The sequence below is a fragment of the Streptomyces dysideae genome (genome assembly GCF_001514305.1).
Classification (GTDB): domain Bacteria; phylum Actinomycetota; class Actinomycetes; order Streptomycetales; family Streptomycetaceae; genus Streptomyces; species Streptomyces dysideae.
This window is the reverse complement of record NZ_KQ949107.1, coordinates 1-57671: the sequence shown is the minus strand read 5'-3', so window position 1 is coordinate 57671 and position 57671 is coordinate 1. Positions and strand designations below refer to the sequence as shown.

Below are 57671 nucleotides of genomic sequence, written 5' to 3'. Positions count from 1 at the left end.
TAACAGCCTCGTGGAAGATGCGGGAGCTGCCGCCCCCGGCGTCGACCACGATCGCGCCGAACTCGGCGCGGATGTACTCGGCGATGTCGTCGAACGGGTACCGCTCGACCACCAGGTTCTCGGGGATTTCGAAGCCGGCGGCCTGGGCGACCTTGAACCAGTCGTAGGCGGACTGGCTGGTGGCGTCGGCGTCCAGCAGCAGCGTCGGCAGCTCCAGGACGACGGCGTAGTAGAGGGCGATGAACCAGGCCGAGGTGGTCTTGCCGGTGCCGCCCTTGAGCATGCCGACGACGATGACGAAGGCGTCCCAGGCGTGGGCTGTGGCCGCCGCGAGGGTCTTGATACGGGTGTTCTCGTTCACGTGTGCTTGATCTCCTGAAACTGGAAAGAGTGCGTTGACTTGGCGGGGTCGTCGACGGCGTCGACGCTTGCTCGTGGGCTGGCCTGATTGCCTGCGGGCGAGCGGGGGTGCCCTAGCCGCGCAACCGAGGCAGGGATGGCGGATGGGCGGGTCGTTGAGCCGAGCGGCACGTCGGGGGATGCCTGCGAGGACGGGAGTCCTCATGGCCGCCTCCTTGGGTCGCGGGTCGGGCCGTGGTTGTGCTGGGGCCGCATGTGGGTGCCCGCTTGGTGCAGGAGTCGGTAGACGGTGGCGACCGAGTAGTTGCACTCCTTGGCGAGGTCCGGGACCGTGGCGCCGGCGTCGTAGCGCATCCGCAGGGACAGCGCGAGCTTCTGCCGCTCGGCGGCCCGCGCTGCGGCGCGCATCCGCATCGTCTGCTGCGTGGTGCGCACGGCGCCGCCGGCCTCGATCAGCAGCCGCCGGGCAGCACGCCTCGTTTCTCCTGCGGACGCAGCGAGTTCGGTGAGGGTGGCACCGTGCTCCTCGTACAGGGAGCGCAGATGGACGGCGAGACGCTGGCGCGCCTGCGGGTTCTGGCGCATCCGACGGGTCTGCCACGACGTGCGCATCTCGGTCCCGGCGTCGTGCAGCCGGTTGAGGACCGTGCCGTACGACAGCCCACTGTCGGCGACGAGTTCGTCGACCGTGGCACCGGACTCGTACTGCTCGCCGCGGAGTCGTTCCACTCGGTCTTCAAGGTCGAGTACATCCACCGGCGCACCTTCGCCACCCGCGCCGAGGCGAGGCTGAAGACCGCCACATGGATCGCGGACTTCTACAACACGAAACGCCGTCACAGCGCGGCCGGCGGGAAACCACCCGTCGAGTTCGAACGGATCATCCAGGAAACGCGAGCGCGGACCGATCAGGAAGGCCGGACCGCATAACCAACGTCTCTACGCAACCAGGGGATTGACAAGAACGCACCATGGCCTGGCTCGCCGGCTGCCGGCGTCTGCACCGACGCTACGAGCGCAAAGCCAGCCATTTCCTCGCCTTCACCAGACATTGCCTGCACCCTCATCTGCTACCGCAGACTCACAAATTGAGATGATGTCTTAGGCCGCTTTCGATTCCCACCGTGGCGGACCGGGTGGTGATGACGGCCGCGAAGCTGGTGCTTGAGCCGGTGTTCGAAGCCGACTTCACCGAGGCGAGCTACGGATTCCGGCCGAAACGGTCCGCGATCGACGCCTGCGAAGCTGTGCGCGTCGCGGCTTCCGCACGCGGTGCCACGGCGACAGGGAGGGCACTTGACCAGGCCGAAACTGCATGAGCCCGACCAGGGATCCGAATGATCAAAGACTCGACGTCTCGGCTGTCGGCCGGTTCCGGCATACTCCGCGGCATGTCGACTGCCGATATCACCCTCGACGAGTGGCTCCACTTCGACCAAAGGGCGGCTGCAGCCACCGCCGAGGCAACCGCTCGACAGGTAGGCGGTGTCGTCACGTCCGTCCACCTCCACGAATTCGCCGGACGAACCGCCTACAACGCGATCGTCGAGGTCAACGGGAGACCATTCGCCTTCGTCCCCGGCGGACACCCCCAGCTCGGCTTCGACCCCGAATCCTGGACGCCGACCGACGAAGAGGTCCTGTCCTATCTCGGTAGCTACCGAGCGTTGGACCTGTTCCCCGAGTACGCCGACCTTGAGCCGGATGACCGGGCTGAGGCCCGCGTCCACCAGACCGACAGCACTGTCGAGGAGATCCGCGAGCACATCGCCGCGATCACCTCGCGCCCCCATACCGCGCATTTGAAGGCGTTCCTCGCTGCAACGCACGCTGACGAGACTGGCATGAGTGAAGTTCCCCTCGACCACCCGATCATCACCGCGCTCATCCAGCGGTGGAAGCCGGGATACCAGGAACTCGTCGACGATCTCATCCTGCCCGAAACCGACACGGGCACCCACGGCCGAGTCCGCTTCGACCCAGACGGAAGACCCACGGCGGCGTGGCTCGCGGCCCACACGACCTACGACACGATCACCGATGAGCTGGCACGGACCGGCCGACGCCTGCCTACTCCCGATGAATGGGAACACGCCTACGCATTCGGCGCACGAAGCCTGTTCCCCTGGGGCGACCGCATGCCGACCCGATGGCTCGAAGACGACAACACCCTTGTCATGCCCGACGGCGTCCGCGTCGCCACAGCATCGCCGACGCTATCAGGACTGCACATGGCCCAGAACTCCTACAAGTGGGAGCTGACCGCCGACCGCCGCGAGGTCCGCGGCGCCGACTGCGGCGGTGCCGAATGCGGCGGCGAACCCTGGTTCGCCAAGTGGTTGATTCAAGCGAACTCCTATCGCGACCCCGAACAGGACGACTTCGTCGCGCAGCGCCCGCACACCCGCGGCACCCTCGTCAGGCCTGTCATCCCGCTGGATTGATGGCGGTAGTCGGCCGGCCCCCAAACGAAGCCAGAATTTGTTCAGGCCTCCACTTCAGATGCCCGGTCGCACCGAAAACAACAAGTCAGATCACAACCGAGCTGAATACGCCGGAATCCGGCCCCTGACCGTGGTGCTGAGCCACGCGTGGTTCGCTCCTGTCGGGCCGATCGTGCTGCGACCGGCCCGACAGGAGGAGGCGACCCCGGGGGATCAACCGTGATCTACAGATCCCACTGCTGGTGGTGGCCGCTGTTGCAGTCCCACTGCTGAATCCGGGCGCCGTCGGCCATGGAGGCGTCGGTCACGTCGAGGCACTTGCCGGAGTGACGCGCGACGAACTGGACGTAGCCGCCGGTGCCGCTCACCCGCCACTGCTGGTTGGCCCCGCCGTTGCAGGCGTACTGGATGATCCCCGCGCCGTTGGCCGTCGACGCCGAGGTGACGTCCAGGCACTTGGCCGAGTGCTGCGCGACGAGGCGGTAGTAGCCGTCACCGGTGCCCTGCAGTCGCCACCGCTGGTTGGCGTGGCCGTTGCAGGTCCACTGGATGACCTCGGCACCATCCGCGGTCGACGCGCCCGTGACATCCATGCACTTGCTGGAGTGGCGCACGGGGAGATCCGTGGTCAGGACTCGGTCGAGACCGTTGACACCCGCACGCAGGTCGGCATAGGCGCTGTCGACCGCGGCCTGCGTCGCCGAGCCGTCGCCCAGCACCGTCTCGGCCGCTGTCAGGGCCGTCGAGAACTCCTGCCAGCCGGCCGAGTGGTCCGACTGCTTCTCGCCGGCGAAGTCGTACGTCAGCGCGTACAGGTCCGACTTGTCGACGGCGTCTCTCAGCGTGAAGTAGTCGAAGCCGAACTGGTACCCGCTGGACGCGGCGTTCTTGCCGGTCACGGTGAACCGCAGCGTGACGCTGGACGCGCCGCCGAAGGCGAGGTCGCCGACGACCGCCTCCCGCCACTGCGAGCCATCGGCGTACATGTCGAGCGGCTTGCCGACGTCGGTGCCGCCCACCGACGCCTGGGCGATGCCGCGGCCCGTCGAGGTGCGGTACCCGACGGCGAGCTCATACGAGTCGAGTTCCTGCGACGGCCGGGGGACCGTGAACTCGACGTAGTCGCCCGTGCCGGTGCCGAGCACCTTGATCCAGGCGCCGTTGCTCGCACCGTCGTCCCACTGCTGCAGACCGACGTTCGAGGCCGGGGACAGGCTCTCGGCCTCCTGGGTGGCCGAGAAGCTCGAATCGGTGAACGGGACGTCCGGTCCGGCCGCCGGAATCGCCGCGTTGGTCACGACCCGCACCGCGCCGTACGCGGGGACGTCGAAGGTGATGGTGCGGTCGGCCCACGACCACTTGACGTCGCCGCTCTTCACCCACGTCGACCCGTCGTAGCGTCCCGACTCGACGGACGCGATGCCGTACCGCCCGATGCCGTGCAGCGAGTAGGTCGCGTCGTCCGAGCTGAGCAGGGCGATCTCGTCATCGGCCCGCTCCACCACGACGCCGACGCCGTCCGCCGGGGTGTGGTAGTCGACCCCGATCGCGCGCACCGTGGTCTTCGCGGACGCCCCCAGGTCCGAGAGCGGGTTGAGGAACTGCAGCTTCGTCCCGCCGGCGGCCTCGGCCTGCTTGGACGCCAGGTCGCCCGCGGCCTTCAGGAGCATGTGGTTGGTGTCCCTGACCTCCTGCATGTAGGAGCCGCGCGGGACCGGGGTGTAGTCGCCGTTCGCCGCGTCCTTGGGCACGTAGAGGTTGTGGCCGTCGGGACCGTAGTAGTCGTAGACGTTGTAGAACGCGCCGCCGGCCAGCGAGGCGAGGAGGAGATTGGCCGAGTTCTGGTAGTCGCCACCGTTCTCATTGATCATCGGCAGGTTGCTGCCGGTGGAGTACAGGCCTTCGTGACCGAAGCGGTACAGCCTGCCCTCGTCCCTCGAGTACGGGTCGAGCCCGATGAAATCGAGGCTCGTGCCGTGGTTCTGGCGCATCAGCTCGTTGTACTCGACGCCGAACGCGTCCGTGCAGTTGCAGTTGTTCACGCGCGTCCACACCGGGTAGTCCGATTCCTTGACGGCGTTGGAGAGATTGACGGTGAACTCCCACATCGTGCGGTCGACGAAGTCCCCGACCGAGGCGAATCGGTCCAGAGCACCCCAGGTCTCAGGGTTGTGCCAGTGGGTGCGCTTCGATCCGTGGAAATTCTGGACGCTCGGCTCGTTCGACACCTGAACACCGATCAGCGTCTTCTTGTCGCCGTTGGCCGCGTTGTACTCCGCGACATGGTCCATGGTCGCCTTAAGGGCCGTGTACTCCTGGCTCCTGGTCCTCAGGTCGTTCTTGTCCATGTGGTACCAGTAGACGCCGTACTTCGGGTCGTCGATCTTCTTGAGCACCGGCTGACGTACGCCGTCCGCGTTGATGTACTGGTTCTTGTGGTTGCGGAAGACATAGGTCGGGACCCGGTTGTCGAGGGTCGCGCCGGTGCTGTCGGATCCGTACCAGAGAAACTCCAGCTTGATCTCCGCGGCCTCGGCCCAGCCGATCACCTTGTCGAGGTAAGAGAAGTCGTAGCGCTGCTGGTTGGAGAGGAACAGCTGCGGGGGCTCGGCTCCCAGCGCGCCGTCGATGGTGCCGCCGACGGCCAGATCGGTGTCGGTCGTCGGCGTGGCCTGGAGGATGAAGCTGACGGTTTTGTCCGGGCTGTTCGCGATGAAGTCCGAGACGTCGAAGTCGTAGGCCTGCTTGTCCCCCATCTGGTCCCAGGAGGGGCTGCTGTCCACCAGGACGTAGTCTTCGCCCTCCGTCCCGGTGATGGCGTGGCCGTTGTGGTTGGGGGCGCCCTCGTCCCAGGTCATGGTCGCGGCATCCCAGCTGTCATCGGTGATGCCGTACAGCTTGGCCGTGAACGGGAGGTCGCCGATCGCGTCCGCGTTGAGGTTGACGCGGACCTTCGCGGCGTTGATCTCCGCCTCGGTGTAGCCGGAGAAGTCGAACTTCAGGTAGGTCAGCTGCTTCTCCTCCTCGACGCCCCGCTGGTATCCGATCTTGCTGGAGGGACTGTCGGCGAAGTTGGTGCGGCTGTACTGCCCGCCCCGGATGTAGGTCGATTCGACCGGTGAGAACACCCTGTCGGGCTGCACCTCCGCCCACCACAGGGGTACGTTCACGACGGTGAAGCCGTCGTCCTTGATCTTGTGGAACAGCGCTGCGATCTCCTGCTCGGAGAGCCCCCACGCGTCGCGCAGCTTGTCGATCCTCAGCTGCGTGCCGTTGTAGAAGAACGGCTCCCCGTCGACGTTCAGGGTGATGCGATCCGAGGCGGTCTTCGCGGTGTCGGCCTCGGAGACCGGCGTCACGGTGGGCGTCGACGGCTGAAGGGTGTCGTCGATCGCCGGAAAATCGGCCGCGGCGGCGGGCGCCGCGAGGGCGAGGCCGGTCCCGACGAGAGATGTGGCCATGAGCGCCAGGGCCGCGAGGCCCGCGGTTCTCCGCCTCCGCCTGTGCCTGAGCGTGATGCTCATCGTGCGTTCCTTTCGCTGTGCTCGGTTGCCTGTCGATGAGTTGAGGCCGATTCGGGCCCGGTTGGACGTCATCCCCTTCGTTCAGCGCGGCGGGCTGAAGACGGCCCGCTCGCGAAGTGGCCGGCCGTACCGGCCGGCGATGACCGGCGCTCGCTCCTGTCGGGCCGAACGCGCTGCGATCCGGCTCGACAGGAGGAGGTGGTGGTCTCGATGGTCAACTCGCGGGCGCGTACTCGTTGTGCCACCGCCGGGCCCGGGTGCCGCCGCGCCGGCATCCGAACGGCGCGTCACATCACCGCAGGGCACAGGCTCTGAGACCGCTCAGAGGCTCCACTGCTGGTTCTGGCCGCCCGAGCAGGTCCGCTGGATGAGCCTGGCCCTGTCGGCGGTCGAGGCGTTCTCCACGGTCAGGCACTTCCCGGAGTGGCGGGCGACGATCTCGACGTAGCCGCTGCCGGCATCGCGCAGCTCCCACTGCTGGTTGTTGTGGCGGTGGCAGGTCCACTGGATGATCGCGGCCCCATCGTCCGTCGAGGCGCTGCTCACGTCCAGGCACTTCGCGGAGTGGCGGGCGACGATCTGGTAGTAGCCGAACCCGACGCTCTGCACCTGCCACTGCTGGTTGTCGCCGCCCCAGCAGCTCCACTGCTGCACGGCGGCTCCGTCGGCGGTCGAGGAACTGACCACGTCGGCGCACTTGCCCGAGTGCCGTGCCTGCACCGGTGCCCCGCCGGCGAGCTCAACCAGCCGGGCAGTGAGCACCGGCACGTAGAACTCGGTGACGCCGGCGATGTTCGGGTGTGTGCCACTGCCGTCGCTGCCCGGGTAGCCGTTCACGAGGTTGTCGAACGTGTACGCCGCCCGCTGAGCATCGTCGCGGGTGTCCAAGGTCGCGTCCGCGAAGAGATCGGCGACCGCGACGCCCCACTTGTCGGCGGCCTGCAGGGTGATGTCACGCACGGCGAGCTGGGTGTCCCAGTCTCGCGATCCCAGCTTGTGGACGGCCACGTAAACGAGTTGGGCGTCAGGCCACTTCTCCTGCATGGCCTGGATGGTGGTCTCGAGCGATCCGGCGAAGGTGCTGGTGTCGAAATCCGCGGGATCCTTGGAGCTGCTGATGGCGCCCATCGCGTAGCCCGGGTCGTCGAGGAGCGCGATCTCGTCGTTCGTACCACCGTCGAAGACCACGAAATCGGGCGACGCCGAGCCGGCTTGCTTCACCTGAGTGAGGATCTTCCCACTGGGGTCACCGGATACCGGCCCCACCCTCGCGCCGTTGACCGCGTACTTCGACAGCGTCATGTCTTCACGTTCGGCGAGGAAGTTCATGAAGCCGCGCGGGTACTTGTGTCCGTAGACGATGCTGTCGCCGAAGGCGTAGACGGACGAGCCCGCGAGGGAACCGTTGGCAGCGTAATCGGGCCGGTCCAGCCGGAAGTTGTCGATCGACTGCGTGCCGGTTCCGTAGTAGTTGCAAGCGGCGAGCCGCGCGAGGCCTCTCCCCGTGACGCTCCCGGTACCGGACGCCATCACTCGCGGGGCGGGTTCCTTGCTGGTGATCGAATACTGGACCGTGCCGAGGACGAAGTCCATGTGCAGATCGACCGTGTACCACTTGCTCCGGTCGAAACCGGTCTTGATCCAGTCGGGGTTGAGTGAATCAGGGGCGGAGGTGGAGTCCGAGTCGGGTCCCGTCACGGCATAGCGAAGTTCGGAGCCGGTCGCGGCAATCGCGAAGATGAGGCGTCCGTTGTCGTCACGCAGTTCCGTGCCGGTCTTCATACCGTCGCTGGCGATCGCCGTCTTCCAGTCGAAGCGCAGATCGAGCGTCCTCTCGCGCGGGATTTGCGGCGGGAACTCGCTCACAGACGTTGTGTAGTTGCTCATGTTCTCCGTGACGTTCAGGACGCCGTTGCCGATGCTGGCTCCGGTGGGGAAACCGAAGTTCGCAGGATCGGTCTGAGCGTCAAACGTCTCATTGATCAGCGTTGTACTCGGGGGTTCGGCGGCCGAGGCGGTGGGAGGCATGAGGAAGGCTGAGAAGAGCAGGACTCCGGCGACGAGCAGGCCGGCCCACGTTCGGGGCCTTGAGCCTCTTCTGCCTATGACGGTATCCACGTTGATCTCCCTTGATCTCACGGTGATGTCGACCGGTGCCTGGCGAGGAGAGGAGAATCCTGGCCGTGGCGTCAACAGAGAGTTGAGTTGATCTTCGGAGGCGCCCGCCGCCCTCGGTGGCGTAACTCGACCACGTCAAGCGTGTGCCGTGCGGAAGTCCTCGATGGGCTCCGGCTCAAGCGAAGTTGAGAGTGGGGGAGGCGCCACAGAAGGGCGCTAATGGCGCTGACGTGACGCCGACGACCACCACCCGGAGTTTTCGCCGCGCAGCGCAATGAACGAGGTCGCACCGCAGTGACATCATCGCTGTAGCCGACCCTCCCTCGTAGCAGCAGTGCGACCACGGTGACGGTGGTTCTGTACCGGGACAGATGTGATGCCCGGCAACTGCACAGGCAACGTAGTGATCGATCACCAAGAGGGTCAAGGTGTCTGCATGTGATCGTTCACCTTTTTGGATGTCGCCCCTCGTTGAAGCTGCATCGGGGAGAGTGCGGCAGCGGCGAGCTTCCGGGATGCCCTAGGGCCTCGCCGGGCCGGTCGACTCGCGCAGTACGAGGCGTGAGTCGAGGTCCAGGTGGAGTTCCGGCTCCGCCTCCTGGCGGATGCGGGTGAGCAGGGCCTTCATGGCCTGCTGGCCCATGGCCTCGCGGTCGAGGTCCACGGTGGAGATGGAGGGGTTGAAGTACGCGGTGAACTCCTGGTTGTCCCAGCCGAAGACGCTCATGTCCTGCGGGACCCGCCACCCGCGGTCCTGGAACCCGCGGATGACGCCCATGGCGACGTCGTCGTTGGCGGCGAGAACCGCGGTGACGCCGGAATCCGCCGACAGCCCCTGGGCCGCGTCGTATCCGGACCGCACCGATCAGTCGCCGTCGATGACGGCGTAGTTCTCCAGACCGCGCTCGGCGATCGCGCGCAGATAGACCTCGCGTCGCTTGCGTGCCGACAACTCGGTCCTCAAGGTCGAGTACGTCCACCGGCATACCTTCGTCACCCGCGCCGAGGCGAGGCTGAAGACCGCCACATGGATCGCGGACTTCAACAACACGAAACGCCGTCACAGCGCGGCCGGCGGGAAACCACCCGTCGAATTCGAACGGATCATCCAGGAAGCGCGAGCCCGGACCGATCAGGAAGGCCGGGCCGCATAACCAACGTCTCTACGCAACCAGGGGATTGACACTCATCACGTCCCTCCGCCGCAGCCACAGTGACGCGACGCGTGATCGCCCGGACAGGTCTAGCGCGCCACGCGGTGGCGGAGGTAGACGACGCTAGAGCTGAAGGTGCGGGTCTCGACGAGTTCGAGATCCAACCGGCGCTCGCGCTGGGGAGAGAACGGAATGCCACCGCCAACCAGCACCGGGTAGACCATGGCCCGGTACTCGTCGATCAGGCCCGACCCGGCCGCCTCGGCGGCGAGAGTCGCGCCGCCGATCGCGATGTCGCCCTCCCCCGGTTCGGCTCGCAGCCGCTCGATCTCCTCCGCCAGGCCGCCGGAGGCCAGGCGGGCATTGCCCTGCACCGCCGACAGCGTGGTGGAGAACACCACCTTCGGGAGCGGCTTCCAGATCGCGGCCCACTCGAGCTGTGAGTCGTCGAGCGATGGATCCTGGTCGGCGGTCTCCCAGTACAGCATCGTCTCGTACAGCCGTCGTCCCCACAGGTGGACGCCGACCTCTCGAATCTTGTCGTTCCAGAAGCGAAAGACCTCCTCGTCGGGCGCCGTCCAGTCGAAGTCGCCGTCCGGCCCGACGATGACACCGTGTCGGTGTCAGCGGCGACCTTGTCCAGCAAGGCGATGCCGGCGGCGTCGTCGTGTGCGGATGCGGCCGGCACCATTCCCGCGATCACCAGATCGAGAACATCAACTGCCAGGCCGCGCTTGCGGCCCAGGACTTTTTTACCGCGTCCCTTCCGATGGTGTCGGCCGGTACCCTGACGGCCGCGTGCAGGCTCTGGGTAGAGCACCACCAGGCTCGGGCCGGCCTTGTGCCCCCGGCTCTCGCGGACCTGCCGGCGCAGCAGGTCGTGGGGGAGGCAGTCCCACTGGCAGCCGGTACGGGACTGGTAGAGCAGGGCGTTGACGATCTCCCACATCTCGTAGGCGCCCTGGTGGCCGCTGACGGAGGGATGCTGAGTTTTCCAGGAGGCGATGACGGGCTCGATCAGGGCCCACCGCTCGTCGGACAAGTCGCTCTTGTAGGCCGGCGGTCGCTCACGAAAAACACTCCAGCACGACAGCACTCCCCGAGCGAGGCCGCGGAAGGCTTGGCGTGTCCTACGGACTGCGTCCGTCGCGTCAGCTCGGCTTGAGGATGATCGCCTGGCCGCCCGCGGGAGCCATCGCCACGTTCAGCGTGGTGGCCGAGGTGACCGTCCGGGTGCTGACCACGACCGGCGTCTGGTAGGCGCTGGTGCCCGGGGTGCCGTCGGCGTAGACGGTCGCCGTGTATGTTCCGCCGCCCAGGAACGTCAGCGGGAGCGACAGGGTCCGGGACGTCTCGTTGGTCATCGCCCCGACGTACCAGGTGTCGCCGTGGCGGCGGGCGACGGCGGCGTACTGGCCGATCGATCCGGCGAGGGCGCGGCTCTCGTCCCAGGTGGTGGGGATGGCGTCGAACCATGGCAGCCCCGGCCAGTTGGACGTGTTGGCGAACCTGGACGGCGAGTCGTACCAGTACAGGAAGTTCAGCGGCTGGTAGAAGACCGCCGCCATGGCCATCTGGTGGACGTTGGTGGTCCGGTTCCGCGACTGGCCGTAGCAGATGGTGTAGTCCATCGGCCCGCCGATGTTGCGGGCGAACGGCAGGGTCACGTTGTGGCTCGCGGTCGGGAAGCGCTCGTTGCCGCGCACGCCCTCCATGGTGACCCAGTTCGGGTACGTCCGTTCGTAACCGAACGGCCGCACGTTGTCGTGCATGTCCATCAGCAGGTTGTACTTGGCCGCCGTCCTGACCCAGTTCGTGATCTGGTTCGTCATCGCCTGGGTGCCGTCGTTGACGAATCCGAGCTTGACGCCTTTGACGCCCCAGCTCTTGTAGACGCTGAACAGGCTGTCGGGGTTGGTGGCCGCTACGCGGTCGACGTAGAGGATGACGCCGATGCCCTTGCTCGTGGCGTAGGAGATCACCGAGGGCAGGTCGATGTCCGCTATCGGCTTTGTCGCGTCGGTGCCTCTGACATCGCCGTACCAGCCACCGTCGTACTCGATGAACTGCAGGCCGCGAGCCACGGCGAAGTCGACGCCCGCCATCCCGGCGGCGGTGGTCAGCTGTACACGGAAGGCCTTGCCGGGCTTGATCCACGAGGTGTCGGCCAACGCGCTCGCGGGGGCCAGGTTGAGCACCAGTTCGGCGTTGTCGACCAGTTCGGCGTGGGTGGAGCCGGTCACCACCGCCCGCCAGGGCGTGGCGAACGGCGTGGTGACCGTCGAGGTCGTCTGGACCCTGTCCGAACCGCGACCGGTGCGTTCCATCAGGTGGGCGGCGAGGGTGCCCGGCTGCCCGGACACGGAGCTGAGCATCAGCCGCGGGAAGTTGAGACGGGAGGATTCGCAGATGCAGGCGATCAGGCTGCCGCCGGTGTAGGTGGCGGTCAACGGCAGGTCGGTCAGTGGGCCGGTGTCCGTGGTCGAGGTGCCCGTGGAGGGGATCGATCCGGGCGCGACCGGGTTGTAGGGGTCCTCGTCACGCGCGCTGTAGACGAGGGTGCTGTCGGGGAAGACGAACGTGGTCAGCTCGTCGGCGATGGTGGCGGTGCCCTTGCCGAGCAGCACGTACCGGAAGGCGACGCCAGTCGGGTAGGCGCGGATCTGGACGCTGAAGTTGATCAGCGAGGCGGTGTCCTGGAGGTTCCATCGCATCTCCTGGTAATGGTCGCGAACGGTCGCGGTGCGGCCGTACACCGGAGTCCAGGTGTTGTCGATGGTCCAGTGCTGGTAGTTGGTGATCACCGTGCCGGCGGTGCCGAGCACCGTCCCGTCGCTCAGCTTGAGACCGAGAGCCGAAGTGCCGGCCACCGTCACGCCTCTTCGCTTCGCCGACCAGCTGAGCGCGCCCGAAGTCAGCGACATCGTGATGGTGTTGCTGCCGTCGGGGGCCGTCGCGGTGACCGAGGCGTCGGCTGCCGCGGCCGTCCCGGCGGCGCCGGCAGCCAGCGTCGTGGCTCCCATCGTGACGGCGGCGCCCTTGAGGAGTCCACGCCGCGAGAGCCGTCCCGGAGCGCCGGTCGACGACTGTTCGGGTATGGCGTGGCTCGCTGAATCCGTCATGACTCGTACACCTCTCCGTTGCATGCATGTCGATGTGAACACAGACAAAAAAGGTCAAACGTTCCTGATCGCAGGCGTGGCTGGGTATGCCCTGGAGTTCCGTCCCCGAGCTGGAGCCGCTCACAGCAGGAGGGTCAGGACAGGAATCCTTCGAGGACGAGAGTCGCCGCGCCGAGGCTGACCGGGTTGCGGTCGATGGGGCAGAGGCTGAGCTCGGTGCCTTCCCAGGGTTCGGCGAGTGCGTAACGGGCGGCGGTGGCGCGCACGTACGGCAGGACGGCGCTTCCCAGCCTGTCGGCGACCCAGCCGGTGAGCACGATGATCTGCGGGTTGCACAGGTTGATCAGGTCGGCGATGGCGATGCCGAGGTACTGACCGGTCCTGGCGATCACCTGTTGTGCGGCGGGGTCGCCGGCCGCGTGGGCGGTGGCCAGGGCGTTGATGGTCGCCGTCTGGTCGTCGGGGTGCAGGAGCGGGCTGTCCGGGTCGGTCTCCGCGAGGTGCTGCATGATGCCGGGTGCGCCCACGTAGGTCTCCACGCATCCGACGCATCCGCGGCGGCACTTGCGGCCGTCGATGACGAGGTTGGTGTGGCCCCATTCGCCGGCCGTGTTCGTGGCTCCGCGGTAGAGCGCCCCGTGGACGGCCAGGCCCGCGCCGACGCCGGTTCCCAGGGTGAGGACGGCGACGTCGTCGTGGCCGCGGGCGGCACCGAACCACAGTTCGGCGACGGTGCTCGCCCGCAGCGGGTTGTCGAGGAGGATCGGCATATCAGGGACCCTGTCGGTGAGCAGGGCCAGCAGTGGCACGTCGTTCCAGTTCCAGTTCGGGGCGAAGACGGAGGCCGTGCCGTCCGGCCGTACCTGGCCGGGAATGCTGACGCCGATCCCGAGAATCCTGCCGCGCTCCACCCGGGCCTGTGCGATCGCGTCGTCGACTCCGCGGACGATTCGGTCCACGACGTAGTCCGGCGGGTTGGCGTGCGGGTGCAGTTCGTACTCGGCTCTGGCCAGGACCTGCAGAGCGGGATCGAAGACCTCGACGTGGACGTAGGTCTCGGCGATGTCGACGCCGATGAGCCGGGGGCCCTCGCGGGCGGGCGCGAGAAGGTTCCGCGGGCGTCCGCCCCCCGAAGCCTGCTGTCCGATCTCGGCCAGAAGCCCCAGCTCGTGCAACTCGCTGACGATGTCGGAGGCGGTGGCCACCGACAGGCCCGTGGCCGCGGCGATGTCGCGCCTGACGACGGGCGCCGAGGCGATGAGATGCCGCATCACCGCGAAACGGTTGGTCCGGCGTATGTCCTGGTACGTCCGCTTCAACGGCGTCGTCCTGTGCTCGATGGGGCTGGGGCGTCTGATCGTAGCCACGGGGGGCGCGCCGTTGGAACTGCCGTGCACAGACTTTTTCTGGCTTGTTGACGAAGGGGTGTAGCGCGCATAACCTGCGTCTCGCTCCGCTCGCTGCAACCCCGGCAGCGGCAGGAATTCCCCCCTCCGATTGCGCGCCCCCACCCCGCGGGCTTCGCGTCGCGCTCATACCGGCCGCACTCCGCGGCCGTCCACAGCGTCATCACCCGCCGTCGCGGCCTCGTCCCCAAGGCCCGGTCCCACACCCGTTCTTCACAGCAGAGGTGCCCATGTCCCCTGAGCAGAACCCCAGCAGATCGTTCGGCCGCAGATCCTTCCTGCGCGCCTCCGGCACCGTGGCGGCGGCGGGATTCCTCGCCGCGTGCGGCGGGAACACCGGTCGCGGCGGCGGCTCCACCGGCGGTAAGGCGGCGATCAGCCAGTGGTACCACCAGTACGGCGAGGCGGGCACCCAGCAGGCGGCGCTGCGGTACGCGAAGGCGTACACCAAGGCCGACGTGTCGGTGCAGTGGATCCCCGGTGACTACGCCTCCAAGCTCTCCAGCGGCCTGGTCTCCAGCAACGGCCCCGACGTCTTCGAGTTCCACCCCGACGTCCAGATGGCCAAGTCCGGCCAGATCGTGCCGCTGGACGACATCATCGCGGACGTGAAGTCCGACTTCACGGAGAAGGACCTGGCCGCCAACTCGGTTGACGGCAAGGTCTACGGCATCCGCATGATCGACGACCCGCAGTTCCTGTACTACCGCAAGAGCCTGCTGGAGAAGGCGGGCGTCCAGCCCCCGACCACTTTCGACGAGCTGATAGAGGCATCCCGCAAGCTGGACAAGGGCGGGGTCAAGGGCCTGTACCTCGGCCTGAAGGGCGGCAGCGACATCCTGGCCAGTCCCCTGATCTGGGCCACCGGCAGTGAACTGCTGACCACCGACCACAAGGTCGCCTTCGACACCCCGGCGACCGTCGAGGGCCTGAAGAAGATGCGCGAGCTCTACACCAGCAAGACGCTGCTGCTCGGAGCCCCCACCGACTGGTGGGACCCGTCGGCGTTCATCCAGGGCCTGACGGCGATGCAGTGGTGTGGCCTGTGGGCGATGCCCGGCATCCAGAAGGCGCTGGGTGACGACTTCGGCATCATCCCCCTGCCCGGCATCGGCAGCACCGGCCGCCAGGTGGTCTACAACGGCGGCTGGTCCACCTACGTGAGCGCCAAGGCCAAGGACGTCGACGCGGCCAAGGCGTTCGTGAAGTGGCTGTGGATCGAGCAGACGAAGTTCCAGGAGGACTGGTGCACCTCCTACGGCTTCCACATCCCCCCGCGCAAGAGCCTGGCGGCGAAGGCCACCAAGCTGCAGAGCGGCACCGCCGCCGAGGCGGTGAAGCTCTTCGAGACCAAGGGGCACTACGACGACCCGTACTGGACCCAGGGCATGATCACGATTTCCCAGGACATGGTGAACAACGCCGTGGTCAGCGGAAAGAACCCCGAGTCCGAGGTGGCCAAGGCCCGCACCCGGGTCGAGGCCGAACTCAAGAAGATCACCTGAGGGGCCCTGACAGGCATGACAACCATCACCACCGGTGGCGCCCGTCCGCGCGCCACCGCGTCCCCCGGCCCCCCGGCGACGGCGAAGGCGAGACGTGACGGGCACGGGGTGCGAGGCAGCACCCGCACCTTCTGGCTCTTCGCGGGTCCCTTCCTGGCCGGTCTCCTGCTGTTCGTCTACGTGCCGGTCTGCTGGAGCTTCTACCTGAGCCTCTTCCAGGCCCAGAACACGGTCACCCCGACGAAGTTCGTCGGCCTGGACAACTACGCGGACATCCTCACCGACGGGCCGTTCACCGACAGCCTGTGGACCTTCACGCTCTTCGCGCTGATCGTCGTCCCTCTCACCTTCGTCCTGGCTCTGGCGCTCGCGCTGCTCGTCCACCGCATCCGCGTCGCCCGTGCCTTCTTCCGTTCGGTGTTCTTCATACCCACCGCGTGCTCCTACGTCGTGGCCTCGATGGTGTGGAAGCTGTCGATCTTCAACGGGGTGCGCTTCGGACTCGCCAACACCGTCCTGGGCTGGTTCGGGATCGAGCCCGTCGCCTGGATCGGCACCGTCTCCCCGCCCTGGTACTGGCTGGTGCTGGTCACCGTACGGCTCTGGCTCCAGCTGGGCTTCTACATGATCCTCTTCCTGGCCGCCCTCCAGCAGATCCCCAAGGAACTGTACGAAGCGGCCTGGACGGACGGTGCCCGACCCGGCTGGCAGACCTTCCGGCACATCACCCTGCCGCAGCTGCGCACGACCTCGGTCGCCGTGGTGCTCCTCCTGCTGATCGCGGCCTACCAGGCGTTCGACGAGTTCTACAACCTGCTGCCCAACACCCCTTACGCGCGGCCGCCGTTGGTCTACCTCTACTACACGGCCCTCGGCCAGGGGCAGGACTTCGGCCACGGCAGCGCCGGGGCGCTGGTGCTGTCGGCGCTCATCACGATGGTGACGCTGCTGCAGGGCAGGATCTTCGGCTTCGGAAAGGCGGACGGCTGATGGCCACCTCCTCCACCACCCATGTCCGCGGCCGCCCACGCACAGCGAGGGAACGGGCCGGCAGCGCCGCCCTCTACACCGTCGCCGTCGTCACGGCGCTGCTGTTCCTGATCCCGTTCTACCTGCTGATCCGCAACAGCCTGGCCACCGACGCCGACATCACCGGGACGAACTGGAAGTTCTTCCCGACCGAGCTGCACTGGGAGAACATCCCCGAGCTGTTCAACGACCCCGCGGTTCCCATGGCGCGCAGCATGTGGAACTCCCTCGTCGTCGGGGTGCTCGGCACCGCCGGGCAGCTGCTGGTCTGTTCCCTGGCCGGCTACGCCCTCGCCCGCGTCCCGTACCGGCACGCCAACAAGATCTTCTACGCGGTGCTGGCCACCCTCATGATCCCCAGCGCGGTCACCTTCGTGCCCAGCTTCGTCCTCGTGTCGTCACTGGGCTGGGTCTCCTCCCTGCAAGGCCTGATCGTGCCCGGCCTGTTCAGCGGCTTCACCGCGTTCCTCTTCCGGCAGTACTTCCTCGGCTTCCCCAAGGAACTGGAGGAGGCCGCCCGGATCGACGGTCTCGGCAGCTGGGGCACGTACTGGCGGATCGTCGTCCCCAACTCCCGTGGCTTCTTCTCGGCGATCGCGGTGATCACCTTCATCACCAACTGGAACGCCTTCCTGTGGCCGCTGGTCATCGGCCAGGACCAGTCCAGCTGGACCGTGCAGGTGGCCCTGTCGACCTTCACCACCGCACAGACCGTCAACATCCACGAGCTGTTCCTCGCGGCCACCGTGTCGATCCTGCCGCTGGTGCTCGTCTTCCTCTTCCTGCAGCGATACCTGGTCGAAGGCGTAGCGCACACCGGCATCAAGGGCTGACCGCAACGGCACCCGCCAACCGCACAGAACGCCACTCTTCGCACCGATCCATCCCGGAGTGACCCATGCCCAACCCCGACAGCCATCCGCCGCTCGCAGGGGCCATACATCTGGACCCCGACTTCACCGTCGGCGAGGTGAATCCCCGGCTGTTCGGATCCTTCGTCGAGCACCTCGGCCGCTGCGTCTACACCGGCGTCTTCGAACCGGACCACCCGAGCGCCGACGAGGACGGACTGCGCACCGACGTCCTTGCCCTGATCCGGGAACTGGGCGTCACCGTGGTCCGCTACCCCGGCGGCAACTTCGTCTCCGGCTACCGCTGGGAAGACGGAGTCGGCCCGGTGGAGCAGCGGCCCCGCCGGCTCGACGGCGCATGGCGGACCGTCGAGACGAACCGGTTCGGGCTGAACGAGTTCATGCGCTTCGCGGCCAAGGCCGACGTCGAGCCCATGCAGGCCGTCAACCTCGGCACCCGTGGCCTGCAGGAGGCACTCGACCTCCTGGAGTACACCAACCACCCCGCCGGCACGGCCTTCTCCGAGCTGCGCCGCTCGCACGGCGTGGACAAGCCGCACGGCATCCGGCTGTGGTGCCTGGGCAACGAGATGGACGGACCCTGGCAGCTCGGTCACAAGAGCGCCGACGAGTACGGCCGCCTCGCCGCCGTCACCGCCAAGGCCATGCGCGATGTCGACCCCGGTCTGGAACTGGTCGCCTGCGGAAGCTCCAACCGCTCCATGCCGACCTTCGGCGCCTGGGAGGCGACGGTTCTGGAGCACACCTACGACCTCGTCGACTTCATCTCCTGCCACGCCTACTACGAGGAGAGCGACGGCGACGTCGACAGCTTCCTGGCCTCGGCCGCCGACATGGAGGCCTTCATCGACGGGGTGGTCGCCACCGCCGACCACATCGGGGCCAAGCGCCGCTCCGGCAAGCGGATCAACCTCTCCTTCGACGAGTGGAACGTCTGGTACCAGAGCCGGCCGGTCAACAACACCGACACCCCGGACTGGAGCGTGGCCCCGCGCCAGCTAGAGGACGTCTACACCGTCACCGACGCCGTCGTGGTCGGCAGCCTGCTGATCACCCTGCTGCGCCGCTGCGACCGCGTCACCGCGGCCTGCCTCGCCCAGCTGGTGAACGTCATCGCCCCCATCATGACCGAGCCCGGCGGCCCGGCCTGGCGGCAGACCATCTTTTACCCCTTCGCCGACGCGGCCCGCCGCGGCCGCGGCCAGGTGCTCCGGCTCGCCCTGGACAGCCCCGTCCACGACACCGCCCGCTACGGCGAGGTGCCCCTGCTGCACGCGACCGCCGTCCAGCAGGAGGACGGGACGCTCACCGTCTTCGCCGTCAACCGGGACACCACGAGACCGCTCGAACTCACCGCCGACCTGCGGGCGTTCAACCTGGTGGCCGGGCCGGTGACGCACACCGCCCTGGCCGACCCCGACCGCCACGCGGCCAACACGCTCCAGCGTCAGGACCGCGTGACGCCGAAGCCGGTGACCGGCACCGTCACGGACAGCGGACGGCTCAGCGCCCTGCTGCCACCGATGTCCTGGAACACCATCACCATCCCGCTCGCCCCCTGAGCGGCCCCAGGATCCCACCGCTCGACCCGCACCCCCCGCACAATCCCCGAACCTCGACGGAGAGGTGACACCATGCCCGACACCACATCACACCGCACATCGCCCCCACGCGCCCGATGGCGGACCACCATGGCCGCGTTCCTGACCCTGCTGGGCAGCCTTGCCGCCCTGCTCGTGCCCGCCACGCAGGCACACGCGGCCACGGTGACCTTCACGACGGGCGCCGCACGAACCGACCAGAACGGCAACGCCCTGCAGTTGCACGGGCTCGGCATCGTCAAGGTCGGCGACACCTGGTACGGCTTCGGCGAGGACAAGACCGGCAAGGCGTCGGGAGACACGTCGTTCGAGGACATCACCTGCTACACCTCGACCGACCTGGCGAACTGGAGCTACCAGGGCCAGGCCCTGAGCCGGCAGAGCAGCGGGGATCTGGGACCGAGCCGGATCGTGGAGCGGCCGAAGGTCATCTACAACAAGTCGACCAGCACGTACGTGATGTACATGCACATCGACAGCACCAACTACGCCGAGGCCAGGGTCGGTGTGGCCACGAGCAGCACGCCGTGCGGCCCGTACACCTACCGGGGCAGCTTCCGGCCGATGGGCAACCTCAGCCGGGACATCGGCCTGTTCCAGGAGACCGACGGCACCGCCTACCTGATGAGCGAGGACCGCAACAACGGCCTGCGCATCTACAAGCTCTCCGCCGACTACCTCTCCGTGGACAGCGCGGTGGCGGTGCTGGGCAGCAGCGGCAGCAGCGGCAGCGTCGAGTCGCCCGCCATGGTGAAGATCGACGGGATGTACTACGTCCTCGGCTCCCGCCTGACCGGCTGGAGCCTGAACGACAACGTCTACGCCACCGCCACCTCGCTGAGCGGCCCCTGGTCGGCGTTCCGGAACTTCGCCGCCCCCGGCACCCGCACCTACGGCAGCCAGACCGCGAACATCATCACGGTCCAGGGCACTTCCGGCACCACGTACATCTACGCCGGTGACCGCTGGGACACCTCCAACCTGGGCGCCTCGAAGCTGATCTGGCTGCCGCTGACCATCCGGGGCACGACGGTGAACCTCGGTCAGTACCCGACCTGGTCCCTCGACGTGGACGCGGGCACATGGACGGCCGGCAGCGGGATCCCGTCGGAAGGGATCCACACGCTGAAGAACGTCAGCAGCTCGATGCTGATGGACGTCTCCAGCGGGTCCACCGAGACCGGCGCCAAGATCATCCAGTGGCCGTCCAACGGCGGCGCCAACCAGCAGTGGACCCTCACGCGGGTGGCGGACAACATCTTCACGCTCAAGAGCGTGAAGAGCGGGCTGTGCCTGGACGTCCCGAGCAAGTCGACCACCGCCGGCGTCCAGTTGCACCAGTGGACCTGCAACGGCGGGACGAACCAACAGTGGGCCCTCGACCTGACCGGCAGCTACACCGGCAGCAACTACATGCTGGTGGGCATCGGCAGCGGCCTGCACATCGGCGTCACGGGCTCGACCACCCAGGGAGCGGCGGTAAACCAGGAGCTCGGCGGCAGCGCGAGCGCCAACAGCGAGACCTGGACTCTCTCCTGACCGCCTGCCCCGGCGACCCCGCCATCGAGCGGGCCGCCGGGGCACTGCCCGTACACCGAAGTGATGCGGCGCCAGCTGTGACAGGTAACGGGTGGGCAGTGGGTCGCCACGGCGGTGTAGTGGCTGACGGTGGTGCGGGTCTGGTGGAAGACTCGCCAGTGGTTGCTGCTGCTTGTGGTAGGCGGGCTTGGTGGGCGGCGAGGGCGGTGATGGCGAGCACGCCGGGCAGCGCACGGAAAGCCTTGCGTCCGAGGGGCCGTACGGCCCGGAAGTTGCGCCGCCCGAGGGACGGTTTTGACCCAGGTGATGATTTGGTTGGTCACGGCCTGGGTGCCGTCGAGGACGAAACCCAGCTTGACGCCCGCTATGCCCCAGCTCTTGTTTCGCGAACTCAAGGGCCGGCTTCATGGACGGCGCCGCCGAGAGCGGGGCCCGCGTGGCCCGCCGAATCCGCAGTGGACTCGGAGAGGCACCCGCCGGCTCAGCGCGATGCCCGCGCGACATCCTCGACGTTATGGGCACCTGGGCCATGTCGGTTCCGGATCCCGAGTCGGGAAGGCACCTCCTGAGGCAGAACCCGGGGGAGGAGAGTACGTCCGTCGCGGGGGCGGACTCACGCACGCTGTTCGGCGAACCGGACCCGGCGGACAAGGACCTCCCGCGACTCGGTCCACACACCGACCAAGCGCCCGGTGAACCCGCCCGCCACTTCGGTGGAGAGATAGCGCCCGTCCAGGCGGGCGAGGACATCGGTGCCGGCTCCGTCACCGATGCCCAGCTCGATGTCGTCCGGTCCGTTCCAGGTCGGCTCCGTGGATCGGATGCGGAGGGTGACAGGGGAGTCGGGCAGCGGGCGGGAGCCGAGAACTGTCTGGATCTGTCCGATACGTGCGACGGCCGTGACTTCGCCGTCGGCGACGCGCAGCCCGTACCAATGAGCACCGTCGAGCCGTAGCGCGACGGTGAACGCACCCTTCCCCGGATCCACGAGGAAGTCGGCCTCCCAGTGGTCTCCGCCGACCCGGGTGAACAGGCCCGAGGGCTCACCGGTCTCGCTCGGTGCGTGACCCATGACCACCCCTTCCGGAACGCTGTGGACGAACCGGTCGGGACGCTCCCCTGGCGAAACCCACCTGAGATGCAGTCCGGGCGAGGAGAAGTCGTCCTCGAAGTCCCGCTGCCCGGTGGGGACGCGTAGGCTCGCCGGCTCGAACTCTGGCCAGTCCTCCACCCAGGAGACGTCGGCGAGGAAAGTCTCACGACCGTTGACGTGGAAGCGCGGACTGCGGCCTCGCGGCCGTGTGCCGAGATACACCGCAGCCCAGGCCCCGTCGGGGCGCTCGACCAGATCGGCATGACCGACGTTCTGGACGGGATGAGCCGTGCTGCGGTGGGTGAGGACCGGATTGTTCGGGGCGGCCTCGAACGGCCCTCGGGGGTCGCGTGAGCGTGCGACCGACACGACGTGGCCCCGGTCGGTGCCGCCTTCGGCGATGACCATGTACCACCAGTCGCCCCGCCGGTACAGGTGCGGCCCTTCGGAATGGGCCAGGCCGGTGCCGTGCCAGATCCATCGCGGCTGCTCGAGGGCCACGCCCCGCTCCAGGTCGACCGCGGCCTGTCTGATGCCGATCTCGGTCTCGGACCACGAGCAGTAGGTGACCAGGCACGTTCCCTCGTCGTCCCAGGCCAGGTCCGGGTCGATACCGTCGAGTTCGGTCAGGCAGACCGGCGCGGACCACGGCCCGGCCGGGTCGGTCGCGTGGTAGATCTGATGACCACCCCGAGCGTCGTCGATGTTCGTGGTGATCAGCCAGAACCGTCCCTCGTGGTGGCGCAGCGTCGGGGCGTAGATGCCGCGACTCGACGGCGACCGGCCCGCTGGGAACTGATCGTCATTCGTCAGGGCGTTGCCGACCTGACGCCAGGACACCAGGTCCCGGGAATGCCAGATCGGGACGCCGGGGCTGTACTCGAACGACGAATTGGCCAGGAAGTAGTCGTCGCCGACCCGGCATACCGATGGGTCGGGGTACATCCCGGACAGGATCGGGGTGGTTGCCGCGTCGGCGCTCCCATTGCCTTCCGGCAGCATCGAACTCATCGAGACGCTTTCCTTAGTTCGAACCCGGGCACGTCAACACCCGTTGGACATGTTCTCCACCTACCGGCTTGGAAGTGCGCGACGCGCACGCAGTCCTGGGCGTTGATCGCGGCGGAAATGCCCGTCGCGGTCTTCGGTGGGTGGGTGGGGCGGGGGTGGGGCGTCACTGAGGGTCGGCGGAGGTGCCGGCCCGGCGGACCGGGTCGTAGGCGCGCAGGAAACCGCACATGCCCAGGGTCTGCCGGGGCGGTTGGGCGATACGCGAAAGGGCCGCTTCGAACAGGTGGTTGAAGTCGCCCTTCCGTAGCGCGCTGATCTGCCGCAGTGCCTCCTGTGCGGCGGCCAGCGCACCGTCGTTGACCGTCTTCTCCCAGGCGTCCAGGCGTGGCTGGACGAGTCGCACGGCTGCCGCGCAGAACTCCTCGTACGCCGAGCGGTTGCCGCGCCGCCACTGCCGCGTCAGCTCCCCGAATCCCTCGATGGCCAGGTCCCTGCGTGCCTGGGCGCGCTCGGGGCTGGGGGTGCCTTCGGCGTCGAGGAGCGAGGCCGCGTCCGGGTAGGTCTCGGGGGAGAGGCATGCGGGCGGGAAGGTCATGACCGCGTCGCCTGCTTCGGGGAGGCCGCTGTTCTGCATGACGACGATCACGCGCAGGTCTTCGTCGTTGATGGCGCGGTGGATCGTGCCCGGGGTGAACCAGACCGTGTCTCCGGGGTGCAGCTCGGTCGTCGTGTGCCCATTGTGGTTGAGGGTTTCCAGTCGGCCGCGGCCGCTGACGACGACGTAGCACTCCGCGCAGGCGAGGTGCATGTGGGGGGAGCCGCCGTGTTCGTCGTCCGCGGCGGGCCAGGAGTACACCTCCAGCTGGCTGAGCCCCACGGCTCCGGGGAAGTCGGGCAGGGCGGTCACAGCGCGAACTCCTGCGCGATCGGTTCGAGTTCAGCGCGGTCCACCATGCGGTCGATGAACACGAAGCGGTGGCTCAGGGACAGGGACTCACCGGGTTCCAGCTTGATCTCCGTGTCGAAGGCGGGCGACGGGTTGAGGCAGGCGAAGGCGCTGCTGCGGGCGAACCACTTCAGCGGGGCGGCGGCCGTGGTGGTCCCGGCGTAGGCGAGGACCGTGGCGCCGCCGTCGATCTCGTCGTGCTCGCCGGTGATGGCGGCCCAGGCGCCCTGGGTGCCCATGACGGCGTCTCCTTCCTGGCCCCCGTCGGCGATGACGTCGGCGCCGGTCCATGCCCGGGGCCCGCGCCAGAACAGTCCGGTGTAGCCGGCGTTGGCGCGGCCGTGTGTGGTGGGGCTGCCCATCTCCAGGGGCTCGTGGTGGACGTTGGTCAGGTCGGTGGTGAAGTCCAGCGCCCAGACGCCGTCGTCGGTGTCGGCGCCGTGGAAGCGGAGGGTGCGGGTCTCGTCGATCCACACCTCGTCGCTGGAGGCGATCCAGTCCAGGCCCTGGACGACCGACACCTCGCTGCCGCTGTCGCTGACGTCCTGCCGGTCGAAGGCGCGGTGCACCTGGTGGCCGTGGTTCTCACGCCAGACGTAGCCGTGTCCGGGCGCGCCCGCTTTGAAGGTGGGCCCGCCCCAGAAGTTGTCCCCGGACAGGTGCGACCAGGTCATCTGCAGGCCCTTGTGCCAGCGGTGGTCCCAGGGCCGGTAGACGCCCACGGGTGCGCCGGAGAGGGTTTTCAGGGGGTAGACGTAGGGCTTGGGGGATTCTTCGAGCGGGGTGTTCGGCCGGTAGACGTACGTGGCGAGGTCCACGCCCGCGGCCGACACCACGAACTGGGTCCCGGCGGCGTCGTGCTCGATACGCAAGGGGGTCTCAGACACCGGTCTTCTCCTTGACGGTGTTGTCCTGGGCGGCGCCGGGGCGGCCGCTCATGGAGTGGTAGTACGGGTTGGCCGGGGTGATCATGCCCGGGGTGACGGGGCGTCCCGTCATCGCCGACTCGTACAGGGCCGCGATGAGGGCCAGGACGCGGCGGCCGTCGTCGCCACTGGCCTCCGGGCGTTCTCCGGCTCGCAGCGACCGCAGCAGCGCGCGCAACTGCGCGGCGTGCGAACTGGGTTCGTTGTCGAGCGGTGCTCCCAGCTCCCCCGCCGTGGCGTCGGCCCGGTGGGGGGCGGGGGTCCACGTCCAGCCGGAGTTGTCGTAGCCGTAGAGGTGGGACAGCTCGACCGTCGCCTCGGCGAAGTCGAAGCGCAGGTAGCTGGTCTCACGGGGAGAGAGGAGGCTGTTGACCATGGACACCATGGCGCCATTGGCGAAGCGGACCATCGCCATGGAGACGTCCTCGGTCTCCACGTCGCGGGCCAGCGTGCCCATGGCGGCGCGGACTTCGGTCCATTCCCCCATCAGGGACAGCATGAGGTCAATCTGGTGGATGCCGTGGCCCATGGTGGGGCCGCCGCCCTCGGTCTCCCACTTGCCGCGCCAGGGAACCTCGAAGTAGGCGTCGTCCCGGTACCACAGGGTGTGGCAGACGCCTACCAGGGGAGCGCCGAGGCGGCCGGTGCGGATGTTCTCCCGCAGGGCTCGGGCGGCGGATCCGAACCGGTGCTGGAAGACGTAGGAGACGTAGGGGCCGCCCTCACGCTCGTGGGCGGCGACGGCGTCGTACTCGGCGACCGAGAGGGTGGGGGGTTTCTCGCACCACACCGACGCGCCGGCGTCCAGACAGGCGGTGATGGCCTCGCCGTGGGCGATCGGGGGCGTGCAGACGATGACCAGGTCCGGGTGCTGCTCCTGGAGCATCCGGTCGAGGCTGTCGTAGGCGGCGGGAATGCCCCAGCGGGCAGCGAACGCCTCGGCGCGCCGCAGGTCGACGTCGACCACGGCAATGACGGTCGCCTCGCCGCTCTGGGCCTGGACGGCGGGCATGTGGGAGCCGTCGGCGATATTGCCGGCACCGACGATCGCCACCCGCGCGGATTGGCTGTACTCAGTCATGTGGCTCTTTCGTGGAAGCTCGGGCGGTGCCTGGGCGCGGCATTGGGGGTTCGTCAACCGCTGACGAAGTGGGTCGGTTCGACCTGCTCAGCCCAAGTCGTGCACGCGTGCCCGTGCGGTCGAGGGGAACGGCTCCGTCAGAGGGACTCGGCTCTCGCCGATACGAACAGGGCGGCAGCCCGAACGTAGTGAACGATCACCTTCGCGGTCAAGAGTGGCGCAGTGATCGTTCACATTCCGCGTGACGCCTTGTCGGAACCGCCGCGGGATTCAGTGAGGGACCGGACCGCTCGACCCTCGCGGCACGAGGTGGAACAGATCCGTCACCTCGGACTGCTGCTCGGGCTCGCCGCGCAGAAGAGCGAGCAGCGACAGCATCGACTGGCGGCCGACCTCTTCCTTGTTGATGTGCACCGTCGAGATGCTCGGCGAGAAGTACCGGGTGAACTCCTCGTCGTCCCAGCCGAAGACGCTCATCTCCTCGGGCACCCGCGTACCGCGGTCCTGGAAGCCGCGCAGTACCCCCAGGGCGACGTAGTCATTGGCGGCCAGCACGGCCGTCACGCCGGAATCGGCGGGCAGGTCTCGCGCGGCCTCGTAGCCGGAGCGCACGGACCAGTCCCCGTCGACGACGCCGTAGGACGTAAGGCCCAGTCGCTCGACCGCCTCCACGTAGACCGCCCGCCGGTTGCGGGCCGAGGCCCAGTCCTGCGAGCCTGCGACGTGGAGGAACCGGCGGTGTCCCTGGTCCGCGAGGTGACGCAGGATCTCCTCGGCGGGGCGTCCGTCGGCCAGCCGTCCCCGGGACTGGAGGTTGTCGTCGTACTCGCCCAGCACCACCACGGGCCACTGCCCGGCTCCCTGGCCGCCGGCGAGGTCCCCCAGCGGCACCAGCGACAGCACCCCGTCCGCCTGCCGGGTCTCCAGCAGGGACAGCACGCTGCGGGCGCGCCGCGACTCGCCGCCCTCCAGCCCGACGACGTCGGTCATGTACCCGGCCTCGTGCGCCGCGGCCGAGGCACCCCTCAACAGGGGGATCGGAACGAAGCCGCTCAACTCGGGCAGCACGATGGTGATCCGCTGGGACCGCTGTGTGCGCATCGACCGCGCCATGAGGTTGGGCCGGTAGTCCAGCTCGGTGACGGCCCGCTCGATCCTCGCTCGCGTCGTCGGCTTCATGCCGCTGTCGTTCTTCAGGAACCGGGACACGGTCTGGTGCGACACGCCGGCCCGCTTGGCGACCTCCCAGATGGTCGGCCGCTTCCTCTCCAGGCCGTAGGTCGCACTCGGACCGGCGGCCTTCACGGCGGGCCGACCGGCCTTCCGCGCCCGCAGAGGACGCCCCGCCCGCTCGCACAGGAACTCCAGCAGCTCCGCGCCGGACGCCTCCGCGGGCAGTCCGTAGGCGCCGGCGAAGGCCACGACCCGTGGCGCGAGGTCGTCGACGCGCACGAGGCCACGGGCGGCGGCTTCGGCGACGAACGTGCCCGTACGGGCCGCGTCGGCACGGGCTTCAAGCAGGTCGACGACGGTACGCGGCACGGTGGTGACGGGCAGCCCGTCGACGACGGTGATGTCCTCGGCGTCCATTGCGGCGCGGTGCAACACGACGGTCTCGTCACGAGTGGTACGGCGGGACGAGACCGTCAGCTCCACAGGGTCGGCGGGCCGGCCGCCCAGGCCGTGCACCACACACGCGGAGGTGTGGGAGACGACGCCCGCCCCGGGGCCGTCCATGCGGCGGTCCCGCGCCGGCGTCCTGGGATCCAGCCGCAGCCACGCGACCTTGATCCTCAGGTGCTCCGGTGGGGGAGAGGCGGGCAGGCGGTACACCCCGTGGCCGACGCTCTCCAGCGCCCCGGACCGCTCCAGGCGCAGGAGCTGGACCCCCTGCACGCCGTCCAGCTTCGCCTGCGCGGTGGTCACCAGACCCCACTGGTCGGCGGCCCTGGCGTCCAGAGCCCGCAACACCTCGGCCTGAGTCATGCAGCAATCATTACACGGGCATCCTGCGCCCTCCCCTCCCCCGCGTGGATCGCCGTTCCGGCCGGCGCGGGGGAGGGGACGGCGGGAGGGCGGCTACCTGGGCTGGAACTCCCAGACCGTGCTCGCGTCCTGCGTTCCCGTGTTCCACTTCGCCTCACCTGCGGAGTTCCCGTACAGGTAGGCCCTTCCCGTGTGGGTGTTCCTGACGCGGAGCCCGCCTGCCGCGACCCCTTCCAGGTTCCAGAGCGAGGCGTCCGCGACGGTGCCGGTGTTCCAGATGACGTCGTTGTTGCTCGCGCCGGCTTCCAGGTAGAAGCGTCCCGTCCGCACGTTCTTGATGGTCCACGATCCTGACGTGTCCCTGGCGACGATCCAGTCCTGGTCGTCATAGATGGTCCCGGACGAAACGATGACCGCGCCGTTCGCATCGGTGTCGAGGTACTTGCCCGAGGACGTGTTCCTCAGCTTGTACCGGGCGCCGCTGACGAGGTATGAGACCCGTACGCATTCCTCGGCCGCCAGGGTGATTTCGGTGTTCCCGGACACGGTGCTGTACGCCTTGGTGCCGGACTTCACCCAGTTGTCGTTCGCGTCGTACCTGCCGACCTCTACGGACCGTACGACGCCGGTGGTTCCCGGCATTGTGAACGTGGCCTGGGTCGTGGTGGTGAGGGCGAACTCGGCCGCACTGCGCCTGACGGCGAGTCCTTGCGCACCGCTCGTGGTCGCGAAGCCGATGTCCAGCCCGCCCAGGGTCTTGGTGAAGCTGGTGCTGGCGGTCGCGCCCCGGTTGAAGGTCTGCAAGGTGGTTCCGCCGCGTTCCACCGGAGTCCTGCTGGCGAGGTCTCGGTGGATCTTGTTCAGCGCACGGTTGAGCCGCGCGACCCTGTCCGAGACGGCCTTGCGGGTGACGACCTTGGTGGTGGGGTTGAAGTTGTACAGGCCGTGGTCGCTGCTGCCCGTGCTGGAGTCCGGGTCCAGGGCGGCGTACAGATTGAGGGCGGTGTTGCCGGCGAGGGCGTTGAACTTCTCGACGTCCGCCGCCGGGGATCCTCCGAAGTTCTCCGGGACCATGGGGAAGTTCTTCCCCTGGGCCCAGAGGCCGTCCCTCCCGTAGTTGTAGAGCGTGTCGAGGCCCTTGGTGTACAGGTCCCTTCCGAAGAAGTCGATGGTCGCCGTTCCCTGGCTCCTCAAGGCCTCGTTCTCGGCGACCGGCACCGTGTCCGCGCTGCCTGCGAGGTTGACCCGGGTGTACACCGAGTAGTCCGACTGCTTGATCACCTGTCCCAGCTGGGTCAGGTAGTCCAGCAGCACGTCCTTGCGGAACTTCGTCGCGTCGGTGTACCCGCCGCTGTTCCAGCGGTCGGTGCTGTAGGTGCTGTAGCTGCGGTCGATGGACGAGCCGCCTTGCTGCTTCGACACGTTCGGTTCGTTCAGCACCTGGATGCCGACGACGGTGTGAGCGGTGTCGGCGGACGCGAGGTGGGTCATGAGCCGGCCGAGTACGAACTTCTCCCTGGCGAGCAGGTTCGGGTCGGTCTTGTCCAGGAGGGGGTTGCCGTTCAGGGTCAGCCTGGTGCCGTCGGACCTCACCACGAACTGGTAGTCGTTCATCACGTAGTCCGGCATCCGGTCCGCGATGGACGAACCGGTCGATTCGTGGCTGAACCACAGGAGTTCCAGCTTGAGGCCGTACTCCTTGCACCAGGCCACGTACTTGTCGATGTCGGTCCAGTCGAACGTGTCCTTCGAGGTCTCGATCTGCGACCACCAGATCGGGATGTTCACCACGGTGAACCCGTCGTCGCGGATCATCCCGAGTACCGGCTTCAGCTGGGCGTCCGTCCAGCCGAACGTGTACTTGTGCTTCTCGTACCGGAACTGGACGCCACTGTGGTAGAAGGGCTTCCCGTCGACCATCAGGGCGATCTTGTCGTAGGTGGACCTCGATGTGTCGACGTAGGAGACCACGCCGCCGGCCGCGGCGGCCCGCGGGAGGCCGCCGACGAGGTTCAGCGCCATGCCCCCGAGGGCTGCCGCCCCGCTCGTGGCGAGGAACCTGCGGCGCGACCAAGGGCCGGTGTTCGACTTCATTGCACTACCTCCGTGTCAGGTGAACTTCTGCCGGATAGTGAACGATCACGATTGAGGGTTCGACGGTGCCCGTCAGGAACCTTCGAGGCAGAGGGGTCGGGCGCAGCGTGATCGAGCCGACAGGCGATGGCGAGGCCCTGGCGATCAGGTGGTGGCCGAAACCAACGATGGCGCACATAAGACTGGCTGAAACGCTTGTGTGTCAATGGTGTGAACGGGGGGAGTTGCTTCGCAGTCCAGAGCCGGTCGGCTCAGGTCGTGCCGGTGGAACCCCCCACGTAGTGAACGATCACCTGCAGACATCTTGACCGCTCAGGTGAACGATCACTAAGTTGCCCCTGCTGTTGTCGGACACCTCATCGCTCCCGGTACTTCGTGGCTTTTCTGTGCGCCCTCGGGCCGAGCCACGGCCGGGCACCTTCCTCCCCGCCGGGCACCGGTCGGTATCACCAGATCAAGGGAGATCACGTGTATACGGTCATGCGCAGAACGGGCCGTCGGCCCCGAAGATGGGCCGGCTCCCTGGCCGCCGGCATCCTGCTCCTCGCGGCCTTCCTCACAGCTCCGGCCGCCTCCGCCGCCGAAACCCCCGGCGCGACGTTCATCAACGAGACGTTCGACGCTCAGACGAACCCCGCGAACTTCGGGTTCCCGGTCGGGGCCGCCATCGGCAACGGCGTACTGGATGTCACGAAGGGCATGGGCAACTACACGACGTCCGTGCGGCCGTTCGCGTCGTCGATCACCCAGGAGAAGACGCTCGACCTGCGGTTCGACTGGAAGACGGCCATCAGCAGCACCGGCATGAAGACCGGTCTGGAACTGCGCGACAGCGCCGGACGCCTGGTCTTCGGCATGGCCGCGACCGGCGCGGAGTTCCGTCACGCCGCGACCGGACCCGACTCGGACTCCACCTCCGCCCCGGACTCGCTCAATCCCACCTGGACCAAGATCAGCTTCGACCGGACCAAGTGGTACACGGTCGATCTGCACATGGACTTCACCCTCGGCAAGGTCCAGTACACGGTCACCAGCAAGGAAGCCGCGCCGACGGTGCTGGTCTCCACCACGAAGACCATCACGGGACAGAACCTGGCGAAGTTCGTCGCCTGCAACTACTACGGCACCGGTGTGCAGTCCATCGACAACTTCCGCCTGACCCGCCCCGCGAACCCCGCTTACGGATCCCTCAACGGCTCGTCCGTCTACGCCTTCGGCGACAGCATCGTCTGGGGACACAAGTACTCCCGCAGTTTCATGAACTTCCTCGCCGAACGTGAAGGCATGACGCTGACGAAGTACGCGGTGAACGGCGCGACCGTGGGTCCGACCAGCAACCAGATCCTCACCCAGGTGAAGAACGCCAACGCGCAGGCGCCCGACTTCGTCGTCTTCGACGGCGGCACGAACGACGCCGGCGAGATCTTCAACAACCACACCTACACGGTCGGCACCGTCAGCGCCTCCCAGGACCCCGCCACGTTCGACACCGGCACGTACGCCGGAACGCTCGAAACCACCATCCGCACGATGCGGCAGAAGTGGCCGTCCGCCCAGCTCGTGTACGTGGCCGCCCACAAAATGGGCTCGCGGGACTGGGACACCCAACTCGCCCTGCGCCAGGTGTACCTGCAAGCCGCACAGAAGTGGGGCATCGCGGTGGCCGACGTCTTCGCGGACGCGACCCTCGACACGCGTGCTGACGCCCAGCGGGTGGCGTACACGTTCGACAACCTCGTCAACACCTTCCCAGGCAGTGGCGGCACCGGGACGCACCCGAACATCGCAGGCATCACCGACTTCTACGTGCCCGTCCTCACATCGACACTGTCCCAGCTGGCCGACACGACGACGCTCAAGGCGCGGCACTCCGGCAAGTGCGCCGAGGCGGTCGGCTCCTCGACCACGGCCGGCGCCGCGATCGAACAGGCCGGCTGCTCGGGCGGCGGCGACCAGCGGTGGCAGCTGCACGACGTCGGCGGGGGCTACTACCAGATCCTCTCCCGGCACTCGGGACTGTGCCTGGACGTGGCCGGCTCCTCCACGGCGAACACGGCCGCGATCGTCCAGCAGACCTGCGACGGCCGCCCCAGCCAGCAGTGGCGGCTGAGCGACACCGGCACCGGCTACGCCGCAATCATCGCCCGTCACTCCGGCAAGTGCCTCGACGTGGACCGGGCCCTCATGACGGACGGCGCCCGACTGCTGCAGTACACCTGCTGGAACAGCGAGTCGCACAGGAACCAGCACTGGACCGTGCAGGTCTGACATGAGGAACGCGAGCCGCCGGGTGACGGCGGATTCGGCGGCCGGCCGCACGGCCCGGACAGGGACCATGCGGCCGGCCGGGCCGGACGATCCGCAGGGCAGCCGGGCTCGACCGGCCCATGCGCTCGGGTCCGGCGAGACGGCAAGAGGAAGGGATCCGGCCTGCCATGGAGAACTCGGCAGTACAGTACCGATGGGCGTGCGGGGCGTGGAGATGCGGCGGGGGGCGGCACGGTGGACGCGGACACGGGACCGGAGAGAGCGGAGCGGGACGTGAAACGGCCGAAGCCGCCGTCCAGAAAGCGTCCCACCATCCTCGACGTCGCGGCGCACGCGGGGGTGTCGCATCAGACCGTCTCGCGCTTCCTGCGGGGCAACGGCGGCATGAAGCCGCAGACGGTGGCCCGCATAGAACAGGCCGTGGCCGAGCTGGACTACCGGCCCAACCTGGTTGCGCGGTCGATGCGCACCCGCAAGTCGAACCGCGTCACCGTGGTCCTGCCGGCCATGACGACCTTCGTGCCCTCGCAGATCCTGCGGGGAGCGTCCGCCGAGGCACAGGCGGCCGGTTACCTGCTGGACATCGTCGGCCTGGAAGGCGACGAACGGGTCAGGGGCGACCGTGTCCGCGCCCTGCTGGACTCCGGTCAGGCCGAAGGAGTGCTGACCTTCACCCCCATCGGCGACCTGGAGAAGCTGGGGCTGGACCATACTCCGACCGTCGTCATAGGTGAGTACGACGACCAGATGCGGTCCCACGGGATCACGGCTGACGGCGAGCCGGCCGCCATGATCATCGATCACCTCGTCTCCCTGGGCCATCGGCGTTTCGTCCATGTCGCCGGCAGCACGGACTGGATGTCGGCACGCAAGCGACGCGAGGTCTATCTGCGAACGGTCGCCGAGCGGGGCCTGGAGAACTACGCCGTCATCGACGGTGACTGGTCCGTGCGGTCCGGATACGACGCGGCCCAGGGCCTGTCGGCGGACTCCGGTGTCACCGCGGTTCTCGCCGCCAACGACGACGTCGCCATGGGCGTGATCCGTGGCTTCCAGGACCGCGGGTGGCGCGTCCCGGAGGACGTGAGCGTCTTCGGCTGGGACAACCAGGAGTTCACCGCGTACTTCAACCCGTCCATCTCCACCGTGGATCTCGACCGCGAGGCCCTGGGCCGCCGGGCCATGCGGGCCCTGCTCGCCCGCATCCGCGAGGAGACCGAGCCGGAACTGCATCTGGACCTCGACTGCCGCCTCGTGCTGCGCGAGTCGTCCGGACCGGCGAGGACGAACCACACCATGTAGCCCGTCGGCCCCACCAACCGGCCGTCGTACAACGGGCGTCCGGGCGGACATACGCGCCCGAACCCCCGTCCGCACCGCGCGATGAACGCGCTGACCCGGCATGTTCGCGCACGGTGGCGTTCCGCTTCCGTACCGGTCCGGAACCGGTGAAGTCGCACTAAGTACCCAAGCGTTATGCAGAGACCTCTTGACCGAGATGTGGCCGGTTATTACGCTCGCCGCGTGAACGTTCACTATTGCTGACGCACACAGCCCTCAACTCGGCGCGACGCTCGCGGTCAACCCCGCGGATCAGCTCGGCACACCGACCCAAGGCTCCAGCGTACGTTCACAACAACCCCTGTCAGAGCCGCTGCGGCCCACCCGGGATCCCGACGAGCCGGGCCAGCGGCGGGCAACCGGATCGCAAGTAACTTTCGCGGCCCGCAAAGCAGCCGAGTTGTGCAGTCGGACGCCACGCGGCGAAACAGCCGGCGTCCTACGCCGGCTTCCTGAGACGACGTTTCCCCCGTCTGGGCACACCGCCCAGTGATGGCAGCAGAGGAGCCCCACCATGAACCACTCGTCCCGTCCGAGCAGACGCTCGCGACTCCGTGCGGTCGGCATGACCTGTTCGGTCTTCGCCCTCGTCCTGTCCGCGGGCTGCGCCGCGGACTCCTCCGGCAACGACGGCGGCAAGACCGTCATCCGGTTCAACTGGTGGGGGTCGGACGTCCGGCACGAGCAGACCAAGCAGATGATCGCGTTGTTCGAGAAGGAGCACCCGGACGTCACCGTCCAGGTCGAGTACTCCAACTGGGACGACTACTGGAAGAAGCTGTCGACCAGCGCGGCCGCCGGTGACATGCCCGACGTCCTGCAGATCACGGACCCGTTCATGTACTCCTACATCGACAACGGGCAGCTGATGGACCTGAAGAAGGTCAAGGACGTGCTCAACACCGACAAGCTGCCCCCGAACTCGATGTCGATGACGACCGTGAAGGGCGGCCTCTACGGCGTCCCAGCCGGCGACAGCGCGTTCGGCGTCGCCGTGGATCCGGCGGCGTTCGAGAAGGCCGGTGTGCCCATTCCGGACGACACCAAGTGGTCGTGGGACGACTACGTGAAGACCGCCACCGCCATCGCCGAGTCGAAGTCGAAACTGGTCGGCAGTGTGATGCCTCTCTACCCCAACATGGTGGGCCCCTGGCTGCGGCAGCACGGCGAGGACTACTGGACCGAGGACGGCAGCGAGATCGGTTTCACCGAGAAGACCATGGCGGGCTACTGGGAATGGGTCGTCAAGCTGCGTGACAGCGGTGGCACGACCAGCCCGGAGGCCGCGATCGAGGCACTGGCGTCAGGAGCCGGTATCGAGCAGAACCTGGTCGCCCAGCACAAGGCGGCCATGACCGAGATGTCCGTCACCCAGCTCGGCGCGCTCGAGACCGCCAGTGAGCGCGAGACCAAGCTGCTCCTCTTCCCCGGTGAGGACGGTGCCGCCCAGGTCGGCGCCTACACCAAGCCCGGCGTCTTCTACGGGGCCTCGGCGCGGACCGAGCACCCCAAGGAGGCCGCGCAGCTGCTCGACTTCCTGGTCAACTCCCCCGAGGCGGGCAAGATCGGGAAGTTCGACCGTGGTGTTCCCGTCAACCCCGACGTGCTCAAGGCGATCACGCCCGAGCTGTCACCTGCCGAGAAGCGGATCGCCGACTACCTGGCCCGTGCCAACGCCTTGAAGCCGACCGCAGTGCACCTCCCCAACGCGAAGGCCGGTCCCGCTGTCCCCGAGATCTTCCAGCGTCTCAACGAGGACGTGCTGTTCGACCGTCTGTCGCCGAAGGCGGCGGCCAAGAAGTTCATCTCCGAGATCAAGTCCCAGCTCTGAGCTGCCACATGTAGTAGCGCTTCCGGAAGGAATCCCCGCTGTGTCCGATCCGCGCACGAACGATCCGCGCATGAACACCTTTCGCAGTCGACTGCCGGGAGTCGTCTACGGCGGGGACTACAACCCGGAGCAGTGGCCGAGGGAGGTGTGGCAGGAGGACGTCCGGCTCATGCGAGCCGCGGGCGTGCGGCTCGTGAGCCTGGGCGTCTTCTCCTGGGCCATGCTGGAGCCGGCCGACGGCGAGTTCGACTTCTCATGGCTCGACGAGATCATGGACCTGCTGTGGGCGAACGGCATCCATGTCAACCTCGCGACGCCGAACGCCGCGCCACCTCCGTGGCTCGCCACGGATTTCCCCGAGATCCTGTCGGTGGACCGGCAGGGAGTGCGGCACGGCATCGGCAGTCGAGGACACTTCTGCCCCTCCTCCCCGGTCTACCAGGACCGCAGCCGGCGCATCGCCACCAAGCTGGCCGAGCGGTACGGGAGCCATCCGGCACTGGCCATGTGGCACATCGGCAACGAGTACCACTCCGACTGCTTCTGTGACCTGTGCGACGACCGCTTCCGCGAGTGGCTGCGGCAGCGCTACGGCACCCTCGACGAACTCAACCACCGGTGGGGCACCGAGTTCTGGAGCCAGCGCTACGGCGACTGGTCCCAGGTGCACCTGCCCCGACCCGTGCGCGGCTGGGTCAATCCCACCCGTGAGCTGGACTTCTCCCGCTTCACCTCCGACCTCCTGCTGGAACTGGTCACGCAGGAGCGCGACCTGCTCCACCAGATCACCCCCGATGTGCCGGCGACCACCAACTTCTTCGGGTGCCGGCTGACCGACAGCCACCGGTGGGCGAAGGAACTCGACGTCGTCGCCTTCGACTGCTACCCCGACCCCGGCAAGCCGCACTCGATGTCCGTCGCCGCCTTCCAGTACGACCTGATGCGCACCCTGCGCGACGGGCAGCCCTGGATGCTGATGGAACAGGCGGCCGGCGCGGTGAGCCAGTGGAAGACCAACCAGGTCAAGCAGCCTGGCCGGATGCGTCTGGGCTCCTACCAGGCCGTCGCGCACGGCTCCGACGCGGTGATGTTCTTCCAGTGGCGGGCCTCACGCCAGGGGCAGGAGAAGTTCCACTCCGCGATGCTCCCGCACGGCGGAGAGAAGACACGGACCTGGCAGGAGGTCAAGGCCCTCGGCAACGAACTGCGGGCCATCGACGAGATCGCCACAGCGCGCACCAGCGCCCAGGTCGCGATCGTCTGGGACTGGCAGAACTGGTGGGCCGTGGAAGGCTGCGCCCACCCGGACAACGCCTTCGACTACCGGGACACCGTCGCCCGGCACTACCGGGCCCTGTGGAACAGCCAGGTCGCCGTCGACGTCGTCACCCTCGACGACGACCTGTCGCCCTACCGCGTCCTGGTCATCCCCAACCAGTACCTGATGACACGTCAGCACAGTGCGGCTGTGCACAGGTTCGTGGAGGACGGCGGCCATCTCGTCGTCTCGTACTTCTCCGGGATCGTCGACGAGGACGACCGGATCGTCGAAGGCGGATATCCGGGGGCCCTGCGCGAGGTCATCGGCGCGCATGTGCAGGAGTTCTCTCCGCTGCCCGCCGAGGCCACGGTGCCGGTCCGGGCGGCAGCCGAACAGACCGCCCTGACCGGTTTCCTCGCGATCGCTTCCCTGTGGCAGGACGACCTCGAAACGGAGACCGCCCGACCGCTCGCCGTCTACCGCAAGGGGCATCTCGCCGGCAAAGCCGCGGTGGTCGAGCACGAACTGGGCCAGGGCCGTGCCGTGTACGTCGGCACACGTCTGGACGACGACGCCCTCGAGGCCCTGGTGCGGTACGTGCTGGATCGTGCCGGGGTGCGACCGGTGCACGCCGCACCACGAGGCGTCGAGGTCACCGAGCGACGGACGGACACGAATGTGTACCTGTTCCTGCTGAACCACCGGCAGGACAAGGCGACCGTCACCCTCGACCGCTCCGGCACCGACCTGATCACCGGACGCCGCCTGGAGGCCGGGCAGACGCTCGTCCTCGACGCGGCGGACGTCGCCGTCGTGCGCTGTCCGCATCGCAGCACGCCGAGCCGTCGCCGAGCGACTCCCGAACCCGCACCCGATCCAAGAACCCGAGGACGATGACTGTGCTCCGCAGACCCCTCAGCCAGGCGGCCAGAAAAGAAGAACGGACCGCATGGGTCTTCCTCCTGCCGTGGTTCGTCGGCATGGCCGGCGTCATGCTCGGCCCGATGATCGCCTCGCTGTACTTCTCGATGACCGATTACAACCTGCTGAGCTCTCCCGAGTGGGTGGGCTTCGAGAACTACAGCAAGATGCTCGACGACCCCCGGCTGCGCCAGTCGCTGAGCGTGACCTTCGCCTACGTCGCCCTCAGTGTGCCGCTGCTGCTGGCGGTCGCCCTCGCCCTGGCGATGGTCCTCAACCGGGGCATCAAGGGGCTGGCGTTCTACCGGTCCGTCTACTACCTGCCCTCGCTCCTCGGCGCCTCGGTCGCCGTGGGCATCCTGTGGCGGCAGGTCTTCGGCACCGAAGGCCTGGTGAACAAGTTCCTCGGTCTCTTCGGCATCGACGGGCCCGGCTGGATCTCCAACCCGGACACCGCGCTGTACAGCCTCGTCGTCCTGCACGTGTGGACCTTCGGCTCCTCCATGGTGATCTTCCTGGCCGGCCTGCGGCAGATCCCCGAGCAGTACTACGAAGCCGCCGCCCTCGACGGCGCCGGCCGCTGGCACCAGTTCCGGCACGTCACCGTGCCACTGCTCACCCCGATCATCTTCTTCAACCTCGTTCTCCAGGTCATCAGCTCCTTCCAGTCCTTCACCCAGGCGTTCGTCGTGAGCGGGGGGACGGGAGGGCCCTCGGACTCGACCCTCTTTTACTCGCTGTACCTGTACGAGGAGGGCTTCGGCCGGCTCCACATGGGCTACGCCTCGGCCATGGCGTGGCTGCTCGTGGTGATCGTCGGTGCCCTGACCGCAATCAACTTCTACTTCAGCAAGAGATGGGTGTTCTACGGTGACGGTAAGTGAGATGACACCTCTCAAGGCCGAAGACGCTCCTTCGCCTGCTCCCGCTCCCTCTCCTCCTCCTGCCGCGCAACGCCGCAGGCGGACGGCTCGCATACGGGCGTGCCTCAGGCACATCGTGCTGATCGCCTTCGGGCTCGTGATGGTCTACCCGCTGCTGTGGATGATCGCCAGCTCGGTCAAACCCGACGCCCTTATCTTCCGTGAGCCCTCCCTGCTGCCCACGCAGACCGACTTCGGGCACTACGCCGACGGCTGGAACGCGCTGTCGCACCCGTTCGGTGTCTACCTGCTGAACTCGGCGATCGTCGTCCTGGGGGCACTGCTGGGCAACCTGGTCAGCTGCTCCATGGCGGCCTACGCCTTCGCGCGGCTGAAGTTCCGCGGGCGGGCCTTCTTCTTCGGCATGATGATGCTGACCCTGATGGTGCCGATCTACGTCCTGATCATTCCGCAGTACGTGATGTTCTCGGAGATCGGGTGGGTCAACACGTTCCTCCCGCTGATCGTTCCCAAGTTCCTGGCCACGGACGCCTTCTTCATCTTCCTGATGGTCCAGTTCTTCCGGGGTCTTCCCACCGAACTGGACGAGGCGGCCAAGATCGACGGAGCAGGGTACTGGCGCATCTACTTCCGCATCCTGCTGCCGATCTCGTTGCCGGCCCTGGCCACCACCGCCATCTTCACCTTCATCTGGACGTGGAACGACTTCCTGAGCCAGTTGATCTACCTGACCAGACCCGAACTGCAGACGGCGCCCGTGGCCCTGCGCAACTACGTGGACGCCACCAGCGGAGCCTCATGGGGATCGCTGTTCGCGATGTCCGTCGTCACGCTGATCCCGGTCTTCATCGTCTTCCTCGTCGGCCAGCGCTACCTCGTCAAGGGAATCGCCACCACGGGAATGAAGTAGACCTTGGCCTGTGCCTGGGGCCCGGCGCTCGGGTCGGGTCCTCCGGGTTCCTCGGGTTGGGGTGGGCAGAGGCAGCGCCGTTTGGCAGGTGGCTGGCCTGGGCTACGGCGGCCATCGGCTCGCCCGCGAGGGCGATGTGGTCGTCGTCTCCGTCAGTTACCGGCTTGGCGTGCTTGGCTATCTGCGCGCGCCGGGGATCTCCGAAGGCAATCTGGGCCTGGCCGACCAGCTTGCCGCGCTGCGGTGGGTGCGCGAGAACACCGCCGCGTTCGGCGGCGACCCGGACGCGGTGACCGTGGCCGGTCAGTCCGCCGGCGCCCACACCGTGCAGTGTCTGCTGGGCATGCCCGACGCCGAGGGGCTGTTCCGCCGGGCCGTCGTTCAAAGTTCCCCCGCCGCTCTCGGCCTCGGGAGCGCCCGCGGCGCCCGGAAGGCCGCCGAACGGTACCTCACCCGGCTCGGCGCAGACCCGCGTACCGTCCCCGTCGCCGATGTCCTGGACGCCCAGACCGCTCTCGCGCGCGAGGCGGCAGGCAGACTCGGGATCCGCACGGTCCCCTTGTTCAGGCCGGTCGCCGGAGTCGGCCCGCTCCCGGACCCAGCACGCTGGGCCGCATGCCTGGCAGGCCGAGCTCCCGGTCTGGACGTCATCATCGGCACCACCGGGCGGGAGATGAGCGCCTTCTACGCCCTGAACCCGGCGCTGCGCCGCCTGCGCCGGGTCCCGGCCCTGGGTTCGGCGACTGCGGACGCTGTGGAACGTGCCGCGGGTGCGGCCTTCTTCGACGGTCCCGCCCGCCGCCTGGCTGCCCGGCTGAGCGAGGCGGGTGCCCGCGTGTGGACCTACCGGGCCTGCGTTCCGCGGACTTCCTGAAGTCCATCGGTTTCGACATCGACGAGGAGCTGTGGTCGATCGACGGCACGGACTGCTCGCCGTGCGACAACAAGGTCCCCGACAGCCACTGAACAGTCCTACGCCGGCCCCTGTCCTCGGTCCCCAGGAGGACAGGGGCCGGCCTTCGCGAAGAGGAATCGCCTTGCCCGCACAACACGACATCGCTGCCGAGACGGAGCTGTGGGACACCTTCGCCGCTTCTGCCTTCAAGGACGACGCGGAACCGAGCTTCTGCTGGACTCAGTACGCCGGACACGGACCCGGTCCGCAACTGCTCGGCGACTCGCGTTCCGTCCTGGAGATCGGCTGTGGCACCGGCCGCGCTCTCGCCTACCTCGCTCAGCGCGGCATCGCCGCTCGGGGTGTTGACCTGTCTCCCGTCATGGTGAAGAAGACCACCACGAAGTGGGCGGGCACCGGCGCGGAGTTCGTGTGCTCCGAGGTGCTGGAGTACCTGAGCGAGCACGAGGAGGTGTACGACGCGGTCTACTCGATCTTCGGCGCCGCCTGGTACACCGACCCGGGCCGTCTCTTCCCCCTTGTCCATCGGAGGCTCAGACCTGGCGGTGTCTTCGTGTTCTCGCAGCCGCCGGCCATCCCCGGCGCGTACGGGCCGCAGGGCATGTACAAGGGAGGCTTCGCTGGAAAGGCGATGTTCACCTACCGCTACAGCTACCGTCCGGCCGTCTGGGAGCGCCTGCTCACCCTGGCCGGGTTCGCCACGGCCAACGCACGGGTCCTCGACGCGCCTCACCCCGGGCACATCGGGACGCTCCTCGTCCGCGCGGTCGCTCCGTGACCGACCCCGGTCGGGAGTGTCTTCTTGCTTCGATCTGCGACGGCTGATTCAGGGCCATGCGGGAAGTGGGGTGCTCGGTTCGCATCGGTGCGCCGGCCGTATCCAGAGGCTGTCCTGCTCCGACCCGTTCGGCGTCCCGCTCCGGCCTCGGAGCGGGGCCGGAATGCTTGCCGCACGCAGACTTGATGGAGCGCGCGGTGCGGTACGAGTCCGTCAGCCCTCGCCGTCAGGGTCGGCAGTGGGGGCCAGGTAGTGCTGTACGCGGAGGATCAGCACGACGTCATCGCGGTAGTCCTCCTGGTACCAGATCATGACGGGCCCTTCGGCGTGGGTCTTGACGCCGGAGGCGGATTCCTGGATGTCGAAGGGGTGTCCGATGCGGCGGACGCCGACGGCTTCGGCGATGCGGCGGGCGAGGTCTTCGACGTCTTGTCTGTGGGGCTCAGGGAGGTCGCCGACGACGTGTTCGGCGTCGGGGTTGTACTCCCAGGTCCAGTCACTCACGCGGCGTCGGCCTCCGCGTCGGCGAGGATGCGGCCGAGTTCGGCGGAGGCGGCGCGGCGGGCGTCTTTGTCTTCACTGGTGGCGACGATGTGTTCGCAGGCGTGGAAGCGGGTGGCTCGTTCGGGCCACCGCTGGACGGCGACCCATGCCCACCAGTGATCGACGAAGTGGCGGCCGGGCAGGAGGCTGAACTCGTCGCGGGCCTGGTTCATGGCTTCGGCCCAGTGGGTGTCGAACTTGGGCAGGGCTTCGGGGGCGAGGCGGGCGACGGCGACACGGAGAGCGGCGGGGTTCCTGTCCGGCATGGGGAGGAGCGGCCCCGCGGGCGTGTCGGTGAGCGTGGTCATGAGCGGCGATCCTTTGCGGTGGCGGCGTTCGTCAGGCGGCTACGGGGGCGGGCGTGGTCTGCTTGAGTTCGTCACGCTGGGCAGTGGTGACCATGCATGCGTACGGGTGGATCTCGCCTCGGGCGTAGGCGTCCAGAAGGATCTCGCAGAGCGCGGACATCGAGCGGACCTGGTCCTTTGCGCGACGCCTGCCGGCGCTGGTCCATACGGTGTCGGTTGCGAAGATGGTCCGGCCGCGGCGGGGCCCGGCCTCCGAGCTGGCGGTGGTACGGGACAGGGTGAGGGCCCCGGCGGCGTAGTCGGTGAGGGCTCGGCTCATGATCCAGATGAGAGGTAGTCCCTCGCTCTTGGCGCGTTCGCCTGCGCTCTCCCATACGGCCTTCCCGATGTTGGGGGCGCGTTCCGTCTCTCCTGCCGCAGGCATGCTGGGCTCCGGTTCTCGTGACGTCGTTTCCTACCAATCGAAACGGTACTACGGGGCAGTGCGCCATGTCGCACGTGGAAGCGGTGACGTTGCCCTGGTTCCAGTGCGCCGTATCCAGACCTGGGCAGATCCGTGCGAAGTCACGTCACGCGTCGGCGCCTCCAGTTCCGGCCAGGGAGCGGGCCGCCGCGCTCGCGGCACGCAGGCCCACACGACGTGACATTGGTCGGGGAGTCGTTGGGCGGGGTGCTCGCCCTGACCACCGCGGCCGATCTGCCGGAGCGGGTACGGCGTGTCGTCGCGGTGAACGCGTACGACTACCGCGACGGCATCGCCCGCTCCAGTGTCCTCGCGCGCGTGGTGACCGGCGGGATCATCGCTCCTGGGGTGGGCCCGGTGATCGCCCAGCAGGAACCCAAGCCCGTCCTGCGCAGAATCCTGCAGGGCGGCGTGGGCGACAAGACCGCTTTTCGGGAGGACTACCTGGACGAGCTCCTCCGGTCAGGCAGGCGTCCCGGCTTCCCGACCGTCGCCCGCGCTCTGTACCGGAACATGCCCAGCCTCATCGCGGCCCGCGCGCGCTACCCCGAGGTCAAGGCCCCCGTCCACCTCGTCTACGGCGAGAACGACTGGTCCCGGCCCGCGGACCGTGAGGCCAACAAGAGGCTGCTGCCCGCCGCCGATTTCACACAGGTGCCGGGAGCGCACCACTTCGACGCACTGGAGAGGCCGGAGGTGGTGGCCGACCTGTTGAACGCGGCGGCGTGACCGCCCCAACAGTGCCGTGGCCACTCCCGTCCCGTTCGGGGGTGGAGCGGGATGAATTTCGACTCCACGATGTCGCGCAACGGCGTCGTGGTGGGTGAGGGAGGGGTACTTGGCGGTGATGCCGATGGAGTGGGCGATGTTCAGGCTCAGCTGCGTGACGCACCGGACCCGGGGAGACGCCGGCACTGGTGACCCGACGCGGGCGCTGACCTTCCGCGGACTCGCCGGTCACGGACCGAGCCGCTGCGCTCGCCGCCTGCCCGAGGGCGAGCGACCTCACTCCTCGAAGCTGTCAGTTGCTTGACGCAACGTGCTAAATTCGCAGCATGCTGGGCCGAACATACGACAGTCAACTGTGCTCCATCGCCAGGACTCTGGAGGTTGTGGGCGAGCGCTGGACCTTGCTGATCATTCGCGACGCGCTGCTTGGCCTGCGCCGGTTCGAGGAATTTCAGGACAGTCTCGGTGTCGCCCGCAATGTACTCACCAACCGCCTCTCCAAGCTGGTCGACGACGGGCTGCTGGATCGGGTCTGTTACCAGGAGCGGCCCGCCCGCTATGAGTACCAGCCGACGAGCAAGGCCAAGGACCTGCTCACCGCGTTGCTTTCTTTGATGCACTGGGGCGATGAGCACGCCGAGGATCCGGTCGGCCCTCCGCGGGTCACGAGCCATGCGGGATGCGGAGGCGGCGTTCGGGAACAGCTCGTGTGCACCCACTGCGGACAAGTGGTGGGCCCGGACGCCGTTCATCTGCTTCCCGGCCCGGCACTCACCGACTCGCCGGCCTGACATCCGAAATATTCCTCGACGGACTCGCCGCCACCAGCTGGGGTGCGTACCGAGTCGCGATCAGGGGTGGTCCGCGTGAGGTCTGTTCCACATCATCACGGCGCGCGGTTGACGCTCAACGATGATCCTCTCCGTGGAGAGATCTGCATCGCGACTGACGGGCGGGCCACCCCCGCTTTCCGCCTGCTGAGTACGCGTCATCACCAGTTCGACCGTCGTCTGGACCGATGCAAGGGCGGCTGACGGGCCAGCCGACCCGCTCTTTGCTCAGGCAGGGTTGAACTGCCCGCTGTCGGTGATCCGTCTCTCCACTTCGACATCCCGCGCCCGACTGCTTTGCCGACGCCGCGGTAAGCCGGCCTTCCGTCCTCCGTAGCAGAAGCGGTGGTGGACGGCCGACCAGATGACGAACTCCAGCAGCCTCTCCCATGTTTGCCTGCCGGCGTGAACCACCGGAGCCCACCCTCCTGCCGCTGCAGTAGCTGCTAGTGCCCCAACAGGCACCATTCGCCCCGTCGCGACGCCCGGCACGCTCCCCCACTGCCTTAAGGGCGTGGGAGGTGCCCCCACTCGCCGCACCGGGCACAAACCCAAGTACGTCCAGTACGGGGGCTTGTACCCGGCACGCCGAGAGCACGCACCGGACGCCGCTCCTTTAACGGGCGAACGTTGGCCTGCCGGGGCACTGGCAGCACAGCTCGACCCTAAGTTGCTTCACGAAACTCGCGCGGCTAAGGTCCGAGTTGCTTCATGAAACTTGAAAGTATCCCCGCCCCGTGAGGTGACGCTCGATGGCCAGGAACAAGCTCGAAGACCATCCCACCGTCGTCCAAGTCCGCCGGCGTGACCGCACCGCCGCCCGGCCCGCCGAGCCGCTGGATGCGTCGTGGCTGCGCCAGCTGTGTCTCGACGCGGGTGCGGACGACGTCGGCTTCGTCGAGATCGACCGGCCGGACATCGCCGACCAGCGAGAGGACCTGGACGCCGCGCTGCCGGGTGTCCGGACGTTGATCAGCGTCGTGTCCCGAATGAACCGGGAGAACGTCCGTACTCCTGCGCGCTCGGTCGCCAACCTGGAGTTTCATCACACCGGTGACGAATCCAACGAGGTCGGCCGGCACGTGGTGGGCGAGCTGGAAGCGGTGGGCGTGCGCGCCATCAACCCCGCGATGGGTTTTCCGATGGAGATGGACAAGTTCCCCAGGAAGGCGTGGGTCGTCTCGCACAAGCCGGTCGCCGTGGCGGCCGGGCTCGGCAAGATGGGCATCCACCGCAACGTCATCCACCCCACATTCGGCAACTTCATCCTGCTGGGCACGATCCTTATCGACGCCGAGGTCAGCGAATACACCCGGCCCATCGAGTACAACCCCTGCCTGGAATGCAAGCTGTGCGTGACCGCCTGCCCGACCGGGGCGATCGCCTCCGACGGCCACTTCAACTTCTCCGCCTGCTACACGCACAACTACCGCGAGTTCATGGGGGGCTTCGGCGACTGGGCCGAACAGGTCGCCGAAAGCCGTAACGCCCACGACTACCGTGCGCGAGTGAGCGACAGCGAGAGCGCCTCGATGTGGCAGAGCCTGTCCTTCGGCGCCAACTACAAAGCGGCCTACTGCATGTCGGTCTGCCCGGCCGGCGAGGACGTCATCGGCCCCTGGCTGGATGATCGCAAGGCACATCTGACCCAGGTCGTGCGCCCACTGATGGACAAGGAAGAGACCGTCTACGTCGTCCCGGGTTCCGACGCCGAGCAGCACGTGGCCGACCGGTTCCCGAACAAGCGCACGAAGCATGTGGCGATGAGTCTGCGAGCGAACAGCATCGACGGTCTGGTGGAAGGCCTGCCGCTGATCTTTCAGCGCGAACAGGCCAAGGACATGTCCGCCACCTACCACTTCACCTTCACCGGTGACGAGTCCCGGCAGATCACCGTGACCATCCGCGACCGCGAACTCGAGGTCGCCGACGGACATCACGGTGAGCCGGATCTGAGGATCACCGCCGACACGCGGACCTGGCTGCGTTTCCTCAGCAAGCCTTCGCTGTTGGCGTGGGCACTGGTGCGGCGCCAGATCAAGCTGCAGGGATCCCCCCGACTGCTGCGCGACTTCGGCCGCTGCTTCCCGTCCTGATCGGTCAGGAAAGAACGCATCACCGATTCATCACCGTGAGAAATGAAAGGCGGATCATGAGCACTCTCAGCACCGAAGTCGAGCTTGACCTCGTGTTGGAACGTAAGGAAACGATGGCCGAAGGCGTCGTGCTGCTGACGTTCCGCGACCCGGGAGGCCGTCCACTGCCGGAATGGCAGCCGGGAGCCCACATCGATCTGATACTGCGAGCCGACCTGGTCCGGCAGTACTCACTGTGCGGGGACCCGGGAGATCGGTCCCGGTTTCAGGTCGCGGTGCTGCGTGAACCGGAAAGCCGCGGCGGGTCGAGTCACGTGCACGACGGGCTCACGGAAGGTGAGTCGGTGCGCGTCCGTGGGCCGCGCAACCATTTTCCGCTCGTGAAGGCCAAAAAGTACTTGTTCATCGCGGGCGGAATCGGGATCACCCCGATCCTGCCCATGGTGGCAGCCGTCAACGCGACCCGCGCCGACTGGCGCCTCGTCTACGGGGGCCGCACCCGAGCTTCGATGGCGTTCGGTGAGACTCTGCAGCGGGCCTACGGAGAGCGGGTGAGCCTGCGGCCGCAGGATGAATACGGGCTGCTGGACCTGGCTTCGCTGCTCGGCAAGCCGCAGCGGAAGACAGCCGTCTACAGCTGCGGTCCGGAACCGCTGCTTGCGGCGGTCGAGGCCGGGTGCGAGAAGTGGCCGAGCGGATCTCTGCACCTGGAGCGCTTCGCCCCGAAGAAGGACGCCACCGCCGGGCCGCAGAGCAGCTTCGAGGTCGAGCTGGCCCGGTCCGGCAAGAAGCTGCTGGTCTCTGAGGACATGTCCGTTCTTGAAGCCGTCGAAGGTGCCGGTGTGCCGGTGATGACGTCGTGCGAGGAGGGAATCTGCGGAACCTGCGAGACGAAAGTGCTGTCCGGGGAGATCGACCACCGCGACTCGGTCCTGGACGCCCAGGAGCATGCCGCGGGCGACACCATGATGATCTGCGTCTCCCGGGCCAAGGGCAACCGCCTGGTCCTCGACCTCTGATCCACTTCGGGAGCAGATGACCGGGCCGCGCAGCCTGTCCTGTGGGTGGTCGGGCGTTGACGGTTCGCTTCAGGTCGGGTCGCACGAACACACTGAAGTGCGCCATCACCGCGAGGAAGACGTGGGCGGGGGCTCTTGCTGTCCACGGCCACCGGCTCCCCGGACTGGGCCTTCAGCCGTCAGTTCGGCGAGACCACCTGGGCAGACCGCGCAGATGATGAGTCGGATCGTCGCCGCGGTCGACGCGATGCGCACATTCAAGGAGGTCGGCAGGCGTGCGCCGAGCCGGGCCAGAGCCTCCTGCGGAGCATTGCACCCGCCTGCACCACCGCCGTGATCGACCACATCTCCCGGGAAGAGCCCAGACTGCTGCGCGTCGTGCGGGAGACCGATGCCGGTCACGTTCTCCTCAACAGTACGCTCGCGAAGTGGCCCTTGAACGGCGCTACGGACCGGAGCGGCCCTCCTTGTCTTCCTGCGGCAGTGGCCGGCCGCTTGCCTGCCTGGTCGCCGTGCTGTTGGTGACCCAGTGCTCAAGCTCGACCAGGATTCAGTCGTCCACCGCGGCGAACGCGCGCTGTGGAAGCTGTACCTGGAGGATCCGCAATACGGCAGTCTCAGCTACGACGGCCACCACGGCTGGTCCCTCCTCCAGGGGCGGTACACCGTGGCGGTGTTCTTCGAGCACGCCGCCACGCTCGGCCCTACCGACAGCGAGTACGTCACGGCGGGCGCCCGTGAGGAGGCCGTCCCGGCCTCGCCGGGGTTCACCGCGCCGCGACGGTGGGGGCGCCGCCGGTGGTCAGGCCCTTCGGCTTCCGCAACGCCGACCATCGACGCCTGCTCACGTGGTGCGTGACCCACGCGCCGAGCCCGCAAGCACCTCCGCACCGCTCAGCTGTGAGAACCGGATCCCCGAGCGCTTGCCGCCCGGAAACCGATCGGTGTACGGTGATGTGAAACCGATCGGTTTCCGAAGCGCTTGTGGCCCACGGGCATCGGCGCAGCGTCAGTCGGTCGGAGTCGTTGATCGCCAAGCTGATGCAGAGATCAGTCCCGAACGCGCCGCACCCGGCGCGTGCTGATCGCGTGCGTACCTCTGGAGTCAAAAACCATGTCCTCTCATGCCACCTCCACCATCTTCGTTATCGGCGGTACAGGGGCCCAAGGGATGCCCATCGTCCGCGCTCTTGTCGCGGACAAGAAGTACTCCGTCCGGGTCCTCACCCGGGATGCCACCTCCCCCCGGGCCCAGGAACTCCTCGCGCTCGGCAACGTCTCCATCCTCGAAGGGTCATTCGCCGACGAGGAGGTGCTGCGCGAAGGATTTCGCAGCTGCGACGGGGCGTTCGTCAATATCGACGGGTTCAACACCGGTGAGAAAGCCGAGACCTACTGGGCCATCCGCAGTTATGAGATAGCGATCGAAGAAGGAATCAAGTTCTTCGTCTACGGAAACCTCGACTATGCCCTCAAGAAGTCAGGCTACGACTCCAGGTTCCGCACCGGCCACTATGACGGCAAAGGCCGCATGGCCGAATGGGTACTGTTCCAGAACGAAAAGAACAGGGACCGGATGGGAGCGGCGGTCTTCACGTCAGGTCCCTACATCGAGATGGTGATCTCGCCGCTCACGCCCATGACGCCCAGCATCGAGGACGGTGTCGTCACGTGGCGAGTCCCGCTGGGCGAGGGAGCCGTTCCGCACGTGGCTCTCGAAGACTGCGGATTCTATGTCCGCTGGCTCTTCGACCACCCGGAGCGGGCCAATGGCATGGACCTCGAAGTCGCCATCGAGCACATGACCTATGCCGATATGGCTGCGGCATTCGAGAAGGTCACCGGGCATCCGGCGCAGTACATCGACATCGATCTGGAAACATATTGGAACAGTCCGGACCTGAAGAATGTCGCTGATCATCCTGCCGGTTACAATGCCGACCCCAACGACAAGAGCACGATGAGCTTCCGCGACAATTTCACGGGCTTCTGGAACGTGTGGAGGCACGGAATTATCACCAGGGACTACGCTCTGCTCGACGAAATCCACCCCAACAGGATCCGAAGCGCTGAGGAGTGGTTCCGCCGCGAAGACCAGTTGGGAAGGGAACTCGGCAAGGGAAGTCTCTGGGAGAGGGTTCAGCCGGAGAACTGGACCATGGACTCCGCGGTCCTCAAGAGCAGCGCGGATTTCCGGACGGGCAAGTTGTAGACGGACGCGATCAGCGCCGCCTACGGCCCGTCCAACACGGTCAGGAGCGGGCGATCGGAACCCGTAGTGCGCTCGGCCACGAGCACCGCGTTGCGGGTCGTCGCGCGCAACCTTGAGCTCTACGACACCGGGAATGTCGCCGGGGCGGATGAGGTGTTCGCCCCGGATGTGATCGACCACAACCCCGCCGGCGACGCCGCCTCGGGCATCGACGGCATGCGAGCGCTGATCGCCGCGGTCCGCGACGGATTCACCGGCACGCAGCACCGGATCCTGTTCCAGCAGGAGCTTCCCGGCGGCTGGGTGGTCCTGCACTGGCGGATGACCGGGACCCACACCGGAGACGCCTTCGGGTTCGCCGCCAGCGGCAACCCGGTCGACATCAACGGCACCGACATCATCCGCGTTGTCGACGGCGAGATCACCGAGATCCACCACGTCGAAGAACTGCTCAAGCTCACCCAGCAGATCAGCAGCGGCGCGCAGTCTGCGTGAAGATCGAGATCTTCTCGGACAATGCCCGCCCCTGGCGGCGCTGAGCGGACTCGGCTGCTGAGCGAGCGAGTCCGCGCACCTCCGGACAGGCTGCGGTGAGTTCCCGCAGGAGCGCGGTGCCCTTGCCACGCAGGTACTCGGGGTGGGGGAGCGGGAAATGGGGCGAGGTCGTCCGGGAAAGTGTTCTCCTTCCCCCCACGCTGTGAGCAGGCCGGCCACCTTGAGCCGCTCTCGCGTCAGGTCGAGCAGCCGGTCGGCGCGGTCGATTTTCGCGAGGCGGCGGCGCACCGCACCCCCACCGCCTGCCGGCCCGACAGGTCAAGCAGGAACCGCAGGACACGGATCGTGGCGAGCTGGGCGGGCGCCGGCCTGCAGCGTCCGTCGCGCGGGTACTGGGCTTCGAAGTCCTCGTCCCGCCACAGTTGTCCAGCCGGTCGCGTACCCACATCGCCGTACAGCGGGGATTGCTCACGCGGGCCACCGGCGTCACGGCGCGAATCTGCACGGCGCAGCGAGGACAGATGGACACCGGGCACCTCAACGACAGTCGTTCACCTTCGAAACCGAGCCCGAGCATGCCGGTTGATCGTGCCCATCCGCCGAGGACTGTCAAGGCCCCGGCAGAGTCGCTCGTTGGGACATCCTCTTCAGCAAGACTGCGGCCCGAGATGCACGAACGAACGGCCCTCCGGGTGCCTCGCACCCGGAGGGCCGTTCGTGTGCTGTCAGCCGGCGCCGTACGGGTCGAAGGGGATGCCGGCGGCGGCCTGCTTCTTGGCCCTGCTGAGCTCGTCGTTGAAGCGGCCGCTACGCACTACACCCGAACGGGGGTGGCCACGGCACTCTCGGGGCGGTCACGCCACCGCGTTCAACAGGTCGGCCAGCACGTCGGGCCGTTCCAGGGTGATGAAGTGACCGGCCTTGGGCACCTGTGTGAAGTCGGCGGCCGGCAGCAGCCTCTTGTTGGCCTCCCGGTCCGAGGGCCGGGACCAGTCCTTCTCCCCGTAGACGAGGTGGACGGGGGCCTTGATCTCGGGGTAGTGCGAGCGGGCGGCGATGAGGCTGGGCAGGGCCTGGTACACGGCTCGGGCGACGGTCGGGTAGCCGGGGCGGCGGCCCACCTGGAGGAGTTCGTCCACGTAGTCCTCCCGCAGGGCGCTCTTGTCGCCGAGGCCGCCCTGCAGGATCTTGCTGAGGGCGGGCTTGGGCTCCACGCCGGCGATCACCGGACCCACCCCCGGGGCGAGGACACCGCTGACCACCACACGGGCGAGAAGGCTCGACCGGGCGATCCCGCCGCGGAAGTCGTACGCGTTCACCGCGACGACGCGCCGTACCCGCTCCGGCAGATCGGCCGTGGTGGTCAGGGCGAGCACCGCCCCCATGGACTCCCCGACCAGTGTGACGTCGTGGAGGTCGAGTTCGGTCAGGAGCCGCTTGACGCCCGCGCGCATGGCCGGCTCTTCGTACGACGCGCCGGGCACGATCTCGGAGTAGCCCATCCCGGGCAGGTCGAGGGCGTACACGGTGTAGTGGTCCGCGATCAGCGGGATGAGGTGGCGGAAGTGTTCGGCCTGGGTGCGCACGGTGTGCAGCAGGACCAGGGGGGCACCGGTGCCCGCCTTGAGGTAGCGCAGGGATCCCTCGCGGCTGTAGCGTCCCGCGCGCGGGGCGATGGTGTGGCTGGTGGTCCCTGGAATGTGGATCGTGGGACGTGACTCCTGGCTGGGCATCTCGCCCTTCAACGCGGTCATGGCTACCTCCACAGACTGGGAAACCGATCGGTTTCCATCACGGTAAACCGATCGGTTTCCAGGCGCAAGCTCAAGGACGGCATCAGCCGAATCGGGCCGCCGAGTCGGAGCTTGAGACCGGCTTTCCCGACCGTGTCGGAGGGTTGCTTCGGCATGGTGTCGGGGTGGGTGAGGTGCAGGGCGGCGGGCTGGTGGCAGTGCATACCTTCGCCGTCGAAGAGGGTGCTGGTCAGGCTTTCCACGTGCATGGTGATCGAACCACCGCCATCATCGTTGCGCCGACGGGGGAGAGGAGTGGTCGGCGGAGTGGGTCCACGGCGGGGTGCCCCCATGTCGCCGGTGCCCCGCTCGCAGGCGACAGGCGACAGGCGACAGGCGACAGGCGCCCGCTCGTCGGTTCCGGCGGACACGTCGGTCTCCTTGATGCCGAACCGGTCGTAGAAGCGGGCCCGGAGCCCATCAGGCCGCCCTGACCGGCGGTCTCGTGACGGCCGTTCCTGGCAGGATGCGCGTCCGTCAGGACTGCGAACACCATGCCGATGCCGAACAGCTTGATGGGTGGCACGCCGCTTGTCCCGATCGCCGCGGGCAGCAGGCGCATCAGCGCAGCGGCGCTCACGACCAGGCGGCCGATGGTGCCGAGCCCGGTCGCCGCGGCTTGCGTGCTGTTGCCCAGCTGGTCGTACTGCTCCCGCAGCCCGCATACGGGGCACCCGGAACACCTCGTGGTCCATGGAGAGTCCGAAGATCGGCGCGAACGGCATGATCGGCATGTTGGGCTCGATGTTCCCGTCGGACTTATGCATCAGCAGCGCGTCGATGGACTTCACCGTGTAGGCGTCGAAGTCGCGCTCCACCCTGTTGAAGGCCTGGCGGCCCCGGGAGCTGCCCGCAGCGCGGGCTTGCGCTCGGAAACCGATCAGTTTACGGTGGTGAACTGGTGCGGGTGCCGGGCAGCGCGGGCTCGATCCACAGGGGCTTGGTGGTACGACCGCAAGGGGCTGCACCGCGTCCCGGAGGAGGCGAAGCCCGAGAAGACCGCCGTCCCGGCATAGCGGAAGCCACCTCACATCCCCTCAGGACGGGGCCATCACTCGGAGTGGCCCCGGTGCATGTCGCTGCCGGACCGCAGGCGCGCGCACCATCAGGGCTCGGCGACGGCCTTTCCCCAGGCCGTCGCCGAGCCTCTGCCCGGAACCCCCATGGAAACCGATCGGTTTTCATTTCGTCCGTTTCGGGTTAACCTCGCGGTATGACCACCGAAGTGAAATTGAGCCCCAGGGAGCGGCTGCTGGAGGCGGCGGCCACGCTCACCTACCGAGACGGCGTCGGCATCGGCGTCGAGGCGCTGTGCAAGGCGGCGGGGGTGTCGAAGCGCTCCATGTACCAGCTGTTCGAGAGCAAGGACGAACTCCTGGCGGTAAGCCTGAAGGAGCGCGCCTCCGCCTACGTGGCGACTCTCCTGCCCGCGACGGACGACGGCCGGTCACCCCGCGAGCGGATCCTGCACGTCTTCGAGCAGGTGGAATCGCAGGCAGGGGCGCCCGAGTTCCGAGGCTGCCGGTACCTGGCCGTGCAGATCGAGCTCAAGGATCAGAGCCACCCCGCGAGTCGGGTCGCCCATCAGGTCAAGGAGAACCTGACCGCCTTCTTCCGTGCCGAGGCCGAGCGCGGCGGGGCGAGCGACCCTGACCTGCTGGCCCGGCAGCTCAGCCTGGTCTTCGACGGCGCCAGCGCCCGCGCGGGGATCCAGGCGGACAAACTGACCGGGCTTGTCGCGCCCACGGTGACCACCTTGCTCGACGCAGCAGGCGTGCGCTGACGCATCGCATTTTCGGAGAGCTCCCCGCTCGCCGCCCTACGCCCCGCTCGCCAGGCGTCCCGCCGCGAGTTCGTCGCCGAGGCCACGGACGAGGTCCGCGCCGAGGTCGGCGGCGCGGCGCAACACCCGCTCGAAGGAATCCAGTTCACGGAACACCTCGCCGTAGCGGCGCTGTTCGCCGAGCGGGACCTGGCGGACCTGGAGGCGGCGGACGTCGACGCGGGAGGAACTCGTCGTGTGGGTGCCCGCCTGCCGGGCGTTGGCCGGGGCGCGGAGCGAACCGGCGAGGAACCAGGCGTCGAGCTGTTCGGGCTGCACCCGCACGGCGTGCAGCTGCGGACCGAGGGCGGTGGGTGGCCCCTCGTGGACCCAGGCGGAGAATTTCCGCGCCACGCCCACCACCACGATGTCCCCGGGTTGGACGATCACTGCCTCGCGGGCCGCATCGCCGTCGGGGGCGAGCCAGGCCCCGGGTTCCCCCGTCCCCAACAGGTCGGGAACGGTGAGGAAGGGGATGTCGCCCTCGGACGAGGGGCTGGTGCGGATCGACTCCTCCGGTGGCTGTTGGCCGCCGCGCAGGGTGAGCGCACCGGCGCGGGCGAGTTCGGCGACGGTGGTCGCCGTCGGTGTGTCCGCCGTGGCTGCGACGAGGTTGAGCGCCGCGAGCAGCCGGGCCGACTTGTCCATGCTTGCGGCGAGTGAGGCGAACTCCCCCCAGGATGCGGCCAGTCGGGGCGCGGTGTCCGCTGGGGACGGGGTGATGTGGCGTCCCGGAGTGAGGTCGACCTCGTCGTCGAGGAGTTCGATGACGGGCACCTGCGCGACGTAGGCCGGGAGCTGCGGGGAGTCCGCCTGTTCGACTGCCTCGCGGACAAAGGCGCCGATCGCCGCCCAGTCGGGGGCGGGGGTGCTCTCCCGCGCGGAATCCCGGGGGAAGCGTGACGCGGCGTCGGCGATCAGCAGCCGCCCGCCCGCCTGCCTCTCCTCCCCGGGCGCGGGCGTCCGCAGCAGCCACAGGTGCAGGGAGACGCTGTGCGGTGCAGCGCATCCCGGCGGCAGTGCGACGACGGCCCGGAGGTGGCCGGTGCGCAGCAGTGAACCACGGATCCGCCGCCCGGCCTTCCTGGCGGCGACGGCGGGCGGCAGTAGCAGCACAGCGGCGCCGCCTGGACGCAGCCGGGCCAGGCAGTGCTGGACCCAGGCGAGTTCGGGCTCGGTGCGCGGGGGCAGCCCGTGGCTCCAACGGGTGTCGGTGGCGAGCTCCTCGTACCCCCAGTCCCGTTCGCTGAAGGGCGGATTGCACAGGACGATGTCGGCGGGGTCGTCGGCGAAGGGGTCGTCGCGCAGCGAGTCGCCGGCTCGTACGTCGGTGAGGGCCCGTCCGCCTTCCCTCTCGGTGAGTTTCAGGCGGGCGTCCGCAAGTGCGGCGAGGACGGGGTCGCGGTCACCGCCGAGCAGGGTGGGCTCCCCGCCTCCGGATGCCTTCACCGCTTCGGCCCCGGCCACGAGCAGGTGCCCGGTGCCGCAGGCCGGATCCATGATCGTGACGCTGTCTGAGCCGCTCCCGGCACTACTGGCCGCGCCGAGGGCGAGGTCTGCCATGAGTGCCGCCAGGGGCTCCGGCGTCGTGGCGATCTGGCGTACGTGGACGTCGAGCCACCGGCGCAGCAGGAACGCGAACGTTTCGGCTTCCCCCTCGCGCCGCCCCAGCTCCACGGCCCGGTCAATCAATTCCGCCGCTTCGAGGGGGAGTTGACCACCTTCCTCGTCCTCCTGGCCGGCGAGGAGCCGTCCCGTCCGTGCGACGGTGTCCCCGGTCTCGTCGCGTCCGCCGAGCATCTCGAAGCGGGGCCAGAGCCATTCCCGCTCGACGGACTTCTTGAGTTTCTTGTTCTCGCGCAGCCAGTTCTCGATGTCGGTCATGGAGAACTGCGGGTTGACGTCGGTGCCGGCGATGCGCTGGGGGAAGGTCGGGTGCCGCCGCCGCCAGTTGCTGACGGCAGCCCGACCGACACCGGCGAGGCGAGCGATCTCGGCCAGGGTCACTGGTACGGCGCGAGGCGTGGTCATCTGCACCCCCAGGGCGTTTCTGATCGAACGAGGATGTGCCCCCGACAGCGGGTGCGTGATCATGCCACCCTTCCCTCTTGCGCCTGTCAGGCTACTACGACCATTGACTTTGTTCACAGGTCAGGCGTGGCCGTTCGGGCCTTCTCCTTCGTCTACGACGGGTCCCTCACGACGGGGGGAACGAGGTGTGCGCCCTGAGGCTCGGCCGATAGTGTCACCGCTGGTGATCGAGCCGGGGCAGAGGCCATCCCCATCAGACGGGGAGCATGAGCTGGTCCGGCAGACAGCGGGGGAGAGGCGAGTGCACGCTCAGGAGACCACGTTCAAGGAGCTCGTCCAGGGCGAGAAGCAGTTCCAGGGTGCCGCTCTACCAGCGCACCTACAGCTGGCAGCAGGACGAACTGCGGCAGCTCTGGGACGACGTGCTGGAGCTGGTCGAGGAGCAGCTGGAGGGCAGGACCCCCGCGACCCACTTCCTCGGCTCCGTGGTGCTCGCCCCGGGAAGGATCACCGCGGGAGGCATGCAGCGCTGGCTCGTCGTCGACGGCCAGCAGCGGCTCACCACCCTCCCGGTGCATGCCCAGCGTCGCTATCCGTGCCCCCTCCGGCGCGTCCCCTCCAGGAACTACGGTCACTCTACTGATCGCCACCGGCCGGGGAGAGAACGTGCACGCCATCCGTCAGGGAACCGTGCTCGGCGACCGCGTCCTGAAGCGAACATCCTGGCGGAGGCCCGCCGGGGCGACCGCGGTGGCCGGCCGGTGGCTGCCGCCCGGCCGCCTGTGCCGTGCCCGGTCTCACTGCACACCGTCGAGGATCTGCCACACCTTCCGGTAAGCCGCCCCCTTGGCCCCGAGAGCCGTCTGCCAGCCGGATTCGGGCAGGGCGGCGAGCCGGGTACGGATGCGGGCCTGGGCGGAGCCGGTGTGTTCGCCGTCCCCGGCCCGATCGCCGCCTCTGTCCCCGTCGGGGGTGAGCGCGACGGCCATCCGGGCCGCCGCCGAGCGTGGCACCCCGGCGAGCCGCATCGCGATCGCGTCCTCCGACCGCACGCCGTAGAAGGCGTACGACGGGACATTGCGCAGCTCGCGCTGCGTCGGCGCGGGCAGAGTGGCGAAGTCGCCGCCGAAGGTGAGCGACTGGAGTGCGGACAGCCCCCAGGAGACCGTGGGCGTCATCCCGCCGAACAGCCGCTGGCAACAGCGCGTGATGGCCTTGAGATCGGACTCCCCGGTCCTCTTGAAATGGTCCGCCGCCAGCTGCGGCACCGAGGCGCCGCCCACCCAGTCCTGGATGACCCGGGCGATGTAGTCGCTGGTGCGCCCCTCGTGCTCCTCCGTGATCTCGTGCAGGTTGTCCCTGAGTTCCGGCACCTGGAGCATGACGCCGATGAGCTTCGACAGGGGCTCTCTGTCGCCCTGGAACAGGGGCGCTTCCCAGATGGCCCGATCGATCCGGCTCTCCCTCAGCCGCCCGAGCGTGGCCGAGACGCTCTCCCACGAGAAACCGGTGCTGTCGACCAGACCGAGAGCCTTCCCCGACAGGCGTTCCGCGTACTCCCGTACGCTGCGGGTCAGTTCCGCCGCCCAGCCGCTGTGCGTACGCCGCAGGTCCTGGAATCCCAGGGTGCCGCGCAGGATCTGCTCGGCCTCCTCGGCGAACTCCTCGTGGTCGCCGATCTGCCGGTAGGTGTGCGCCAGATACTGCACGAACGCCGACCACTCCGGCTGATGGGCCAGGAGGTGCAGGTCGAGGTGCCCGTACGCGGAAAGCGCCGCCCGCACCATCTCGATCAGCGTCGAGTTCAGATCCGCGATCTGCCGGGCCACGAACGTCCTGAGCACGTCCGCGCGTTCGGCGTCCGGGGCGGCCAGCGCGATCAGACCCACCTCGCCCTGCTCGACCCGGCCGGCGCGACCCGCGAGATTCCAGAAGTCCGGGGCGGGGATGTCGACCCCGTACGGGAACTGGTGGGAGGCCAGCACCACGTTCGCCACGGGGAAGTTGCCCCCCTGGGCGATGGTCGTGGTGGACACCAGATGGGCCAGCTCACCCGACTCCATGAGGAATTCCGTCAGCGTACGGATCTCCTCGGGCAGCCCCCGGTGGTGGACGCCGATCCCCTTGGACAGCAGCCGAACGAGAGGGAAGTCCGCACCGAACTCCTCGGCGACCACCTCCCGGACCGCCCGCAGGTCGTCACCCGCCTCGGTCACGGGCTCCCGGCCGCCCGCGATGGACTCGGCGATCGACCAGGCGTGGTCCGGTCGTTGGGCGAGCGTGATCGTCTGTCCCCGCTCGGACAGTACGGCGGCCGTGGCCGCGGCCAGTTTGCCGGGGCTGTTCGCCTGGGACCACGACAGTCCCAGCGGCCGGTCCCCGTCCAGCGGCAGCGCGTCGGGGACGCTC

At 68.0% G+C, this 57671-nt stretch carries 47 protein-coding genes and 3 pseudogenes (1 of these 50 running past the window's edge); 28 read left to right on the top strand and 22 right to left on the bottom strand.

Features of this window, described 5'->3' with window-relative positions; genetic code table 11:
* Together AQJ91_RS36940 and AQJ91_RS54025 are read right to left on the bottom strand one after the other, a co-directional pair.
* Positions 1-361 carry the 5' portion of a ParA family protein gene (locus AQJ91_RS36940; RefSeq protein ID WP_067030638.1) on the bottom strand. It extends 344 nt beyond the left edge of the window, so 361 of the gene's 705 nt are visible here — the first part of the coding sequence; the start codon lies at positions 359-361; the stop codon falls past the left edge of the window.
* Between the two features lie 200 nt (positions 362-561).
* Positions 562-1116, bottom strand: coding sequence for a helix-turn-helix domain-containing protein (locus AQJ91_RS54025; protein WP_067030634.1), 555 nt, complete (start codon positions 1114-1116; stop codon positions 562-564).
* Between AQJ91_RS54025 and AQJ91_RS56515 the strand changes: the two genes are divergently transcribed.
* The 4 genes and pseudogenes from AQJ91_RS56515 (at position 1066) to AQJ91_RS36920 (ending at position 2804) form a co-directional block, all read left to right on the top strand.
* On the top strand, positions 1066-1290 hold the full coding sequence (locus tag AQJ91_RS56515) for an integrase core domain-containing protein (RefSeq protein WP_067030831.1): 225 nt from the start codon (positions 1066-1068) through the stop codon (positions 1288-1290). The genes AQJ91_RS54025 and AQJ91_RS56515 overlap by 51 nt on opposite strands.
* Positions 1291-1322: 32 nt before the next feature.
* A pseudogene (locus AQJ91_RS50805) lies at positions 1323-1452 on the top strand (IS5/IS1182 family transposase); the annotation flags it as partial.
* Between the two features lie 32 nt (positions 1453-1484).
* Entirely contained in the window at positions 1485-1679 is a 195-nt protein-coding gene (locus AQJ91_RS57555) for a hypothetical protein (RefSeq protein WP_067030631.1), read from the top strand.
* A 72-nt stretch (positions 1680-1751) separates the two neighbouring features.
* Positions 1752-2804, top strand: coding sequence for a DUF885 domain-containing protein (locus AQJ91_RS36920; protein ID WP_159054731.1), 1053 nt, complete (start codon positions 1752-1754; stop codon positions 2802-2804).
* A 224-nt stretch (positions 2805-3028) separates the two neighbouring features.
* Here the strand turns inward: AQJ91_RS36920 and AQJ91_RS36915 are convergent, their stop codons facing one another.
* The 3 genes from AQJ91_RS36915 to AQJ91_RS36905 form a co-directional block, all read right to left on the bottom strand.
* Positions 3029-6328, bottom strand: a complete 3300-nt coding sequence (locus tag AQJ91_RS36915; RefSeq protein WP_067030625.1) for an RICIN domain-containing protein — start codon at positions 6326-6328, stop codon at positions 3029-3031.
* A 321-nt stretch (positions 6329-6649) separates the two neighbouring features.
* Positions 6650-8446, bottom strand: coding sequence for an RICIN domain-containing protein (locus tag AQJ91_RS54785; protein WP_199848120.1), 1797 nt, complete (start codon positions 8444-8446; stop codon positions 6650-6652).
* Between the two features lie 520 nt (positions 8447-8966).
* A complete protein-coding gene (locus tag AQJ91_RS36905; protein WP_067030619.1) occupies positions 8967-9308 on the bottom strand; it encodes a substrate-binding domain-containing protein in 342 nt (113 codons plus the stop codon).
* A gap of 76 nt (positions 9309-9384) precedes the next feature.
* Here AQJ91_RS36905 and AQJ91_RS58535 point away from each other — a divergent pair, with 76 nt between their 5' ends.
* Positions 9385-9600: an integrase core domain-containing protein gene (locus tag AQJ91_RS58535; protein WP_067030617.1), complete on the top strand. Its 216-nt coding sequence runs from the start codon at positions 9385-9387 to the stop codon at positions 9598-9600.
* 89 nt (positions 9601-9689) lie between these two features.
* Here AQJ91_RS58535 and AQJ91_RS36895 read toward each other — a convergent pair whose 3' ends face one another.
* From AQJ91_RS36895 to AQJ91_RS36885, 4 genes and pseudogenes are all read right to left on the bottom strand, one after another.
* Positions 9690-10208 (bottom strand): dihydrofolate reductase family protein, encoded by a 519-nt coding sequence (locus AQJ91_RS36895; RefSeq protein ID WP_067030614.1) that lies wholly within the window; start codon positions 10206-10208, stop codon positions 9690-9692.
* 272 nt (positions 10209-10480) lie between these two features.
* A pseudogene (locus AQJ91_RS56500) lies at positions 10481-10696 on the bottom strand (transposase); the annotation flags it as partial.
* A 55-nt stretch (positions 10697-10751) separates the two neighbouring features.
* Complete coding sequence (locus AQJ91_RS36890; protein ID WP_079085504.1) at positions 10752-12722, bottom strand: glycoside hydrolase family 97 protein; 1971 nt, start codon at positions 12720-12722, stop codon at positions 10752-10754.
* A 134-nt stretch (positions 12723-12856) separates the two neighbouring features.
* Complete coding sequence (locus AQJ91_RS36885; RefSeq protein WP_234383262.1) at positions 12857-14089, bottom strand: ROK family transcriptional regulator; 1233 nt, start codon at positions 14087-14089, stop codon at positions 12857-12859.
* Positions 14090-14358: 269 nt separating this feature from the next.
* On the opposite strand from AQJ91_RS36885, the gene AQJ91_RS36880 reads away from it, so the two are divergent.
* The 5 genes from AQJ91_RS36880 (at position 14359) to AQJ91_RS36860 (ending at position 20674) form a co-directional block, all read left to right on the top strand.
* Complete coding sequence (locus tag AQJ91_RS36880) at positions 14359-15633, top strand: ABC transporter substrate-binding protein (protein ID WP_067030608.1); 1275 nt, start codon at positions 14359-14361, stop codon at positions 15631-15633.
* 15 nt (positions 15634-15648) lie between these two features.
* Positions 15649-16623, top strand: a complete 975-nt coding sequence (locus AQJ91_RS36875) for a carbohydrate ABC transporter permease (RefSeq protein WP_067030605.1) — start codon at positions 15649-15651, stop codon at positions 16621-16623.
* Positions 16623-17495, top strand: a complete 873-nt coding sequence (locus tag AQJ91_RS36870) for a carbohydrate ABC transporter permease (protein WP_067030602.1) — start codon at positions 16623-16625, stop codon at positions 17493-17495. Before AQJ91_RS36875 ends, AQJ91_RS36870 begins: the two co-directional genes overlap by 1 nt.
* 65 nt (positions 17496-17560) lie before the next feature.
* On the top strand, positions 17561-19096 hold the full coding sequence (gene arfA, locus AQJ91_RS36865) for an arabinosylfuranosidase ArfA (protein WP_067030599.1): 1536 nt from the start codon (positions 17561-17563) through the stop codon (positions 19094-19096).
* A gap of 72 nt (positions 19097-19168) precedes the next feature.
* Positions 19169-20674, top strand: coding sequence for an RICIN domain-containing protein (locus AQJ91_RS36860; protein ID WP_079085503.1), 1506 nt, complete (start codon positions 19169-19171; stop codon positions 20672-20674).
* Positions 20675-21287: 613 nt separating this feature from the next.
* Here the strand turns inward: AQJ91_RS36860 and AQJ91_RS36855 are convergent.
* From AQJ91_RS36855 to AQJ91_RS36830, 6 genes are all read right to left on the bottom strand, one after another.
* Positions 21288-22778: a glycoside hydrolase family 43 protein gene (locus tag AQJ91_RS36855; RefSeq protein WP_067030593.1), complete on the bottom strand. Its 1491-nt coding sequence runs from the start codon at positions 22776-22778 to the stop codon at positions 21288-21290.
* A 163-nt stretch (positions 22779-22941) separates the two neighbouring features.
* The gene (locus tag AQJ91_RS36850; protein ID WP_234383261.1) at positions 22942-23685 is read right to left on the bottom strand and encodes a cupin domain-containing protein; all 744 of its coding nucleotides are present in this window, start codon (positions 23683-23685) and stop codon (positions 22942-22944) included.
* On the bottom strand, positions 23682-24611 hold the full coding sequence (locus AQJ91_RS36845) for a DUF6807 domain-containing protein (RefSeq protein ID WP_079085502.1): 930 nt from the start codon (positions 24609-24611) through the stop codon (positions 23682-23684). Before AQJ91_RS36845 ends, AQJ91_RS36850 begins: the two co-directional genes overlap by 4 nt.
* Positions 24604-25731 carry a Gfo/Idh/MocA family protein gene (locus AQJ91_RS36840; protein ID WP_067030579.1) on the bottom strand — a complete coding sequence of 376 codons (1128 nt, stop codon included), beginning with the start codon at positions 25729-25731 and terminating at the stop codon, positions 24604-24606. The genes AQJ91_RS36845 and AQJ91_RS36840 overlap by 8 nt, the downstream gene beginning before the upstream one ends.
* A gap of 270 nt (positions 25732-26001) precedes the next feature.
* Positions 26002-27717, bottom strand: a complete 1716-nt coding sequence (locus AQJ91_RS50795; protein WP_079085501.1) for a substrate-binding domain-containing protein — start codon at positions 27715-27717, stop codon at positions 26002-26004.
* Positions 27718-27810: 93 nt separating this feature from the next.
* On the bottom strand, positions 27811-29811 hold the full coding sequence (locus tag AQJ91_RS36830; RefSeq protein ID WP_067030576.1) for an RICIN domain-containing protein: 2001 nt from the start codon (positions 29809-29811) through the stop codon (positions 27811-27813).
* A 468-nt stretch (positions 29812-30279) separates the two neighbouring features.
* On the opposite strand from AQJ91_RS36830, the gene AQJ91_RS36825 reads away from it, so the two are divergent.
* The 9 genes from AQJ91_RS36825 to AQJ91_RS36790 all read left to right on the top strand — a co-directional run bounded on the left by AQJ91_RS36825 (position 30280) and on the right by AQJ91_RS36790 (position 40921).
* A complete protein-coding gene (locus AQJ91_RS36825; protein ID WP_067030574.1) occupies positions 30280-32079 on the top strand; it encodes an RICIN domain-containing protein in 1800 nt (599 codons plus the stop codon).
* 273 nt (positions 32080-32352) lie between these two features.
* Positions 32353-33381, top strand: a complete 1029-nt coding sequence (locus tag AQJ91_RS36820; protein WP_067030815.1) for a LacI family DNA-binding transcriptional regulator — start codon at positions 32353-32355, stop codon at positions 33379-33381.
* Positions 33382-33934: 553 nt separating this feature from the next.
* A complete protein-coding gene (locus AQJ91_RS36815; protein ID WP_067030571.1) occupies positions 33935-35251 on the top strand; it encodes an ABC transporter substrate-binding protein in 1317 nt (438 codons plus the stop codon).
* A 70-nt stretch (positions 35252-35321) separates the two neighbouring features.
* The gene (locus tag AQJ91_RS36810) at positions 35322-37409 is read left to right on the top strand and encodes a beta-galactosidase (RefSeq protein WP_079085512.1); all 2088 of its coding nucleotides are present in this window, start codon (positions 35322-35324) and stop codon (positions 37407-37409) included.
* Entirely contained in the window at positions 37406-38317 is a 912-nt protein-coding gene (locus AQJ91_RS36805; RefSeq protein WP_067030565.1) for a carbohydrate ABC transporter permease, read from the top strand. Before AQJ91_RS36810 ends, AQJ91_RS36805 begins: the two co-directional genes overlap by 4 nt.
* Positions 38318-38432: 115 nt before the next feature.
* Positions 38433-39227, top strand: a complete 795-nt coding sequence (locus AQJ91_RS36800) for a carbohydrate ABC transporter permease (RefSeq protein ID WP_234383260.1) — start codon at positions 38433-38435, stop codon at positions 39225-39227.
* A gap of 10 nt (positions 39228-39237) precedes the next feature.
* Positions 39238-40101, top strand: a complete 864-nt coding sequence (locus AQJ91_RS36795) for a carboxylesterase family protein (RefSeq protein ID WP_079085500.1) — start codon at positions 39238-39240, stop codon at positions 40099-40101.
* The gene (locus AQJ91_RS57550) at positions 40065-40193 is read left to right on the top strand and encodes a hypothetical protein (RefSeq protein WP_267891278.1); all 129 of its coding nucleotides are present in this window, start codon (positions 40065-40067) and stop codon (positions 40191-40193) included. The genes AQJ91_RS36795 and AQJ91_RS57550 overlap by 37 nt, the downstream gene beginning before the upstream one ends.
* 71 nt (positions 40194-40264) lie before the next feature.
* The gene (locus AQJ91_RS36790) at positions 40265-40921 is read left to right on the top strand and encodes a class I SAM-dependent methyltransferase (RefSeq protein ID WP_067030557.1); all 657 of its coding nucleotides are present in this window, start codon (positions 40265-40267) and stop codon (positions 40919-40921) included.
* A gap of 213 nt (positions 40922-41134) precedes the next feature.
* On the opposite strand, the gene AQJ91_RS36785 is transcribed toward AQJ91_RS36790, so the two are convergent.
* From AQJ91_RS36785 to AQJ91_RS36775, 3 genes are read right to left on the bottom strand one after another with little or no spacing between them, the layout of a single operon-like run.
* Entirely contained in the window at positions 41135-41425 is a 291-nt protein-coding gene (locus tag AQJ91_RS36785) for a hypothetical protein (RefSeq protein ID WP_067030554.1), read from the bottom strand.
* Complete coding sequence (locus AQJ91_RS36780; RefSeq protein WP_067030551.1) at positions 41422-41772, bottom strand: DUF6247 family protein; 351 nt, start codon at positions 41770-41772, stop codon at positions 41422-41424. Before AQJ91_RS36780 ends, AQJ91_RS36785 begins: the two co-directional genes overlap by 4 nt.
* Before the next feature lie 31 nt (positions 41773-41803).
* A complete protein-coding gene (locus AQJ91_RS36775; protein ID WP_067030549.1) occupies positions 41804-42196 on the bottom strand; it encodes a hypothetical protein in 393 nt (130 codons plus the stop codon).
* Between the two features lie 132 nt (positions 42197-42328).
* Between AQJ91_RS36775 and AQJ91_RS36770 the strand changes: the two genes are divergently transcribed.
* The 7 genes from AQJ91_RS36770 to AQJ91_RS36740 all read left to right on the top strand — a co-directional run bounded on the left by AQJ91_RS36770 (position 42329) and on the right by AQJ91_RS36740 (position 49616).
* Positions 42329-42964, top strand: a complete 636-nt coding sequence (locus AQJ91_RS36770) for an alpha/beta fold hydrolase (protein ID WP_267891274.1) — start codon at positions 42329-42331, stop codon at positions 42962-42964.
* A 326-nt stretch (positions 42965-43290) separates the two neighbouring features.
* Positions 43291-43755 carry a winged helix-turn-helix transcriptional regulator gene (locus tag AQJ91_RS36765; protein WP_067030546.1) on the top strand — a complete coding sequence of 155 codons (465 nt, stop codon included), beginning with the start codon at positions 43291-43293 and terminating at the stop codon, positions 43753-43755.
* A gap of 791 nt (positions 43756-44546) precedes the next feature.
* Positions 44547-45890: an SCP2 sterol-binding domain-containing protein gene (locus AQJ91_RS36760; protein ID WP_067030543.1), complete on the top strand. Its 1344-nt coding sequence runs from the start codon at positions 44547-44549 to the stop codon at positions 45888-45890.
* A 56-nt stretch (positions 45891-45946) separates the two neighbouring features.
* On the top strand, positions 45947-46909 hold the full coding sequence (locus AQJ91_RS36755) for a PDR/VanB family oxidoreductase (RefSeq protein WP_067030540.1): 963 nt from the start codon (positions 45947-45949) through the stop codon (positions 46907-46909).
* A gap of 529 nt (positions 46910-47438) precedes the next feature.
* Positions 47439-47768: a hypothetical protein gene (locus tag AQJ91_RS54780; RefSeq protein WP_067030537.1), complete on the top strand. Its 330-nt coding sequence runs from the start codon at positions 47439-47441 to the stop codon at positions 47766-47768.
* Between the two features lie 255 nt (positions 47769-48023).
* Positions 48024-49121, top strand: coding sequence for an NmrA family NAD(P)-binding protein (locus AQJ91_RS56495; protein WP_067030534.1), 1098 nt, complete (start codon positions 48024-48026; stop codon positions 49119-49121).
* 66 nt (positions 49122-49187) lie between these two features.
* On the top strand, positions 49188-49616 hold the full coding sequence (locus AQJ91_RS36740) for an ester cyclase (RefSeq protein ID WP_067030531.1): 429 nt from the start codon (positions 49188-49190) through the stop codon (positions 49614-49616).
* 854 nt (positions 49617-50470) lie between these two features.
* Here the strand turns inward: AQJ91_RS36740 and AQJ91_RS36735 are convergent.
* Entirely contained in the window at positions 50471-51349 is an 879-nt protein-coding gene (locus AQJ91_RS36735) for an alpha/beta fold hydrolase (RefSeq protein WP_067030812.1), read from the bottom strand.
* A gap of 23 nt (positions 51350-51372) precedes the next feature.
* On the bottom strand, positions 51373-52227 hold the full coding sequence (locus tag AQJ91_RS54015; protein ID WP_159054729.1) for a hypothetical protein: 855 nt from the start codon (positions 52225-52227) through the stop codon (positions 51373-51375).
* A gap of 395 nt (positions 52228-52622) precedes the next feature.
* Here AQJ91_RS54015 and AQJ91_RS36725 point away from each other — a divergent pair, with 395 nt between their 5' ends.
* Positions 52623-53192 carry a TetR/AcrR family transcriptional regulator gene (locus AQJ91_RS36725; protein ID WP_067030526.1) on the top strand — a complete coding sequence of 190 codons (570 nt, stop codon included), beginning with the start codon at positions 52623-52625 and terminating at the stop codon, positions 53190-53192.
* Positions 53193-53228: 36 nt separating this feature from the next.
* Here the strand turns inward: AQJ91_RS36725 and AQJ91_RS36720 are convergent, their stop codons facing one another.
* Positions 53229-55262 (bottom strand): N-6 DNA methylase, encoded by a 2034-nt coding sequence (locus tag AQJ91_RS36720; RefSeq protein ID WP_067030809.1) that lies wholly within the window; start codon positions 55260-55262, stop codon positions 53229-53231.
* 301 nt (positions 55263-55563) lie between these two features.
* On the opposite strand from AQJ91_RS36720, the pseudogene AQJ91_RS50780 reads away from it, so the two are divergent.
* Positions 55564-55831: pseudogene (locus AQJ91_RS50780) on the top strand (DUF262 domain-containing protein); the annotation flags it as partial.
* Positions 55832-56059: 228 nt separating this feature from the next.
* Here AQJ91_RS50780 and AQJ91_RS36715 read toward each other — a convergent pair.
* A partial coding sequence (locus AQJ91_RS36715) for a hypothetical protein (protein WP_199848119.1) occupies positions 56060-57671 on the bottom strand: 1612 nt, incomplete at its 5' end.

Excerpts from the sequence above, each read along its gene's own strand:
- AQJ91_RS36780 (WP_067030551.1), bottom strand. The coding sequence starts at position 41,772 with ATGACCACGCTCACCGACACGCCCGCGGGGCCGCTCCTCCCCATGCCG.
- arfA (WP_067030599.1), top strand. The coding sequence starts at position 17,561 with ATGCCCAACCCCGACAGCCATCCGCCGCTCGCAGGGGCCATACATCTG.
- AQJ91_RS36840 (WP_067030579.1), bottom strand. The coding sequence starts at position 25,731 with ATGACTGAGTACAGCCAATCCGCGCGGGTGGCGATCGTCGGTGCCGGC.
- AQJ91_RS56495 (WP_067030534.1), top strand. The coding sequence starts at position 48,024 with ATGTCCTCTCATGCCACCTCCACCATCTTCGTTATCGGCGGTACAGGG.
- AQJ91_RS36875 (WP_067030605.1), top strand. The coding sequence starts at position 15,649 with ATGACAACCATCACCACCGGTGGCGCCCGTCCGCGCGCCACCGCGTCC.
- AQJ91_RS50795 (WP_079085501.1), bottom strand. The coding sequence starts at position 27,717 with ATGACTCAGGCCGAGGTGTTGCGGGCTCTGGACGCCAGGGCCGCCGAC.
- AQJ91_RS36870 (WP_067030602.1), top strand. The coding sequence starts at position 16,623 with ATGGCCACCTCCTCCACCACCCATGTCCGCGGCCGCCCACGCACAGCG.
- AQJ91_RS36810 (WP_079085512.1), top strand. The coding sequence starts at position 35,322 with ATGAACACCTTTCGCAGTCGACTGCCGGGAGTCGTCTACGGCGGGGAC.
- AQJ91_RS36830 (WP_067030576.1), bottom strand. The coding sequence starts at position 29,811 with ATGAAGTCGAACACCGGCCCTTGGTCGCGCCGCAGGTTCCTCGCCACG.
- AQJ91_RS36855 (WP_067030593.1), bottom strand. The coding sequence starts at position 22,778 with ATGAGTTCGATGCTGCCGGAAGGCAATGGGAGCGCCGACGCGGCAACC.
- AQJ91_RS36765 (WP_067030546.1), top strand. The coding sequence starts at position 43,291 with ATGCTGGGCCGAACATACGACAGTCAACTGTGCTCCATCGCCAGGACT.
- AQJ91_RS36755 (WP_067030540.1), top strand. The coding sequence starts at position 45,947 with ATGAGCACTCTCAGCACCGAAGTCGAGCTTGACCTCGTGTTGGAACGT.
- AQJ91_RS36890 (WP_079085504.1), bottom strand. The coding sequence starts at position 12,722 with ATGACGGATTCAGCGAGCCACGCCATACCCGAACAGTCGTCGACCGGC.
- AQJ91_RS36915 (WP_067030625.1), bottom strand. The coding sequence starts at position 6,328 with ATGAGCATCACGCTCAGGCACAGGCGGAGGCGGAGAACCGCGGGCCTC.
- AQJ91_RS36760 (WP_067030543.1), top strand. The coding sequence starts at position 44,547 with ATGGCCAGGAACAAGCTCGAAGACCATCCCACCGTCGTCCAAGTCCGC.
- AQJ91_RS36720 (WP_067030809.1), bottom strand. The coding sequence starts at position 55,262 with ATGACCACGCCTCGCGCCGTACCAGTGACCCTGGCCGAGATCGCTCGC.
- AQJ91_RS36920 (WP_159054731.1), top strand. The coding sequence starts at position 1,752 with ATGTCGACTGCCGATATCACCCTCGACGAGTGGCTCCACTTCGACCAA.
- AQJ91_RS36725 (WP_067030526.1), top strand. The coding sequence starts at position 52,623 with ATGACCACCGAAGTGAAATTGAGCCCCAGGGAGCGGCTGCTGGAGGCG.
- AQJ91_RS36775 (WP_067030549.1), bottom strand. The coding sequence starts at position 42,196 with ATGCCTGCGGCAGGAGAGACGGAACGCGCCCCCAACATCGGGAAGGCC.
- AQJ91_RS36860 (WP_079085503.1), top strand. The coding sequence starts at position 19,169 with ATGCCCGACACCACATCACACCGCACATCGCCCCCACGCGCCCGATGG.
- AQJ91_RS36880 (WP_067030608.1), top strand. The coding sequence starts at position 14,359 with ATGTCCCCTGAGCAGAACCCCAGCAGATCGTTCGGCCGCAGATCCTTC.
- AQJ91_RS36815 (WP_067030571.1), top strand. The coding sequence starts at position 33,935 with ATGAACCACTCGTCCCGTCCGAGCAGACGCTCGCGACTCCGTGCGGTC.
- AQJ91_RS36805 (WP_067030565.1), top strand. The coding sequence starts at position 37,406 with ATGACTGTGCTCCGCAGACCCCTCAGCCAGGCGGCCAGAAAAGAAGAA.
- AQJ91_RS36735 (WP_067030812.1), bottom strand. The coding sequence starts at position 51,349 with ATGCCCAGCCAGGAGTCACGTCCCACGATCCACATTCCAGGGACCACC.